We start from the raw sequence: 55,253 nt of genomic DNA, 5'->3' as shown, positions 1-55,253 counted from the left end.
AGATATGACAATTAAGAAAGCACTCCTAGGCAACTTAAGAACGGCTATAATTAAATTGACATAATACAAGAGATTTACTTTAAATAAAGAAAACTACACTCCAAACTAACTTTATGTATAATCTTAAAACATTAAGATAATAATATACGTAAAAGCTAGTTTGGAGGTTTTTATTTTGAAAGCAACAGGTATGATAAGAAAAATAGATGATTTGGGAAGAGTAGTTATTCCTAAAGAAATACGTAAAACTTTAAGAATACGTGAAGGAGATCCCATGGAAATCTATGTTGAAAAAAATGGTGAAATTATACTTAAAAGATTTGCACCACTTGGAGACATAGTAGATGAGGTTATATGCCTTGCAGATGTTCTTGCTAAAAATACAGGGTTTTCAGTATATATTACGGATACGCAAACAGTAATTGCTGTAAACTCTAAATCTAAAAAAGGAAACTTAGATAGACAAATAACAGAAGAGCTATTAAATATACTAGAAGAAAGAGCATTATATATAAATAAAGGTGACAATGAAGTTAAAATTACAGAAAAAGATGGACCTAATTCATATTTATCTCAAGTAATTTCCCCAATAATTTCGGATGGAGATATAATAGGATCAATAATATTTTTCTCAGAAGGAACAAGAAAGAATCCAACGGATACAGAACTTAAAATGCTACAAGTAGCAACAGATTTTTTAAGTAATCAAATGTAGAGAATAAGTCGCTAGCGCAAGTTGGCGGCTTTAGTATATAAGCATATTTTTGGGCGAACGTCTACCATCTGCAAAATAGAGTATTTCTACTATATTGTCCACTATTTCGTATACGACCAGAAATCTTCTATCTATTACGTATTTTCTTAAATGGGTATTCTTATCATTTAGATAAAATTCAGGAAATGAATAAAGGTATATGATAACAAATTTTTATAAAGCATAATGTCAAAGGAACTAGATATTTTTACTGTATATTTATTTTCCAAACAGCATTCTCCTAGTTCTTTCCATAGAAGTTTTTATATCCGAATATCTACCACATCTAAAATCTTCTCTACTTGCTTCAATTCCTTTTAACATTTCGTCGTAGTCTATATTAGCCATAAAATCATCATCTTCAGCCACATATAAATCATTATCTTTAGTAGTTATTGTATTATCAAATGTCATAATTAAATCCTCCTTTTTCTAGTTCTTTCCAAACAAGTATCAATGTCCATATATCTGTCACGTTTAATATCTTCAAGACTTCTATTTATGCCTGAAGTAATTTCGTCAATATCTAAATTAGAAATTAGTGAGTCAATTTCGCCTACGCATAAATCGTTATCTTTTGTTTGTTCATAATTAATGTTCATAATACACCACCAAAGTTGCAAACTATTCTAATAGTGTTTACTTGAGTACATTATACACAAAGAATGACACAATGTAAATAACTTCTACAAAATTAGATGAAAAGTAACATAAATAGACAAAAATATAGAAAGGAAAAGAGCGAACGTTTGGTTCGCCCTATTTACTTAGCATATTCAGCATATTTTTTTAGTTTGTTGTAAACTTTCTCAGCTATGGTATCTTTTTCAAATCCGGTGTCTTCTTTGTATGTGCCATATTTTACTCCAGTTAAAATTTCAATACCTTCGTCTATAGTTGAGACAGGGTAAATATGGAACATTCCCTTGTCTACAGCTTCTATAATCTCATGTTTTAACATAAGATTTTTAACATTTTGGTAAGGGATTATTACACCTTGTTCTCCGGTTAAGCCCTGCATTTTGCATACTTCGAAGAAACCTTCAATCTTATCTGTAACTCCACCTATAGGTTGTATTTCGCCTTTTTGGTTGACTGATCCCGTTACAGCAATTCCTTGCTTAATAGGAACACCGGAAAGGGAAGAAAGTATTGCATATAATTCTGTAGAAGAAGCAGAATCACCATCAACACCATTATATAATTGTTCAAAACAAATACTTGCATTAAAACATAATGGGAATTCTTGAGCAAATTTTTCACCAATGTATGCAGATAAGATAAATACACCTTTTGAGTGAGTAGTGCCACTCATTGAAACCTCACGCTCAATATTTACAATTCCTTTTCCGCCCATATAAGTATTAGCAGTAATTCTTACAGGTTTACCAAAAGAAGAGTCTCCTGTATTAAGGATTGTTAGACCGTTTATTCTACCAATATCACTGCCAGAAGTAGATATCATAACAGAGCCTTGTTCAATCATTTTCATTATGCCATCGTTGTATTTTCCGTATCTTTTCTTTTTATCTTCTGCAGCGGTTACAACGTCAATAGCATCTACAGATTTTTTTTCGCTAACTTTTGCAATATGAGAAGCTTCTATAATTATATCTGTAATGTCAGTTTGCATAGCAGTAAGCTTTGTTTTATCTCCAGCACATCTAGAGCTATATTCAATAATTGCTTTAACAGCATCACTTTTAAACGGTAGTAGTTTTTCTTTTTTAGTTACATAAGCCACATATTCAATAGTTCTTCTTACAGTATCTGTATCTTTATCTATTGAGTCATCAAAGTCTGCTTTCATTTTAAATAATTTTTTAAAGTCTGAGTCTAAATTAGATAGTTGTTGGTAGATTGCTTCACTGCCGAACAATACTACTTGACAATCTATAGGTACAGACTCTGGTTTTATACCAATCATTGTAACAGGAGTAGTCATATCTCTAGAACTATCTATGGTAAGTTCAGAATTACGAATAACTCTCTTAAAAGCTTCCCAAATAGTCATGTTAGTAATAAGGTCACGAGCATTAACTAAAAGATAACCACCATTTGCCTTGTAGAAGACACCAGCCTTAAGCATTGTATGGTCTGTCTTGATACTTCCCATATAATTTTCATATTCTAATTTTCCAAACAAATCATAGTATGTTGGGTTAGAGCACACTACAACAGGTGCATGGTCTAAGTTTTCATTATTTACAATTAGATTTACTCTATATTTTTCCCAAGGTTTAGCATGTGCTCTCATTTGGGGAGGTATATTTTGTATGTTGTCTGGCATATCTTTAAATTTATCTGCATTTTTTACAACGTCCTCTTGAACAGAGTACAAGAAGTTTTGTATTTTAAGGTCGCCTTTATATCTAATTTTAAGCTCATTTATATTCTTAGATACGACATACGTTACCATGTTAGATTGCCAGTTTTGTACTTTAATAGCACATTCTTTCTCTAAGCCTTCCAATTTTTGCATTATTTCATGAGTTTCTTGTTGTATCTTTGGGGATTTAGCTTTAAATTCCGCTTTTATATTTTCGTCTAAGGCATTAAATTCCTTTTCATTTAAAACTTTGCCGTTATGAATAGGAGAGAAGTATATACCATCAGTTGCAGTTCTAATTTTAAAACCTTGAGCAGTTGTATGCTTATCAAAAGCATGCATTATTTCATTCTTTTTAGCTTCATATTGTTTAGTAATTATGGTTCTTTCTTTTTCATAATTTTCAGATTGAAAAATTTTCTGTAGGTCTTTGCGAACAGCAGATATAAAACGGTTCATATCTTCTTTGAAAGTTCTACCAAGACCAGCCTTTAAAAATATTGCAATTGGTTCGTTTGGATTTTCGAAATTATGAATATAACATACATCGTCTGGGACGGGCTTTGTTTTAGCTAAACGATTTACGATGGATAAAACATAAGGCATTTTACCCATACCAACTTGTCCACATACGTAAAGATTAAATCCTTTTTGAGGCATTTCTAGAGCCGTTTCAACAGTTTGTAAGGCGCGACGCTGTCCAATAATTCCGTTGTAACCAGAAATATCATCAGTAGTCTTAAAATTAAACTGTGAAGCGTTTAATTTAAAAGTTAAATCTGTAGATTTCAATTCTTTTATTTTTCTCATAAGTACTCCTAATTAATATATATAATTTGCTTCATTTGTTACTACATTTTCTCTAATTATTTATACATCAAATAGAAGATAATTTCAAGGAATTTTATATAAAAGATAAATTTAAATATTTTAAAAACATGTTTGTAACACAATGGTTAGAAAATAGTAATAAATTTGACACAGTACAAATCTGGTGATATAATTCTTTGCGTAAAAATAATTTATTCTATTTTAATAAAGAGAAGGAGTGTAGCTAATGTTTCATGAAACATTTAAAAAATATCTTGAAGTTCAAAAAGTGAAAGATATTAAAACAATTAAACGGGTAGAAAGAAGGCTTAAAGCATACACAAGGGAAGACGAAAAGTTTTGCAAAAGAGTATCTGGTATACATGCGGCTTTAAGTTCTTATGCAGTTGTTTTTTCAAATGTATTAAAAGCATATTTGGATAATCACTTGGTAGAGGCTGTTTTTGCAAAACCGTTTAGCCAGGCAGTTGTAATAAGCGTTTTAAAAGATGAAGAGTTCATTGCCTTTCTTATCCAGTCAAAGCTTATACGAAGAGTCATAAAATTAAATTATGATACAAAAGGTGAAATTAAATTAAGGCTGTATAGTGCAATTTTATGCTTTGATGATTACAAAAAACATAAATGGTGTGAGTAAAATCACACCATTTTGCTTGAAGAATTCAAGTATATAAAAGCATCTTCGCAAGTATCTGTATAATAATTTTTGCGAGTGCTAATTTTTTTAAATCCCATTTTTTCATAAAATTTTATTGCAGCAGTATTACTGCATCTTACTTCTAAAAATATATCTTGTACTTGGAGTACATTACATACATTAAACAACTCGTTTAATAGTAAAGTTGCAACATTTTGTCTTCTATATTCTTTTAAAACGGCAATAGATAATATATCAATGTGGTCAACCAAAAATTCGGCTGAAATATAACCTATTATATTATCGTCTATAGTAGCTACAAAATAATAATATGTATCTTTATTTACTGTAGAACTAAGTAAATTGTAAGATAAGATTCTATGATCTAATTTTTGTTCTATAATATCTATCTGTTGAATGTCATATAAGTTGGCTTTTCTAATTTGTACATTCATGTATTATTCACCTTCTTTAGTCCTTTCGGCTTCGCTTTTTCTGTAATACATGGCATCAAGAGTAAGATGATCATAGAGATTTGAGTTTAGATCTAAATTAAAAATATTTTTTTCTTTTTTATATTTCTATCTCTATCTTATCCGGTCGTAAAATGATTCCATAACTTTTTATTAATTAATGTAGGTCGGGCTTTGCCCGACAGGGAAAACACCTTTTTAACGTCAGGCGTAGCCTGACCTACATTGCCGTGTTTTTGTTGTTTGGGCGATTTGCAAGGTTGCTAAAATTTGGAAATTTTTGTTTTATTTTGCGGGTTTTGTCCGAACAAAAAAATATAAGCGTAACAATATAGCAGTTGCTATTTTTTTGTGAGTTGCCCGCAAAAAACATGACAAACGCCGTTCCTAAATGTACGTCGGATTCTTCCGTAAATTGTTATGTAATGTCCAATTCTTTAGGATATGAAAGCGTTTCAGCAAATTGTACTTCGTCGCAGCTGTCGCCTTCTAACAACTCCGGCGGGGGCACTTCCATATTGACTATGAGGTATAATCACGGTCTGCCAAGCGGAACTATAAACTGCTATTTTGAAGGTTTGATGTACAGAACCTGCATAGATTAAGGCCTAAAACGGCCTCTTAACTAACCGCTCCCCCGGCTTTAATCAACCGGGGGAGTTATATATTGATTTATTTGACTTTTGAGTAAACAAACTCTGCGTCGTCCAGCGTCAGCACCATGCGCTCTGGCGTAAGTTCTTTTATTTTAAACGTAAGCTTAAAATCGGAACTGCTGCCGTTGCCTTCGCTTAAGCCGGTTAACGTAAGAGTATCGCCCTCTTTAGTCCATCTTTTATAGGTAAGCGTAGCCATATTTATGGTTGTAACGCTGCCGTCTTCATTCAGTATCATGCCGTCCGTATTGCCGGGCTGGCCCTCAACGGGTTTGCTCCATTCGCCGGTTACCGGCAGATTTAAGTCCTGAGCTTTGTTTTCGGTTTGCTGGGCGCAGCCCAATACAAAAACAAAAGCGGCGATAGTAAGAATATATTTCATTTGTTCTCCTTTAACGGTTTTCTTTATAATTTGCGGAATCGTCTTTTATATAGTGCAGAAGTTTGCCTTCTTTTTCAAGAGTCATAACTCCGTCTTTAATCTTTTTGATTTTATAATTTTCGGTAAAATCCGTAAATTGATTGTTTGAGGTGTCAACGCCGGTTAAAGTCAGGTTTTTGCCTTTGCGGGACCAAGTTTTATAAGCCTTATTTTGGCCGTTTATAGACGCCGCTTTGCCTTCGGGGCCAATATATATTCCCTGTTTTTCAATCGGCGGATTAGGCTTTCTTCCGTCAATCCAGGAGCCTTTTACATCGGGCGCGGAAGCGCATGCGCAAAGTAAAAGAGAAGTAAAAATAAGCATTGATAATTTTATTTGCATATAACCGCCTTATTTATTTTGTTCCGCCGGGTAGCCCACCGGGTGATTTAAGATGAGAAGCTGTTTATCGGTAAGCTTTAAATCTTTAATGATTTGCTCTCTGGGCATGGAGCCCTGCGGCACCGTCGCCAGCCCGAAAGCCGACGCAAACAATGATATGTTTTGCGAGACTATCCCCGTGTCGATATAGGCCCAATTATTGCCGGCCTCGGCCCTTGCCGTTAAATATAAAGTTACGGGCGCATCCCTTAGCAGGCAGTTTGCGTCGGAAACATACTCCAAAACGTTTTCCCGCGGGTTATAAAAATATGCGCCGCTTTTTAGGCAGGCGTAAACTTCAACTTCCTGCCTGTTCATGGCAGAAGGGGCTGTGCGTTTGCCGTCGGGACGGTTGACGCCGTTGGCCGCCCAAAGCAAGTTGGACAGCGTTTGTAAATCCAATTCTTTTTGGGAGAACGCCCTAGTGGATTTTCTCTCAGATAAAGCTTGCATTATTTTTGCCCCTTTATTTTTCTGAGGGGTTTTCAGCTGAATGTTTTTTGACTCTTGCGCGCAGAGCATTGCGGCGGCGAAAATCAGTATCGGCGTTAGAAAGAGTTTCCTCATATTAAGCTCCTTTTATTTTGTTATACTTTTCCTATAATGTATCAAATTATTTAAAGGATTATTATGAGGAAATTATTTATAGTTTTTTTGTTTTTCATTCTTTGCATTCTGCCGGCTTCGCTTCGCGCCGAAAGCAGCCTGTTTGATAACGCTTCTTACTCTTACGGTATAACCTCCGGGAGCGCAATGGTGGATTTGGGATTTGGCGGAGAATACTTAAATTCCGGCGCGTCAGACGCAAATTTAAAAACGGGAGCTTTTTTGATGAATCTGCGCGTCCTTTACGCCGCAACTAAATATTTTCATATCGGGCTTGAGGGGATTTTCGGCTACGGCGGCATGAGCGGCGGCGCGCTTTCTTACGGGAGGGAATACGAAAGTTCGAATTTTTACATAAAAAAAGACGAAAATTATTATAAAACTTTCGCCGTTTTGCTATCCTCTCGCGTCAATGTGAATCCAGATTATTCCGACAGATTTTATATTCCTTTCGCTTTCGGTTATATGCAGAAAGACCAAACCACGGAATATACCGCCTATTCTTATGTGCTTCCCGGCTGGGAGCATGAATTTAAAGAAGAAAAAATGCTGGGCCAAGGCATATACGCTTACGGCGGTTTTGGTTTTGAGCATGATTTCAATACCGGCTTTTTGGGCGGCATTGAGGCCCGTTACGGAATTTTCAGATGCGGCGGGGATTGGGTCAGCAGTATTTCCGCTTTGGTAAAAATCGGTTTTAAATCTTAAGTTTTTTATGTTTTTTAAATTTCTGCTGACTTCTTTTCTGCTTTGCATACTGCCGAACACGGATATAATTTTTATTATGACGCAACGCGTCGGCCGCGGCGTTAAGGCTGTTTCCATCGCTGCCTGCGGGTTATATTCGGGTTTGTTTTCCATACGGCGGCGTTTATTTACCGGCTTATAACCGGCAGGATATTTTTCGGCTGACAATTAGGAGAATTTTTTATGGAACAATTATATTCTTTGCCTTTATTGGCCCAGGTTCTTTCACTGGGCGGATTCTTTTTCGGAAGCGGTTTGCTGATGACTCGCGTACCGTTGCTGCCGTCTTTAATGCTCTCGTTTTTTGTTCTTTACGGCTTTTTAAATTCAAACGAAGGTACGCTTTCTTTCACTTTTTCACACCCGTGGATTATCGTTGCTTTGCACGGCGTATTGATATTGCCTTTTATAGGAATATGGGTTTTATTTTTTAGTGAGATGGCTTCGGCGAGCGGGCCGGATTCAATGGGGCTCGGTATCGCGGGAGTGTGGCTTATCGTTACTACCTGCACAGCCGTGGCTTTATTTCTCTTAATTTCTATATTCCCTGCTTTGTTTAAGTTGGGGAAAATGCTTTTTGCCCTTCATTGCGGAGGGGGGCTTACCGCGCTTTATATTTTATTGTTTGTACTTGGCGCGGCCTTGGGCGTTTTTACATTAAGCAATTTTGCAAGCTTTCCCGATAATTTATCCGTTGTTCTGGGGCAGTTTATATGGATTGCTTTAATAGGTTTTTTGATATGTTTTTGCAGTCTTGCCGGGATAGCTTCCGGCAATGCTTCGATTTGTTTCGCTTTAGCGTTTTTTGTCGTGTTTTTATCAGGCGGACTTGTCAAAGAAATTGCTGTGAAAGCATATAATTCTTATTTGCATTCCCCGAAACATCAACGTGTTTTCGATGCGGCATCAAGTGATAACGCGGAGTCTTTACGGCTTTTGTTGGGAAAAGGATCAAATGTTGATGTCAGGGACTGGATAGAAGGAACACCGTTAATGACAGCCGCTGAAAGCGGCAACTTGGAAAACGTAATTCTGTTAATTGAAGCCGGCGCGGACGTAAACTCCAGTAATAAATTCGGCAATACCGCTTTAAGCTTGGCCGCTATGAAAAATCATGAAGCTGTTGTGCGGAAGCTTGTTGGAGCCGGTGCAAAGATAAATACGAGTAACGATAACGGTTTATCCCCGTTGGTTGACTCCGTGAGAAACGGCTTCGGCGATATAGCTTTATTCCTTATTCAATCCGGCGCGGACGTAAATATCGCCAGCAGATATCCGTATCGCCCCGCTCTTACGGAAGCTGCGATAAACGGCGATGAAAAATTGACTGAAGCCTTGATTAAGGCCGGCGCGGACGTCAACAAAGAGGATTATCACGGCAAAACGGCTTTACAGTTTGCGCTTGGCTGGAAAGACAAAGTTAAAGCGGCCGAACTCATCTATTCCGCCGGCGGCAGACTTGGGAAGATATCTAATGATGACCAAGTTAGTCCTATGATGGATTATGCGTGTTCTATGGGTTTTACGGAGGTTGTATCTCAGCTTATTCAATACGGGGTAAAACCCAATGCTCATTTTGCGATTATGGCCGCTCAGGAAGGCAAAAGCGAGGTTTTAAAGCTTCTCATTTCCGCCGGGCTTGACGTCAATCAAAAAAACGATAAAGGCGATGATATTTTGCTTTCCGCGGTATTTTTCGGGGATTTGGACAGCGTAAAAGTATTGATTGAAAACGGTGCGGATATTACTTTTGAGAGAAAAACCGAAACGGGTTCATCGGGCCCGGCGTTGATTTTGGCGTCTTTGAGCGGGCATTTGCCGGTGGTGCGATATTTGGCGGAATCCGGGGCCGATTTGGACATTCAAAACAGCTTCGGCGAAACAGCCCTCATGCTTGCCGCGGCAAAAGGCCATTATGATGTTGTGGATTTTTTGATTCAGGCGGGTGCGGATATTAACAAACAAAAAAATGTTGGCACGACGGCGGTTAAATTTGCGGCGGGGAGCGGCAATACGGAGATACTTGAAGCCTTAATTAAAGCCGGCGCGGACATAAATATCGGCGATGAAGACAACGATACGCCTTTGAGCGACGCGGTTTTCATCGGGCATTTGAAAGCGGCGGAAGTTCTTATAAAAGCAGGCGCGAATGTAAACTCTAAAAATAAAGAAGGCAAAACGCCTTTGGACTTCGCCAAAGAAAAGGGGTATAAGGAAATTGAGTCCCTGCTAAAATCCGCCGGCGCAAAATAACCCTTTTTAATTTCCGCTTTAATTTCCGCAAACAAAAAAGCCTTTCTTAAAAGAAAGGCTTTTAAATATTACCGACATAGAAGCGAAATGAGGCCTCTTTGGGATTCGTTTATAGAGCGTGCTAAAGAGATACGGATACTTCGACAGCTACCGGCAAGGTCATAAGGTGTAGCTGGCCTTTTACATAGTCACCCGATAAAACAGAGGCGGTCAAAGGCAATAATAAAGTTTTTAGTTTCATTACAATTTTTATTTTATAAGATACTCCCTCACATGGCAACCTAAAAGGGCAAGAAAAAAGCTAACGCTAAGCAGAAGCCAGAAGGTCCAAAAAATTCTTATTATAATTGTGAAGAAAGTATATGGGGCAAGACACCACGAAAAGATGATAACAAACAAAAAAGCCAACCCATGTATGATCATGGCTGCGTTCACATAGAGGTCACGCCCTTCTCTAGGAATCCCTTCTCCTGCATACGCGATGCCGAAAGTCGTGATACAAATAGCTATGAAATACCACCCGCCCCATATCAAAATAATTTTCCATAAAGAAAGCCCTTTCCACCCCCACGCGACGGCTTTATAGCCAAGGTATGCGGTTAGTGCAGCCGGAAAAATATTTAATAAAGCGGATAGTACAGTTTTCATTGCAAAAATCCTTTAAAATGAAACTCCTCGGACTTATGTCCAGGATTTATTTAAAACATATAACGCTAGCGTTGTACACGGCCGGATCCATCTCCTTGGGCCAATTTCAGTACTTCTTCCACGGTAACCAAGTTGTAGTCTCCCTCAATACTGTGTTTTAAGCAACTTGCGGCTACGGCAAATTCAATAGCCTCTTGAGCCGGAAAATCTTGCAAGCAGGCATAAATCAAACCCCCGCCAAAAGAATCTCCTCCTCCCACTCGATCGACGATATGCACATTATATTGTTTGCTAAAATAAAAATCTTTTCCATCATAAAGCATGGCTGCCCATTTATTATCATTGGCAGAGATGGAAGTGCGTAAAGTAATGGCCACTTTTTTAAACCCAAAACGTTGGGCCAATTTTTGGGCCACTTCTTTATAGCCTTCATGATTTACATGGCCACTAGTGACATCTGTTCCGGAGGCATGAATACCAAAAACATCTGCGGCATCTTCCTCGTTAGCGATACAAACATCTACATATTTACAAAGTTGTTCCATCACTTGGCATGCTTTTTCTTTACTCCAAAGTTTCTTGCGGTAGTTTAAATCACAACTAACCGTAATTCCACGAGCCTTGGCTACTTTAACAGCTTGTAATGTGATTGCGGCGATGTTATCCCCCAAGGCAGGTGTAATACCGGTAAAATGGAACCAATCCGCCCCATCAAAAATTTTATCCCAATCAAAATCTTTTTCTTCTGCTGTAGCAATGGCCGAACCGGCACGATCGTAGACTACTTTGGAAGGACGTTGGCTAGCCCCTTTTTCCAAGTAATAAATCCCTACGCGCTCGCCCCCACGCGTGATGAAAGAGGTATCGACCCCATATCGACGCAGGGAATTTACACCTGCTTGACCAATTTCGTGTTTTGGCATTTTGCTGACAAAGGCCGCCTCTAAACCGTAATTAGCCAAAGATATCGCTACATTAGCTTCTCCGCCCCCATAAGTAGCTTCGTATGCGTCGGTTTGAATAAAACGCATATAACCTTGCGGGGCTAAGCGCAACATTAATTCTCCAAAAGTAATCACTCGTTTAGACATTTAACTTTCTCCGCTATTTTTGCAAAAGATGAAGAGCAAAACCGCCAACTTCTTCCTTTAAATAAACTACTCTTAAAGATCCATCAGGGTTGTAACCTGAGCTTTCCCAATTGATCTGAATACCTGCTTTTTCTAAGCGATAAGCTGCTCTTTGTGGGAAATTAGTGGCAATGGCAATATGCCCTTTTTGCCCATAAAAAGGTTTTTTCATGATTTCTATAAAATCCGCTGCGAAGTAGGCTCCGCCTCTATCTTCTTTAGTAAAACCGAAAAGATTTTCGAATTGAGAAGCTACCGCGGAGGATTCTTTTTCATCGGTACAGTTGATTCCAATGTGGCGCAACTCAAAGCCCAACATGGTAGCGACGGCTTCTTTCGTTAAACGGGTAATTTCGGCAAAGTTACCGTTATTGATAAGTTCTTTTGTTACCATCCAGCTTCCACCGCAAGCAATTACTTTTTTGAAACCCAAATAACTATTGATGTTTTTGGCATTGATTCCGCCTGTCGGCATAAAACGAAGTTGAGTATAAGGGGCGGACATGGCTTTAATCATAGGAAGTCCTCCTGCTGCTTCAGCCGGAAAGAACTTTACCGTAGAAAGCCCCAAGGAAAGCGCTTTTTCCACTTCGCTGGGAGTAGCCACCCCCGCAATAATAGGAACTCCGATTTTTTGGCAATGCTTTACAACATTTTCATTTAGTCCGGGGCTGACGAGGAATTTGGCTCCGGCTTTAACAGCTTTATCTGCCTGATCCGGCGTTAAGATTGTGCCGGCACCAACTAGCATTTCAGGATAAGCTTGGCTTATTAACCGAATGGATTCCTCGGCGGCTTGGGTACGAAAAGTAATTTCTGCACAAGGGAGTCCTCCCTCAATCAAAGCTTTAGCTAAAGGAACGGCTTTTTGGGCATCGTCTAATGCGATGACCGGTACAATACCAATTTGAGAAATTTCATTTAAAATGTTCATAGTCTTTCCATAAAAGAGGATTTTCTCCTTATTGTATATTCTATTAATCATCTTGTCAAAAACCTATTCGTTGCTTTTTGACGGGTAAAATGCTAGAAAGAAAGGGTAATCTCTTTAATTTAAAGAAGGAATTTTATGAAATCAATTTGCGAAACTATTTCTGTATGTTATGGGAAATTTCCTGAAAAAATTATTCAAATGGGCGAAGGAAATTTCCTTCGTGCATTTGCTGATTGGATGGCTGATTTGTCCAACGAACAAGGTGATTTACAGGGAAGTATTTTGTTATGCCAACCGATTTCTTTTAATGAACAAATGCGTGATCGTTTTGCCGAACAGAACGGAGCTTATACCTTGATTATGCGTGGCATAGATGAAGAGGGAAAACCAACCGAAAAAGTACGACAGATCACCTCTGTTTCCCGTTGTATCAATGTCTATAAGGATTTCCAAAAATTTTTGGAAGCAGCTCGTAATCCGGAGTTGAAAGTTTGCATCTCTAATACTACCGAAGCGGGTATTGCTTATAAAGAAGGAGATCAACTTACCGATGTCCCGCCTACTTCTTTCCCTGCTAAAATGACAGTGTTTTTATACGAAAGATACAAGGCTTTTAAGGGGGCAACGGATAAAGGCCTTTTGTTTTTACCGGTAGAATTGATTGACTATAATGGCACCGAATTGCGTAAAATCATTTTGCGTTATAGCCAAGAGTGGAAGTTGCCCACAGAGTTTATTGATTGGGTGGGAAAATACAATTATTTTACCAATACTTTGGTGGACCGTATTGTAACCGGCTATCCAAAGGAAGAGGCCTCTGCTCTGCAAGAAAAATTGGGATATCAAGACAATTTAATGGTAACCAGCGAATTGTTTAATTTGTGGGTTATTGAAGGGAAAAAAGAGTGGGCGGAATACTTTCCTGTTCATAAAACTAAAGCCAATGTTATTTGGACTGATGATGTTCGCCCGTATAAAATGCGAAAAGTCCGTATCTTAAATGGCGGGCATACCGCTACGGTTTTAGCTGCTTATTTGGCAGGTCATAACATAGTGTTGGATTTTATGAATGATCCTGTTTTTGTGAAGTATTTAGATAAACTTTTGTTTGATGAAGTAATCCCTACCTTGGATTTGCCGGAACAGGAACTTAAGGATTTTGCTGTAGCCGTCAAAGCACGTTTTGCCAACCCTTATATCAAACATCGTTTGTTGGATATTTCTTTAAATTCTTGTTCCAAATATGCGGCTAGATGTCTTCCTTCTTTAACGGAATATTTCCAACGAAAAGGAACATTGCCCGAATTGTTATCTTTTTCTTTAGCTGCTTTTATCAAGTTTTATCAAGGAAAAATGAAAGACGGGAAATATATGGGGAACCGCTTTGATGGAACGGTTTATGAGATTCGTGATGATCAAGTTGTATTGGAGTTTTTTGCTCAAGCTTGGCAAGAAACCGATATGATGCGGTTGGCTCAAAGTGTATTGTCCAGCACGGCATTATGGTCTGTTCCTCCGGCCGACATAACAGGGCTCACGGAAAAAGTGGCTTTCTTCTTGGAACAAATGCAAATGCGTCCCATTAAAGATGTAGTAACAGATTTGGTGAAATAATATGAAACCGTCTTTAATTTTAATTTCTGACCGAGATAATGTAGCCGTTGCTACGAGAGACTTAAAAGATGGAGAAACCCTTTCTCTCCTCTCTGAGCAAATTACTATCAAGCAAGATATTCCTTTTGGGCACAAAGTAGCTGTTCGAGATATTGCAGCGGGAGAAAATATTATTAAATACGGTATGCCCATTGGGCATGCTACAACGAAAGTCTCCGTTGGGGATCATGTGCATACTCATAACCTTAAAACCAACCTCTCGGGCTTGTTGGAATATTCTTATCAAAAACAACCTAATCCGATACTGCCTGCCAATGATGATATGTCCTTTATGGGGTACAAACGCAAAGATGGTTCCGTAGGTGTTCGTAATGAAATTTGGATTATTCCTACCGTAGGTTGTGTTAATACGACGGCACAAATCTTGGCTAAACAGGCCGCTGAAGAATTGGCAGACAAAGTAGATGGTGTGTATGCTTTTACGCATGATAAAGGTTGTAGTCAGTTAGGAGATGATCAAGCTTATACGCAAAAGATATTAAAAGGCTTGATTCAACATCCAAACGCGGCTGGAGTCTTGGTGCTTAGTTTGGGTTGTGAAAATAATAACTTGGGTGTATTTCAACCTTTGTTGGGAAACTATGATTCCAATCGCGTTAAATTTTTAATTACGCAAAATGTACAAAACGAATACGAAGAAGCGATGAAGCTTTTGCGTCAGTTAGGCGAATATGCTTCCGGATTTAAGCGCGAGAAATGCCCTTTGTCTGCTTTAACCCTCGGATTTAAATGTGGAGGCTCTGATGCTTTTTCAGGCATTACGGCTAACCCGTTATGTGGCCGGGTTAATGATTTGCTTGTATCCCGTGGCGGAAGCACTATTTTAACGGAAGTGCCCGAGATGTTTGGTGCAGAGACATTGCTAATGAATCGCGCACACGACGAAGCTACTTTTCATAAAATCGTGAATATGATTAACGATTTCAAAAATTACTTCACGCGATACCAGCAAACAATTTATGAAAATCCATCTCCCGGAAATAAAAAGGGTGGGATTTCTTCATTAGAAGAAAAATCTTTAGGTTGTACCCAAAAAGGCGGGCAAAGTGAAGTGGTAGATGTTTTAGCTTTTGGGGAACGAGTGCAAAAGCATGGCCTTAATTTACTTACGGGCCCCGGCAACGATCAGGTGTCTACTACCAATCTAACAGCAGCCGGTGCTCAGATTATTTTGTTTACTACAGGGAGAGGAAATCCCTTTGGAGCCCCTGTGCCGACGGTTAAAATATCTTCTAATACCCCGCTTTATGAAAATAAAAAACACTGGATCGATTACAACGCCGGTGCCGTGTTAGAAGGGCTCTCTTTGGAGCAAGCCGGCGAAGAACTTTTCCATTTTATTTTGGACATAGCATCCGGCAAAGTTAAAACAAAAAATGAAATCTACGGATACAAAGAAATATCTATTTTTAAGGATGGAGTCGTTTTATAATTTGCCAAAAGGAGTAGGTATGAATAGAAAGTATTTGTCGTTTTTAGCAGTGAGTGCTTTTGTTTGGGCCTTGGTGGGATGCGGGGCAGAGCAAGGAGGAACACAGAAAACAAAAGTTTGGAATGTTGCCTCCATTCAAGTAGAAGGGCATCCTCAAAATGAAGCCGTTAAAAAAATGGGAGAGATTTTTGGGAAACTAACCAATGGCCGATATCGTTTTGAAGTCTTTCCAAATGAACTTTTAGGCCCCCAACGCGAGACTTTGGAACAAGTTCAATACGGTATTATTGAAATGGCGATTATGGGAAATCCTAATGTATCTAGTTTTGAGGACGGATTTTTGACATTTGAAATGCCGTTTTTATTTGATGACGAAGCACATCAAAGGCGTTTTTTTACCACATCTCCTCTTGTCGAAAAATTGTTTTCCAGAACAGAAAAATATAACTTCAAAATTGTTACATATTTCACTGCCGGAACGCGTAACATGTATGCCAAAAAGCCGATTCGAACCCTGGCGGATTTGAAAGGTATGAAAATCCGTACGGCAGAATCCGACACCTACGCCAAAATGATGAAGGCGTTGGGCGGTGCGGCAACACCTATGTCTTTTGGAGAAGTCTTTACCGCTATTCAATCCGGTGTAGTAGACGGAGCGGAAAATAATGAAGCGTCTTACAGTAGCACCAAACATTATGAAATCGCACCATATTATTCGTATACACGGCACTTAATCGTTCCCGATTATTTGATTATGAATAATAAACTTTACAGTAGTTTGTCGAACGAAGATAAAGCCGCTTTGCAGGAAGCGGCTCGCCAAGCGGCTGATTATGAAGTGGAACTTTGGCAGAAAGATGCACAAGAGAGGTTGGCACAAGTTAAAGAAGGCGGAGCCACTGTTGTGTATGATGTGGACCTAAAGGCATTGCAACAAGCTGTGGCTCCGTTGCATGCCGAGTTAACCCAAAATCCGGAAATTAAAGAAGTATACGATGCCGTAAAAGTTACCTCGGAGTTGAAATAATGATGACCCAATTAAGAAAAACTTTAAACAAAATAACAGCTTTTTTATCTTGCTTAATTATGGGAGTGATGACTATATTAGTCACTTGGCAAGTAATTACACGTTTTGTGCTTAATTCTCCCAGTACTATTACAGAAGCATTAGCCAAGTACTTGTTTTTATGGTTGGTAATGATAGCTTCTGCTTATGTGATTGGTAAGCGAGATCATATGAATTTGCAACTTGTATTACATAAACTGAACCCAATAAACCAAATTCGTTTCGGTATAGCGAGTGAAGTAATTATTTTTCTATTTGTGCTCTGCGTGTTGGTTTATGGGGGGGGGTATATTGCTGTTAATGCCATGAGCCAAATGGATTCGGCTTTACCGGTGCCGGTAGGGGTGGTGTATCTGGCTTTGCCAGCGGGGGGAATACTGGCAGCGATATATTGCTTGTGTAATTTAACGGATTTTATCAAACTCTACAAACAAGAAAAAGAGGAGGGGGTACATCATGATTAGTGCGGCTTTAACTTGCGGGCTGATTATGCTCGTGTCTATTCTGTTTTTACTTCTTATCGGAGTGCCGATTAGTATTAGTTTGGGGTGTGGCGCTGCACTGGCAATGCTGGTAGTACTCCCTGCCGATAAAGCTTTGTTGATGGCTGCTCAAAAAACTTTTACGGGAATAAATTCTTTTACTCTTTTGGCTATTCCGTTTTTCATTTTGGCCGGCATTATTATGAATAACGGAGGAATTGCCAGACGGCTTGTAAACTTGGCAAAAGCATTGGTAGGCCGATTGCCGGGGGCCTTGGCATTAACAGATGTCGTAGCTAATATGCTTTTTGGTTCCATCTCCGGTTCTGGTTCTGCTTCTTGTGCGGCCATCGGCGGGATTATTACCCCAATGGCCGAAGAAGAAGGTTACGAGAAAGATTATATTGCTGCTGTTAACGTTGTCTCTGCACCATCGGGCATTTTGATTCCTCCCAGCAATACATTGATTATTTTTTCTACCGTAGCAGGCGGGGTGTCCATTACCTCTTTGTTTTTGGGTGGCTATATCCCCGGTATTTTGTGGGGGTTGGGGGTTATGTTGTTAGCTTTCTTTATGGCAAAAAAACGCGGTTATAAAGGGTCTGCAAAAACTACTTGGGAAGAAACACTAAAGGTTACTTGGCAAGCCATTCCTAGTTTGTTATTAATTGTAATTGTTATTGGTGGTATTTTGTTGGGCATTTTTACGCCAACGGAAGCGTCTGCCATTGCGGTGTGTTATGCATTATTTTTGTCTTTTATCTATAAAACCATTAAATTAAGTGATTTGCCCCGCATTTTGTTGCAGGCGGCGGAGTTGACCTGTATTATTGTGTTCTTGATCGGCTTGTCTTCCATTATGTCTTGGATTTTGGCTTTTACCAAGATTCCTAGTTTGTTGGCTGCGGGGTTGTTGAGTTTGTCGGATAATCCGATAATTATTTTGCTGATTATGAATATCTTGTTACTTGTTATCGGTACTTTTATGGATCCGACACCGGCTATTTTGATATTTACCCCTATCTTTTTACCGATTGCGCTTAATTTTGGTATGGATCCGGTGCATTTTGGTATTATGATGACATTTAACCTTTGCATAGGATGTATTACTCCACCTGTTGGGGCCATTTTATTTACAGGGTGTAAAGTGTCAAATATCTCTATAGAAAAAATTATGTCCCCTTTGTTGCCGTTTTTTGGGGTGCTGTTTGTGATTTTATTATTGGTTACATTTATCCCGGCAGTTTCCTTGTGGATACCGCGCATGGCGGGCTTAATGTAAAGAAGCAGATGATTTTAAAATACCCTCTAGTTTATGTTAGAGGGTATTTTTTCTTATATTTATAATTCAAAGCCAAAGTATCTGACGGCATTGAAGTAGGAAATATCTGTAACCATTTCCCCTAGAGTTTCCATATCGGCCGGATATTCTCCATTTTCCACCCACGACCCGATCAGTTCACATAGAATACGGCGGAAGTATTCGTGACGGGTATAAGACAAGAAACTTCGGGAATCGGTCAACATGCCAATAAAATTGCCTAATAATCCCAAATTAGCCAAAGATGTCATTTGCTCAAGCATGCCGGTTTTATGGTCATTAAACCACCAAGCCGAACCCTGCTGAATTTTGCCAATGGCAGAATTGCTTTGAAAACACCCTAAAATGGTGCCGATAGCGGCGTTGTCATTGGGATTTAAACTGTAGATGATAGTTTTAGGCAATTGATCAGTACTATTCAATGCGTTTAAAAAATCTGCCATTTCTGAAGAAGGTGCATAATTGTTAATACAATCGTAGCCGGTGTCGGGACCTAATTGACGATACATCAGGCCGTTATTATCGCGTTTGCAACCGTAATGTAGTTGCATGGCCCAGCCTAAACGATGGTATTCTTGCCCGACAAAAATCATGAAGGCTGTTTTGAATTTTAATTCTTCTTCCCGATTGATATTTTCCCCCATTAATCGTTTGGTAAAAATATCCTCAATCTCTTGTTCCGAAGCCGGTTTGTACATGACGTATTCTAACGCATGATCAGAGGCCTTACAACCCATTTCGTTAAAAAAGTCCATGCGTACGCGCAGGGCCTGTTTTAAAGTGGAAAAGTTGTGAATATCTACAAGGGAAACTTGGGCTAATTTGGCTAAATAATCAGGGTAGTCCGGCTTTTCTAAATTCATGGCTTTGTCGGGGCGCCAGGCTGGTAATACTTGTACATCAAAAGTTTTATCTTCTTTTATTTGTTTATGCCATTGTAAAGAATCGGCCGGATCATCTGTTGTGCAAATAAGAGTAACTCCGGACTTCTGTATTAAATTGCGTACACGCATATCGTCTAGTTGCAGTTTAGCATTGCACAGATTCCATACTTCTTCGGCAGTTTTTGCGTTGAGTATTCCATGATAGCCAAAGTATCTCTGCAGTTCCAAGTGACTCCAGTGGTATAATGGGTTGCCGATAGCTTTTTCGAGTGTTTCGGCCCATTTTTGGAATTTTTCTCTATCGGTAGCATTGCCGGTAATATATTTTTCGTTCACCCCGTTAGAGCGCATTTGGCGCCACTTATAATGGTCGCCACCCAGCCATACTTGAGTGATATTTTCAAATTTTCTATTTTCGGCAATTTCTTTTGGATTAATGTGGCAATGATAATCTAAAATCGGGGTTTTAGCGGCAAAATCGTGATACAGTTTTTGTGCTGTTGGTGTAGATAATAAAAAGTTTTTGTCCATAAAATTTTTCATAAAAGTCACCTCTTACTCTCATTATAATAAAAAGTGCCGTTTGAAAGGAGGTTTCAAAGGGTGGTATTGTGACTGTTGAATTGCTTAAGGGGCGGATATGCCTTTTTTCAAGGGCATGCCCACGGAGTGTAAAAACTTCTATATTGGGAAATAAAAAACCACCTTTTCAGGTGGTTTTTATATTTTACCGAGAGAGGGACTCGAACCCTCACGCCCTTGCGGACAATGGTTTTTGAGACCATCCTGTCTACCAATTCCAGCATCCCGGCGAAATCTTAAATTGTTTGTTTCTTACAGCTTATACATTAATTCTAGCAAATTTAAGGCGCGTTTCCAAAATAAAATTAATATTTCGGCGGAAATTCGCCCGTTTTATTGTTTTTTAATTCTGCGGCATATTGACGATTGAGCCCCTTTCCTTTATGTTCCACGTCGGGTTTACAAAGTTTATCACGCCTTCGGCTATCGTCGAGCCCAAAATATTTATAAATCTTTCCTGTTTAAGCAGTTCTTCCTGATAAGGAATCATCATATACACGTTTTCTATCAATATTGAAGGCACTTGGGGGGAACTCCTTGTAACGGAAAAATCCGCCTGAATAATGCCTTCCGTCGGCAGGCCGACGTTCTTTATAAAACTGCTTTGCATGGCCTGGGCAAAAGGCAGGCTGTGCGGATAATAATAAAATACGGAAGAGCCTCTTTCCCTGGCGAAAGGATCTATAAAATCCGGCAGGGCGTTGTTGTGAACGCTGATAAAAAGGTGCGCGCCGTTTTGGTCTATCTTTTCGGTCCTTCTGCTTAGCGGCATATTTTCGTTCTCTTTTTTTGAAAGGAAAACTTCCGCCCCCAAACTTTCAAGGTGGCTTTTGGCCGAAAGGGCTATGTCGTAATTGGCTTCGTATTCCAAAAGCCCGCTCGGGCCGACGGCCCCGTCGTAAGGGATAGTCCTTTTGGGGGAATGGCCCGGGTCAAGCACCACTTTAAGGCCGTTTAAAGGTTTTTCTTCTGTAAAGTTAAATTTAGGCTGATGATAAAGTTCAAAAATCAGATTGTTGTCATCATACCTGTAAGTGTAGCCCCAAAGTTTGGCTCCGTTTTTATAATTGGCTTTGATTTTTTTGGCTCCGTCGGAAAGTATTTCATAGTCAAGGCCGCTTATAAGTTCGTCTTCGCTGTCGCTCATAATGGTATTTAGGGCTTGGGTATAATATAAAACTATATTGAAAGAATCATGCGTTTCTTCCACTTTAAAACTTACCTTTTCGGTGTTTTTAATGGTTAGAACGGTTTTGCCTTCCTGCGGGGAAGCGGAAATTTCCCAAGCGATGTTTTTCGGTTTTCTTAGTTCGGACGAGGGGTTTAGGAAGCGTCTTTCAATCCACCCGATGATTTTATCGTCCAGTTTTACCCGGTATAAATTATTTATTCTGCCGGTAATTTCCACATTGCCGAAGAGCTTTGTATCAAGTATGTGTCCGTTTGGCTGAGGGGCGGGCCTTAAGCGGGAATCTTCCCTTATTACTTTAGCCGTTTTTGAGGCTTTGCTTTCCGGCAGGATTTTAATGCGCCCCAGTGAAGAGGCTTTCGCTTTAAGTTTGCCGTTGTCGTCATACATATAATAAGTTACTTTTGACGCTTTGCCCGAAGGTTCGGCATTGTTGAAATTCACGGTTTTTTTGTAAATGCCCGGTTCCCGCTGGGAGGCTATCAAAAGCGCGTCTTTAAAATAGTCGCCCGCGCTCATTTTTACCACCATATCCGGCGTGCCCGCGACGGTAAAATCCAAAATGTCGGCGGAAGAAAGCTCAACGTCGCTGGCGGGGAACAGGCTTGAAGTGTCAAAGCCCGGTTTATCAAGATACTTCCTGTAGTCAAAACCTCTTACAAAAACGCTTCTTATGTACTTATGTGTTTTTTCCGTGTCGGTAAATTCTATTATAAAATCCATATTCCCGGGGGTTACCGGCAGATAAGTAAGCCAGGTTCCCGTGCGGTATATCGGCACATCCGCGCCGTTTATCGTCAAAAGCCCGCCGCCGGAGTGCACTTTGCCGAAGAGGAAAATCCCTTTCGCTCCTTGCGCTATTCTGGTGTTTTGGTGCGGGTATTCAACGGTAACGGGCAATATTTTATCCGGGTTTTTATCCTGTACGGTCAAATTCGGCGCCGTCGGGAGGCTCTGTTGGGCAAAAACTGCGGCGGCCGAAAACAATAAGTAAATTAAGATTGCCGTTTTTTTCATACTAATAAAATGATAACATAAAAATATGGTACAGCGCGATAAAATCGTCAAAGATATAAATGAGCTTTTAAACGTGGCCCTTACCCCCGAACATAACGGTTTGCAGGTGGAGGGCAAGACGGAAATTAAGAAGATAGTTTTCGGCGTGTCGGCTACTATGGAGCTGTTCAAAGCGGCCAAAGCCGCGGGCGCCGATATGGTTATGACGCACCACGGCCTTATCTGGAACACGGCGGAAAATATTACCGGCGTTTTCGGCCGGCGCGTTGCGTTTTTGATAAAGAACGACATCAATTTGGTTTCTTATCACCTGCCTTTGGACAGACACCCCGTTTTGGGCAATAATGCGGGCCTTGCCAAGCTGATGGGGCTTAAAAACATTAAGCCTTTCGGCGCATATCACGGCATAGACATCGGCTTTATGGGCGAAGTCAACCCCGCAAGGGATATGGAATCTTTTTGCGCGCTTTTAAACGGGGAATGCGTAATCTGCGGCAGAAATGAAATCCGCCGCGTCGCGGTGGTAAGCGGCGGCGCGCATGATATGCTGGGCCAGGCGATTAACGCCGGGGTTGATTTATTCGTAACCGGCAGCCGCGACGAATACGTGCTTGAGCAGTGCCGCGAGGCCGGCCTTAACTTTATAGCCATGGGGCATTACAATTCCGAGGTGTTCGGCATAAAAGCACTTATGGAATATATCAGGAAACATTATAAAGTTGAAACAGAATTTATTGATATACCCAATCCATTCTGAAGGAGGAATGAATTATGGACAAGTTGTTTAAAAACATAGAAGGGCTTAAGGATTATATTCTTGAACTGCAGACTAATATGACTCGCCTTCCGGCGGTATCACCGGAACAAGGCGGAAAGGGCGAATTCGCCAAAGCGCAGTATCTTGAAAGCGAACTTAAGAAACTTAAATTTGACGAGATTTTCCGCATAGACGCGCCCGACGCCAACGCCGAGGGAGGCATAAGGCCCAATATCATAGCCAAATATTACGGCAAAAACAAAGACGTTACCTTATGGCTTTTGGCCCACATGGACGTAGTGCCCGAGGGCGACAGAAACTTATGGAACACCGAGCCTTTTAAACTTACTTTGGACGCCGACGGCGACACCATATACGGCCGCGGCGTGGAAGATAATCAGCAAGCCGTTGCGGCGGCTTTGGGCACGGCGAAAGCCGTAATGGAAACGGGTGCGGAAATCCCGGTAAATCTCGGCATAATGCTTTTGGCCGACGAAGAAACCGGCAATAAATACGGTATGGACTATGTTCTTAAACAACGCCCGGATTTGTTCGGCAAGAACGACAGCTTTTTGGTGCAGGACTCCGGAGACCCGGCAGGATGCGAAGTCGAAATAGCGGAAAAGAACGTTTTTTGGATAAAATTTACCACCGAAGGCAAACAGTGCCACGGTTCTATGCCGGCCAGCGGCAATAACGCAATGTATGCGGGCGCGCAGCTGATTATCCGTTTAAAAGAAGGTCTTTACGCCAAATTTGATAAACGCGACGCTTTGTTTGCGCCGGATAACAGCACGTTTGAGCCTACCAAAAAAGACGCCAACGTGCCGAACGTAAACACCATTCCCGGTACGGACGTGTTCTATATGGACTGCCGTATGCTTCCTTCTTACGATCCTCAGCTTTTTAAAGATGAAGTCGCTTCCATAGTAAAAAGCGTTGAGAAAGATTTTAAGGTAAAAGTAACCTGGGAGATAATCCACAGCGCGGTTTCAAAAGCGACTTCGCCCGAAGCTCCGATAGTAAAACTTTATTGCGACGCCGTAAAAGAAGTAAATAAAGTGGAGCCCAAAGTTTTGGGCGTCGGCGGGGGAACTTTCGCCGCGGAAGTGAGGAACCTGGGATTGGCGGCCGTAGTCGGCTCCAAGATCTACGGATATCCGCACGTCCCTAACGAAAAATCCAGCCTTAAATTTACCTTGGACGATATAAAAGTAATCACTTATATTCTTATGCATTTGAAATAAGATGAAAAAGAGTATATTTACTACTGAAATTATAGTCGTTATTATGGCCGTGGCCGTTTTGGCGTGGTTATCCGCCCGGAAGATTAACGTAATCCGGGCGGAAGCCTCCGCGGCCGCTTCCAAGGAAAGTCTTATCATGCTGCAAGATGCGGTAAACGTATATCGTTGGGATAACGAAAACCGCTGCCCGGAAAGCTTGGCTCTTTTAGTTCCGGGTTATATAGAAAAAATTCCGCCCGCTTATAAAACTTTGTCGGATTATGATTCAAGCGTAAAGTACGGCTCTTACGGTTTGCTTTTTGACGGCGTCGGCGGCTGGATTTTTGACAATGATCCACAGTCCGAACACTATTGCGAAGTGTTCTTAAACATTTAGGAGCGTATTTTGATACCGGATATTTTTATTCTCGTTTTATCTTTTGTTTTAGGGTTGGTTATAGGCAGTTTTCTTAATGTTTGCATTTACAGGATACCTGCTAAAATTTCGGTCGCGTGGCCTCCGTCGCACTGCCCCAAATGCAAGAATAAAATAAAATGGTATGATAATATCCCCGTACTCAGTTATTTGTTTTTGGGCGGCAAATGCCGCAGCTGCAAAGAGAAGATTTCTTTGGAGTATCCGATAGTCGAATTTGCAACCGCCTGCCTTACTCTTTTATTTGTTTGGAGATTGGGCCTTACCTGGTGGCTGCCTTTCGCGCTTGTTACGCTTTACAGCCTTATAGTTTTATCCGTAATAGATATGAAGCTGATGATTATCCCCGATAGGTTCTCCTTGGGTTTGATAGTCGTCGGTTTGGCCGCGTCTTTTGTAAACCCGGCTTTTGAAGGGAGCGTATGGAACAGGCTTGTTTCTTCCTTAATAGGCGGCGCGGTAGGATTCTTCGGGTTGTGGATAACGGCCGTTATCGGCCAGCTTATTTTTAAGAAAGAGGCTATGGGCGGCGGCGATATAAAACTTATGGGCGCAATAGGCGCGTTAAGCGGCTGGATAGGCGTTATAAACGCTTTGATAGTTTCCTCTTTCGCCGGGGTTTTTTACTTCGGTATTTTGATGCTTTTGAAGAAACCGGCGGAAAACAACGCCATACCTTTCGGTCCTTTTTTAAGCGTAGGGCTTATAGTCAACATACTGCTTCCCAACTTTACTTTATATTAAGTCTGTTTTGATTTCTTAACTTAAATACGGGCGCAAGGTTTAAAACTTTGCGCCCGTTGTTTAATCTGTCGGTTGGTCTTAGGTGATTTTCGGATTTAATTAATATGCGGGTAAGTTAAGCTGAGCGCATATTCCGCTTCCGTTGTCTTTGCAGATTATATTATTGTCATCATAATATCTGGTAAGCGTATATGCCTTGGTGCCGGTTCTTTTTGCGACGGCTTTGCCGGAACCGTTTGCGGTATTTGATATTTCAACCTCAAAATTATTCGTTTTAAATGATTTTCCTTTGAAAGGAATATTCGCAGGCTGAATGTCCAAAAGTGATAAATCCGTGGGATATTGGCCGCGTATGAGCTTTGCTCTTTGCATTGAAGAGCCTATATTCCTAAGATACGCGGACATTTCTTCTGCTATATCCTGCTCCGGGTTTGATGACGCCGAAAGCATAGGCGCGGCGGATTCGTTAAATATCTTTAAAAGATTTTCTTGCAAGTTTTCAATCTTTTCAATTCTCCAATAATTTGAATGCTTCTTCATTCCCAGCACAAGCTTTACTTCCTCTTCGGATTCGGGCAGCAATAAAATAACTTCGACGGAAGCCAAATCCTCGTCTTTTTTAAGGGTTTTTAAAGATTTTATTTTGCTTTTGGGCATTTCTCCGGCGGATGAATTGCCTGAGTTCTTTTTAATCCCTTCAAGGATGTTTTGCTTTAATGCGGAAACGATTTGCGGCTTCATTGCTGAAGCAAAACCCGTTATCATCATATTCATCATATCGTTGCTTTCGCCGCCTCCGTAGCTGTTGAGGCTTTCCCGTACTATCACGTCGATGGTATCACTCAGCACCGAGTCTATATCTATATATTTTTCAATCATCATGGAATCATTGGCTTGCAAGGCCAAACCCGCTTTTGCCAATGAATAGGCCGGGCTTTCCTTCCAGCTGTTATAGGCAAACCATGCTCCTGCGGCGCATAATACAATCAGTATTAATATTACGGCTAATGCTTTTTTCATTTTAGGCTCCTTAGTTTATATATCAAATCCCGGGATTATTTTTAGCCGGTTTTAATCCGTTTTTGGGGCAGTATCCGGCTATAAGGCACTCCTCGCATTTTGGGCCGCGCGCGTGGCATATTCCCCTGCCGTGCCAAATAAGGGCGTGGCTTATCCAATGCCAATATTTTTTATCAAGCAATTTCATTAAATCTTTTTCTATTTTTATCGGCTCGGTGTTTTTTGTAAGGCCTATTCTGTAAGAGAGCCTTTTAACGTGCGTGTCGACCACGACGCCTTCCGATATGCCGTAGAAATCCTGCAATACCACATTTGCCGTTTTGCGGGCCACTCCGCGCAGTTTAAGCAGTTCTTCCATACTTGAGGGGACTTCGCCTCCGTATTTTTCAAAAAGAACTTTTGAAGTTTCGGAGATAGATTTTGCTTTTGCGTGATAAAACCCCGTGGATTTTATTATTGATTCTATTTCTTCCAAAGAAGCTTTGCTCATTTCTTTTGCGGAAGGGAATTTGGCAAACAACTTCGGCGTAACCATGTTGACGCGCACGTCGGTGCACTGGGCCGAAAGAATTACGGCGCACAAAAGCTGAAAAGCGCTTTGATAGTGTAAAGCGGTTTTCGTTTTTGGATAAAGTTTTTGTAAATCTTTAATCAGTTTCGGAAGATTTTCTTTTTTTAAAAGCATAATTCCTCAATATTACGGTTATAAATAAAATAAATATGTCGGTTAAAATTATCATGGCTCCGCTTGGCATATTAAAGATAAAGGCCAGATAAATCCCGGCTGTTACGCCCGTTACGGAAAATGCAGAAGCCAAGATAAGGGCTCTTTTAAAAGTTTTGGCCAGCTGCAAAGCGGCCGTCGGCGGGATTATTATCATCGCCGATACAAGCATTATCCCGACGACTTTTAAAGCTATTACCACCGCCGCAGCGGAAATCAGCACCAAAAGTATATTTATCCTTTCCGTGTTAACCCCGGCCGTTTTGGCGAAGTTCTCGTCAAAAGTTATGGCTATCAAGTCATTATAAAAAACGTATACCAGGGTAAGTATTATCAAAGCGAGCGCGGCGGCCAATATAAGTTCCGCGGCGTTTACGGTCAAAATGCTTCCGAAGAGAAAGGAAAGTAAATCCACGTTGAACCCGCCGGCCAATGCCGCTATAATCAGGCCCAGAGATATCCCGCCCGCGGCGATAATTCCCAGCGCGCTGTCGGAGTGGACTTTTGCGCTTGAACTTATTTTGTATATTCCCAAAGAACTTAACATCACCACCGGTATGGCCATAAACACTGGGCTGGTGTTGGTTATAAGGCCGAGTGCTATTCCGCTTAAGGCCACATGGCTAAGGCTGTCGCCGATTAAAGAAAGTCTTTTAAGTACCAAAAATACGCCCAGCACCGCGGTTATTACGGCTATAAGCGCGCCGGCTATAAGCGCCTTCTGCACAAACGCGTAAGATAAAAACTCAATGACGCTCATGATTATGCTCCTTTTCAAAAGGGCAGCAGCCCTCTCCGTGCAGATGATCCATAAGGTGCGGCGTATAAGGCCCGAAGTATTCCGTAACTTTTTCGGAGCGGCAGAAGGCTTGTTTTTCGCCGCTGAAAATCAAATTTTTATCTATGATTATAAAATTGTTTACGTACTTGCCGATGTCGGCGATGTCATGCGTGATCACCAAAACTGCGGTATCCGAACTTTTGTTTATTTGGGAAAGCATCTCAAACAGGCTGTCGCGGGAGGACCCGTCCAAAGCCGTGGAAGGCTCGTCCAAAATTATAAGTTCCGGATTGTTTACCAGCGTCCTTGCCATAAGCACGCGCTGCTGCTGCCCGCCGGAAAGTTCATTGAAAAGTTTATCTTTGTATTCAATGCATTTCGTCGTTTCCATTACGCAAAGCGTGCGTCGGTTGTCTTCGGCGTTGAATATGCGCGGCATTTTCTTGGAGCTTAAAAGCCCCAGCCTGGCTACGTCAAAAGCCGTCAAAGGCATAAGCTTGGGCGGAGTGGCTTTTTGCTCCAGGTAGCCTATTTTACGCCAGTCTTTGAAATGTTTTAAATCCCGCCCGAATAATTTTATACTGCCTTTCGCAGAAGGAAGCAAGCCGAGAATCGCTTTGACAAGCGTCGTCTTTCCTCCTCCGTTTGGGCCGAGTATGCCGGTAAAATCGCCGGGCTTTACGGTAAAAGAAACGTCTTTAAGGGTTTCTTCCCCGTTGTAGGAAAAAGATAAATTTTTAACTTCTATTATATCCATGTTCAAGCTTTGCAGTTAAGCCCTTTTGCCAGGCTTTCCATATTTTTTATCATAAGCTGCCTGTAGGTGGGCTTTTGCTCAAAATCCTTTTTGGTTATATGCTCTATCGTATATAAATGCAAAATTTGCGCGCCGGTTTCTTTGGATATTTGTTCGGCCACGGCGGGGTTTACGGTTTCTTCCGTAAAGATGTATTTGACGCCGTTTTGTTTTATGTTTTTTATCATTTGCGCCATATCTTTGGGGGTCGGTTCCGCGTCGGCGTTGACGCCGGATAAAGGCTTAAAGTTAAGCCCGTATCTGCGCGCCGTGTAGCCGAAAGCCAAATGGCCTATATGGTAAATGTCTTTGCTTTCGCAGGCGGAAAACATTTGCCCGTACATGCGTTTAAGCATGGTAATTTCATTATGGAAATTTAAAATATTTTTAAGCAGCTGTTTTTCCGTGTCGGGATATTGCGCGGAAATATAATACGCCATATTTTCCGCCATTACCTGAATATTGTCAAAATCCATCCAAACGTGCGGGTCTTTAGGGTCCGTTTCCGGCAGGTTTCTTTCAAGAGGAAAGGCCTTTTCCCCGCCGAGCTTTTTCGCCCAAGGCTCAAGTCTGTCGTTTATATAAAAAAGAAATTCCGCTTTTTCTATATTGGCTATGTCCTGCGGCAGCGGTTCAAAACCGTGCGGCTGGGAGCCGGGGGGAATAATCATTTTTATTTCCGCCACGTCTTTAAGCACCTGCGAAGCCAAAGTATAGCTTACATAATCGGCTTCGGCGGTTTTTATTGAAAGTTCGTTTTTTTGTTCCGGGGCCTGTTCTTTGGCGCATCCCGCAAAAAAAACCGGCGTCAGGGCCGCAAAGGCCCCGACGCTTAACAAAAGTTTCATCATGCGGTTCATCAGATGATACCCAAGGCCTTTCCGCACTTTTTAAAAGCGGCGGCAGCCTTTTCAAGCTGGCTGATTTCGTGCCCGGCCGTAACGATGGTTCTCAATCTTTCTTTGCCTCTGGCTACGGTGGGGAAGCCTATCGCCAGAGCGAAAACGCCTTCTTCAAACAGCATTTTGCTTAAAGCGTGGGCTTTTTGCGTATCGCCTACCATTACCGGGGTTATGGGCGTTTCGGAAGAGCCCGTGTCAAAGCCGGCTTTTTTCAGTTCTTCTTTAAAGAACTTTGTATTGTCCCAAAGTTTTTTAAGCCTTTCCGGCTCATTGTAAATTACGTCAAGCCCGGCCAAGCAGGTGGCCACTACGGCTGGGGGATGGGAACTTGAAAATAAAAACGGCCTCGCCACCGATTGCATATATTGCTTTAAATTATGGCTGCCGGCGACGTATCCGCCTATTGTGGCGAAAGCTTTTGAAAGCGTGCCTATCTGTATGTCAACCTTTCCTTTAAGGTTGAAATGGGCCACTGTTCCCCTGCCATGAGGGCCGATAACGCCGCTTGCGTGTGCGTCGTCAACCATGCTGATGACGTCGTATTTGTTGCAAAGTTCGGCTATTTCCGGCAGTTTGGCGATATCGCCGTCCATGCTGAAAACTCCGTCGGTAACCAACAGTTTTCTTCTTGCGGAGCGGACTTCCGGCGATTCCAAAATTTCTTTTAAATGCGCCATATCGTTGTGGCGGTATATTTTTTTCTTCGCTTTGGAGAGTCTGCCGCCGTCTATTATCGAGGCGTGGTTGAGCTCGTCGGATATTAAAACGTCTTCCGGGCTGGTCATGAGGCTTTGGCAGGTGGCCGTATTTGAAGTGAAGCCGGACTGTATCACTATGGAATCTTCCGTCCCTTTAAATTCGGCGAGGCGTTTTTCCAATTCTTCATGCATGGAAGTCGTGCCTATTATCGTGCGTACGGCGGCTGTGCCTATGCCGTATTTTTCGGTCGCTTCCACGGCGGCTTTAACTACCTTCGGGTGTGTGGTAAGGCAAAGATAATTGTTTGAAGTAAGGTTGATGACTTCTTTTCCGTCTATCGTGGAAATCGGCCCCTGCGCGCTTTGAAGCACATTGGGCTCAATAAAACGGTTTTCCGCTTTGAGCTGAGTTATTTCCTGTTCTAAAAATTTCATTTTATCCATTTTCGGCTCCTTATATTACGGTATAAGCAAGATTTTGCCGCATTCCTTTTTGGGATCCATGGCGATTTCAAAAGCTTTTGCAAAGTCTTTCATCTTAAAAGTATGCGTGATTACGGGCCTGGGGTCTATGGCTTTGCTCTTTAAAAGGCTTTCCATTTTGTACCAGCTGCGGAAGATTTCCCTTCCGGCGATGCCTTGCAGACGTACGGCCTTGAACACTATTTTATTGGCGTAGTCTATATTTATATTTTCTTTCGGCAGGCCGAAGCAAACCATTCTCCCTGCTGGCTTGACCGCTTCCAGCGCAAGATTTATCGCCCCGGGATTGCCGGACATTTCTATTACGATGTCTATGCCGGATTTGTCGCCGCCGGCTTCAATGATTTTTTTAAATGTGTCCGGGTCCATTGGGTTAAGCACTACGTCGGCGCCCATTTTCGCCGCCAAATTCTGGCGGAAGGGGGAAGTTTCCAAAGAGATTACCTTCGCCGCGCCGCAGGCTTTTGCTATTTGTGTGGCAAAAAGCCCCTGAGGGCCGCAGCCGGAAACCAACACCGACTTGCCGACGATATCTTCCGAAAGCGTGGCAAACACCGCATTGCCCAAAGGTTCCATTATGGAGCCGATGTCTTTGCAGGAATCGTCGGAATGCTTCCACGCGCAGCGCGCGGGAATGGCCGCGTACTCGGCAAAGCCGCCTTGCGTGTCTATGCCTAAAATTTTCAGATTGGAACAAACGTGTCTTTGGTCATTGCGGCATTGATAGCATAAACCGCAGAATATGTGCGACTCCACGGAAACGAAATCGCCTTTGTTAAATCCTTTGGCTTTATCGCCTATTTCCACCACTTCTCCGCAAAGTTCATGGCCGAAGATAAAAGGTATCGGCATTCTTTTTGCGGACCAAGAGGTATAGGCGTATATCGGCAAGTCGCTTCCGCAGATTGAAGCGGCGTGTATTTTTATAAGCAGTTCGTCGCTTTTTATTTGCGGGACTTCGGCGTCTATATATTCCGCGCCGGGGGCCGCTTTGGTTTTACAGATGGCTTTCATATAATGTAATCTCCTTGTCTGCTTAAAACTTGCGTAAGAATCGCGGGCAGGCACTCCGCGTTTAAAAAATTATTTTTCTTCTACGGAAACTTCTCCGTAAAAGGTTTTTAAATCTATTTTGCTGTTATTTTTGTATTCTTCGCCGAGTTTAGGCAGATATATTTTTATATCGCCGGAAAAGGAATGGGCCGAAATGCTTAAAGGATTTTTAGGCAGTGCGGTCCACCTTGCGCTTAATTTGCCCTGCGAAGAATAAAACATTAAATTTTCGGCCGAGCCGGTCATCTTGCTGTTTCCGCTTGTGTTGAGTATGGATATATCGTGGGCCGAGCCCGTTACGGAAACATTGCCGCTTACCGTTTTTAAAGCCAGGTCTTTCCCTTTAAAATTCCTTATCGTGATTCTGTCGGTGAGAGTTTCCGCCGTAAAATTTCCGCCTATGTCGGAAGTTTCTATAACCCCCTGACCGGTGTAGGCGCGCGCGGTTTTTGAATTGATTGAAAAAAATCTTATATCCCCGGTTTGGGAAGAGGCGTAAATATGTTTGTTTTCCCCGGCTTGCAGCCTTGTTGCGCACCTTGAGCGCGGTATCATAAGTATTTTTTTGAGCAGAGCTCTTTGCTTTTTCGGTTCTATTACAATTTCAATGACGTTCTCGCTGGGGCGTTTTAAAGTCATGGAGCATAGGCTTGAACGCCACGTGACCGAACTCTCGCCGCCTCTTTCCGGTACGACGGTAATATCCGCTTTTTGGGAAGAAATAAAAATATCCGTATAAGAATCAGTTTTAAAAGTTTGGGTCTTCTCCTTAGCTTGCGCGAAAAGCGTCAGGCAGAGAAACGCTGAAGATACCGATATTATTTTTTTTATCATATAATTACCTTATAGGCGTATACAGAAAGTATATATATTTAATATCGTTTGTAAAAGCCGAAAATTTCAGGAGAGTGTATTATGAACGTGTTTTATTTCCTGCTGTTGGCCTTTTTTTGGGGAACGGCATATGTTGGAGTAAAATATACGGTTGACGTTTTTGATCCGTATTTTTCTTCATTTTTAAGAGCGTTTATCGGTTTCGTTTTCTTTACCGGCTGGTTTTTGATTACGAAGCAATCTTTTTATCTGCCCAGGAAAGAAGCCTGGCGTCCCTGGCTTGCCGGTATGCTGGTTATGGGCGTGCCTTTTATCTTCCTTTATTGGGGGCAGCAGTTTCTCCCGCCCGGCACCGGCGGCATTTTTAACGGTACGGTTCCGTTGTGGGTTTTTATCATAGCCGCGATTACGCTTAAAGGGCAGGATCGCTTTACGTGGCGCAAAGCCATAGGCGTTATAGTAGGCTTTATCGGCCTGATGTTCGTCTTTCAGCCGGCTTTGCAGGCTTATACTTCGGCCTCGATGGACAAAATGGCGCTTTACGGCAGTATTTCGCTGTTGATGATGGCGATTTGTTACGCAAGCGGAAACGTTCTTATCAAATATATTATGATAAACAAAATCACTTGGCAGCAGAGCGTCTTCCATCAGTATTTGTTTACCACGATATTTTTGTTTTTCGTGGCTTTGCTCGCCCGCGCGCCTTTGCCGTCCTTGGAGCAGGCTTTGGCGCCTAAAGTCGTAATTTCGATACTTTACGTGGCTTTGTGTTCTTCGGCCGCGGCTTTGCTGCTTTTGATGAAGCTTCTTAAAGAATGGGGCGCGTTAAGGGCCAGCTTGGCCACTTATTTTGTTCCGTTCATTGCGGTGGGCAGCGATTTCTTGTTAAACGGCAGAGTGCCCGGCAAGTATGAAGTTATCGGTATGGTTATCATTATAGCCAGCCTTGTACTTATACAGTTTGATAAAAACGGCTTTAAGAAATCTGCGTAGAGCATATCGGTTTGCTGTTTTTAATTAAAAAGCGCCTCATGTGAGGCGCTTTTTTTGCGTATGCCGGATAATATCGTGTATTTATAAAAGATTGTTTTCTTTTAAAATGCCTTTCAATATTGCAGCCGATTTTTGCAGGTTTTCTATTTCTTCTTTGTTTAAAGCTATGGGAACATGGGTTTCAAAGCCGTTCTTGCCCACTATGGAGGGCATACTTAAGACGATATCTTTTATGCCGTATTCGCCGTGCATCATGGCCGATACGGGCAATATTGATTTTTCGTCGCGGACGATGGCTTCGCAAATCCTTTTTACAGACATGGCTATGCCGTAATTTGTAGCTTTTTTGCGGGAGATGATTTCATACGCGCTGTTTTTTACGTCGGAAGCGATTTTCTCCGTAGCTTTTTTATGGTCGAAATGTCCGCGCATTTCGCAAAAGTCGTTTAAAGGTATGCCGGAAACGTTGGCGCAGCTCCAGGCCGCGATTTCGCTGTCGCCGTGTTCGCCTATTATAAAGGCGTGTACGCTGCGGCTGTCGACGTTAAGGTGTTCCCCTATTTCGCATTTCAGCCTTGCCGTATCCAGCACCGTGCCGGAGCCTATCACCCTGTTTTCCGGCAGGCCGCTTAATTTGATTGCGACGTGCGTCAGTATATCCACCGGATTGGCTACGATAAGCATAATTCCCTTAAAGTTCCTTTTGGATATTTCGGGAATAATGGATTCAAAAATTTTTATATTCTTTTTTACCAAATCCAAGCGTGTTTCGCCGGGCTGTTGGTTTGCCCCCGCCGTGATTATTATTATACCCGCGTCGGCCGCGTCATCATAATCGCCGGCGTAAATTTTCATCGGGCGCGCAAAAGGTATGCCGTGGCTGATATCCAAGGCTTCGCCTTCCGCTCTTTCTTTATTGGCGTCTATCAGTACCATTTCCGTAAACATTCCGCTTTGCATCAGGCTGAAAGCGGAGGCGGATCCCACAAATCCACAGCCTATTACGGCAGCTTTTCTGAAGTTTATGCAACTTGAGCAATCATTTATTTTTTCCATATTATTTTCCTTATAGCCGCTTAACCGCGTTTGCACGGCGTTTTATAAAGCGGCGGATAATATTATAGCCTTCGGTTTTAATTTTATCAATGGGGCGACGCCGCTTTTAAATTTATATAATTTATTTATGGAGCATAAAACCAACGTAATGCGCGTTTTGGACGCTGCTGAAATCACTTATAAACATTACTCTTATGACGCCAAAGAAGCTTTAAGCGGAACGGAGGTGGCCGCTTGCTTAAAAGAAAATCCGGCGCAGGTTTTTAAAACGCTGGTGACGTGCGGCAAAAGCCGGGCGCATTACGTATTCCTTATACCCGTAGCGGAAGAACTTGACCTTAAAAAAGCCGCCAAAGCCTGCGGAGAAAAGTCCGTGGAAATGGTGAAATCCAAGGAACTTCTGCCTCTTACGGGATATATACACGGCGGCTGTTCGCCCGTGGGAATGAAAAAATTTTTTAAAACTTTTATTGATTCTTCCGCGTCTGCCTTTGAAACCATTATTTTCAGCGGCGGCAAAGTAGGTTTTCAGGTTGAGGTAAGCCTTGCGGATTTGGCCGAAGTTATAGAGTTTTCTTTGGCGGAACTTACTCTTAAAAAATCATAAGTTTTTCTTAAGTACAATCATATCCGCGCAAAGCGTTTCGCCGTCGTATACCGGCTTTTCGTAATTCTCCGTGAAGAAGTTTTTTATCGTTTTATACGGTTTAAAACCGTTCTTTATATAAAATTAACCGCTTGCGGCGCTTCCGCCGCCGTACCGAAAATCATTATATGGCCGTCAGACAGATGCCGTTTTTATCGGCCAGATCTTTAACTTCTTCTATATCCAAAACTATGGTTTTTTCCGCTTCTATTGCCAAGACTTTGGCTTTAGCCTGAATCATTGCGCGGATTGTGCCTTTGCCGATTACGGGTAAGTCGTAGCGGTCGTCTTGTTTGGGGCGGGCGACTTTTACCACTACTATGCTGGCGTCTTTATTTACCGGCGCGGAGGCGTAAATTTCCCCTGCGCGCTTTATGCAGTTGTCCGTGCCTTCCATAGCTTCAAGGGCGAGAACGGCCCGGTCGCAAATTACGGAAGTCAGCCCGACGTCCAAATCCGCCATTGTTTTGGATATTTTAAAACCCAAATCTATGCTTTTAAGCTCTTCTTCGGTAGGGGTTCTTTTGGTAAGTACGCCTTTTTGGGCTATGCATTTTTCCATGAAAGAGGAAGAAGAAATAAATTCAATGCCGTCTTTTTTAAATTCGTTTATGGCCGCGCCTAAAATGGTATCTGCGCGCATATCTTTTATTGAGGCCAGCACTTTCGCCGTCCTTAAATCAGGCATTACGCTGAAGATGTTTACATGCTGAACGCGTCCGGCCATTACGGCTTTGCTGACGCCGTTGTCCTTAAAAAACTTTATGGCTTTGCTCATTTGGCCGAGCTTCATCGTCGTGCAAAGTTTTGCATAAGGCTCAAAGTCCTTTTCAAAGGCGTTGTTTTTAGCGCAGATTACGTAAACTTCAACGCCTTTTAAAGAGGCTTCTTTCGCTATATTTAAAGGGAATTTCCCTTCCCCGGCGATAATGCCCAGCTTATCCTTATTCGTCATCCTGATCCCCGGTATGATGAAATTTCATCCTTGCGGGGGTAATGCCGCGTTTGGTGTTCTCGCAGAAAGTGATAAGTTCCGTAACTTCGGGCGTAGGATTTGATTTCTTAAGAAGTTCCAAAGATTCCTTTAAAGTTCTGCTTGAAAGGAAAAGCTCTTTATACGCCGTTTTAATGGAATGTATCGCCTCTTTGCTGAAGCCGTTTCTTACAAGGCCTACGGTATTTAAACCGACGAGTTTGGCTCTGCCGCCGGTGGCTCTGCAGAAGGGGGGCATATCAAGCGGAAGGCCGCTGAGGCCCGATACCATGGCATATTTGCCTATTCTTACAAATTGATGTGCGGCCACCATGCCGGAAAGTATTGCGCCGTCATCCACCGTTACGTGCCCGGCTATGCCGACACTGTTTACCAAAATGATATTATTGCCCAATGTACAGTCATGCGCCACGTGCGAATTGGCCATCAAAAGGCAGTTATTGCCTATTTTCGTAGGATGTTCCAAAGAAGTGGAACGGTGTATGGTTACGCATTCCCTTATTTTGTTGCCGTCGCCCATGACGACCATGCTTTCAATGCCGTTGTAGGAAAGATCCTGTGGCTTTACTCCGATAAACGCGCTTGCTATGATATCGTTGTTTTTGCCCATTACGGTGTTTTCTATCATGCAGAAAGGGCCTATCTTGGTGTTATCTCCTATGGTAACGTTTTTGCCTATAATTGTGTACGGGCCTACTTCTACGCCGTTTCCGAGCTTAGCGTCAGAGTCTATAATCGCCGTGGGGTGAATTTTAGCGGGTTGCATATTGTTATTTCTCTCCTAAGATAAAATTTAACTGGGCTTCCGAACAGAGGCCCTTGTCTGTATAAGCTTCAGAGTAGAGCTTTGTAACTTTGCCTACTCTGAGTACTTCTATGGCTACTTTTAATTTATCTCCCGGCTCCACCTGGCCCCGGAATTTGGTGTAGTCTATACTCATTAAAAAACCTACTTTTCCTTTAAAACGCTCCTGCTGCATTATAGCCGTCGCGCCTATTTGGGACATTATTTCCAAAATCAAAACTCCCGGCACTACCGGGTGCGTGGGGAAATGTCCTTTAAAAAAATCTTCTTCGCCCGTGAATAATCTGGAGCCTGAAATATATTTTTCGTCTTCCAGAATGTAGGTTTCATCCAAGAGCAGGAACGGATCCCTGTGCGGCAGATACTGTTCCGACTCTTTTCTGTTTATTACCCTTACCACGGGCATTTTTAAAACAAATTCCAACTTTCCTGCCATTATTGCTTTATTCCTCGCTTTGCTTAAGCATAAGCTTAGCAAATTCCACATTGGTTTTATGGCCCCCGCAACGGCACGTTATGTGCATAGGGCCCAAAATCTTATTAGTAAGTTTAAGATCGCCCAACAAGTCAAGTATTTTATGGCGGACCATTTCGTCTGGGAATCTTAAAGGCACGGAAAATCCGTCCTTTTGTATTATTACGCAGTTGTCTATGCGTCCGCCCTTGGCCAAACCGTTCGCGCGGAGGAAAGCTATCTCCTCCTCAAAGCCGAAAGTTCTGGCGGGGGCGATTTGTTCAAGATATCCTTCCGCGGAATATTCAAAAGAGTATTCCTGCCTGTTTACAAGCGGGTGGTTCCTAAGGAATAAGAAAGTAAAAGTAAGTTTCGGAGCCGGTTTCGCGCTGTAAAAGATATCTCCTTCTTTATATTCTATATCTTTATTAAGCGTAAGGATAGGGGCGGGCAGCGGTATTTCTTTAAATCCCGCTTCCTGCATCGCCTGAGCGTACGGCAGGGAGGATCCGTCCATTATCGGCGGTTCCGGGCCGTCCATTTCCACTATTAAATCCGTTATGCCCAAACCGTGGGCCGCGCTTAAAACGTGTTCAACCGTGTGCACCTGCTCCTTTCCGTTGGAAAGATTTGTCCCGCGCATGGTGGAGCAAACGTTTTGCGCCAAAGCTTTTATCGGCAAAGCGTCTTTGACGTCCGTCCTGAGGAAGGTTATGAAGCCGTCCTCGGAAGGTTTAAACGTCATTGAGCAAGGCTCGCCTGTGTGCAGGCCTATGCCCTTTACGGTAACGGTTTTATTTATTGTTTTTCTGTTCATGTGCGGTCCTTAAAAAAATTTAAATTTTTTCTTTAAATTAGTCAATTCTTTATAAAGTTCGGGCAATTTTTTAAAGATTACGTTAAGCCTCATAAAATCGCCGTAAGGCATTGCGGGGGACCCCATAATTTTGTCGCCGGGTTTGACATTGCTTATAACGCCGGTCTGCGGGCCGACTACGGCTCCGTCGCCGATTTTAAGATGTCCGGAAATACCCGCCTGCCCCGCCAATATTACTCCGTTGCCGAGCTCCGTTGAGCCCGCCACGCCGACTTGGGAAACGCAAATGCAGCTCATGCCGGTTTTTACGTTGTGGGCTATTTGCACCAAATTGTCTATTTTGGTGTTTGCGCCGATTACGGTATGGTTCAGTTTGGCTCTGTCTATGGTAGTGTTCGCGCCGATTTCGACGTCGTCTTCCAAAATTACATTGCCGAGCTGGGGGATTTTTTCGTGTTTGCCGTTAAACACATAGCCGAATCCGTCGGAGCCTATAACGCAGCCGGGCTGAAGAATAACTTTGTTTTTGAGTACGCATTCTTCGCGTATCACGACATTGGGGTAAATTATGCAATACATGCCTATTTGCACGTTTTTGCCGATATAAACATTGGGGTAAATTATGGTGTTGTCACCTATTGAGGCGCCGTCTTCAATTACTGCGTTTGCGCCTATAAAAACGTTCGCGCCGATTTTGGCCGAGGGGGAAACCACCGCCCTTTCGTGAATGCCGGGTTTTAAGTCTTTGTTTAACGTGGAAATTTCCCTCATTACCAAAGTGAAAGCCCATTCCGGGTTCTTTGCGTAAATTATATTGCCGGAGAAAGGAATTTCCTTTTCCTTGGCGGCAAGCGGCAGAATAAGCGCGCCAAGCTTCAAATCTTTAAAAGCTTCCGGCTTGTCTATGTTATTGCTGTAAGAAAGCGCTCCTTCCCGCACATTGTCCAAGCCGCAAATGCCGCAAGGCTTAAAATTTTCGTCGCCTTTAAGCTCGCTTTGGCTCATTTCGGCTATTTGTTTCAAGGTAAGGTTCATAATAAATCTCCGTGTTCTTTGATATATTTTTTATTATAGCTTTTCATCCATTTTATAAACTCCGGCGTTACGTTTAAAGGCTTGCCGAAGATCAAATCTTTCTTATCCACCACTATGCCGATATTCCTTACGGCGGCGTATTCTTTTATGCCGCTGTAAATTTGCTTTAGTATCTGCTGCACTATATAATCTTGGCGGGAGAGTATTTCCTCCTTGGAAAGTTCTCTGTAATCCAAAAGGAAAGCTTCCTTTTCTATGATGGATTTTTTTGTGTCTTTTATCGCGCTTTTAAGCTGCTGTATCTTAAGAGGAATGTTTAAAGGGCTGTCCACTTGGGAAGCTGAAGAAGAAAAAAGCAGTTCTTTGCTGATGTTTTCGGTACCGTCGGTTTTGAATTTGGGATAATCTCTGTCCCCAAGGGCCGGAATATATTGCACGTTTTGATAATAAGGGATATAGTAAGCCAAATCTTTGTTTAAACTTGAAAGTTTATTTTTAAGTTCCTGCAGCTGCGTTTGCATTTGGACATATTCCACTTGCGTTGCTTCAAGATCTATTTTAATGTTTTTGCGGGCTTTTATAGTCCAAGGATTGTTATTGAAAGCCTCTTCAACGTCAATATATACGGCCAAAGTGCCCGGGGGGATATCGCCGTCGTCTTCGTCTTCTTCATTCCCGTCAAGTTTAAGGCCGAAGTGCCGTTTCTTTTTATTGGGGGCTTTTTTTTGATTTTCCGCTTGTTCTTCAGCCTGCTGAAGCTCCTCTTGCGCCAAAGGCGTTGAAAGGGCATTTTCCACAGGGGTTTGCAAAGCGGCGGACTGCGGGTCTTGCACGGGCGCCAAATCCGAAGTTCCGCCCTGCCCGCTTGAAGATCCTTCCGCGCCGTTATCCATTCCCGCAAAATCCCCGGCGGGTTTATCTTGGCTGGGGGACATATCGGGTATTTCCACTATGGCCGTGGCGTCATATTTTTGTAATGGTATATCGGATGAGCCTGGCAGTTTCCGCAAAGCTTCGGCCGTTTCTCCCGATACTTTTTGCCCCGGCGCCGCAACGCCGGCCTGCTGTGCGGAACAGAAGACCGCCAGCACAGTAAAAAGAACGAAAGAATTTAAAAATTTTATTTTCATCACTTTAAATTTAGTAAAGCAGATTTAAACCGCCCGGGCAATAGCTTAAAACAAATTAGCCATGGAGAAGTATATATAACCTCTCTTTTCTCCGGGTTGGTGGTTTAAACCGTAGCCCCAGTCTATCCTTATCGGCAGGGATGGGGTAACCAGCCTTAAGCCTAAGCCGACGCCCATTTTAAATTGATCTTCTTTGGTACCGGTCTGAAATTTTACATCATTGAAATCCATCCAAGAGTTGCCGATGTCAAAGAAAGCGGCAAACTGGGCGATAGTGCGTCTGCCTTCCCTTGCAAGAGGGAATTTAAGCTCGACATTGCCTATATAGTAAAGTTCTCCGCCGGTGGCGGGGCCGATTTGGCCCGTGGTATCATAACCCCTGACGGTATCCGCTCCGCCGAGGAAAACTCTTTCGTAAGCCGGCACTTCGTCCGTCCTGCCGTAGGGTTTTACAATGCCCGCCCTGTTGCCTATCATAAGTACTATCGGGTAATCGTTGCCGATATTTATCAAAGTTTTGTTGTAGGAGGATTTCAGCGTAAGCCTGTAAATATCCAAGTCGCCGAACATCGGCCCGCCGGAAAGGTCTATCCCGATTGAGTTTCTGCTTCCGCTGGTGGCGTCCCAAACATTGTCCCTGGTGTCTATGGCGAAGGTGGCCCCCAATGTCGAAACATTGGTGGTTCCGTCTTCAAGTTCGCTTTGGTATTGTTCGTCTATATCGTAAATATGTATGTTTTCAAACGTGTAGGAAAAGCTTAACAGATACATATCGTCATTGAATCTGGGGCCGAGATTCAGCCTTCCGCCCTTCCTTTTTTCCGTATAGGCGGAACTTGTGCTTCTGTAAGAGCGGTAACGCCTGGTATTAAACGCGTCCACGCCGAAGCTTATAGGTTTTTCTCCTATCCACGGGGTAGACCAGCTGACGGTGTAATCCAAAATCCTGCTGCCGAACAAAGCCCTTAAAGAAAGCCTTTGCGCTTTGCCGAACAAGTTAAGGTGATTTAAAGAAACGTCGCCGTATAAACCGTCTAAAGAGGACATCGCTATACCCGCAGTAAACATGCCGGGGCGGCCTTCAACCACGTTATAAGCCACGTCTACTTTGCTTATGTCGTTGGTGGGCGTTATGTCGATTTGAGCGTCGTTTAAAAAGCCCAAGTTCATAAGTTTGTTTTGGCTTCGTCTGACTTTTTCGTAATTGAAAATTTCGCCCTCTTTTATCGTAAGCTCCCTGGCAAAGACGTAAGTTTTCGTCTGTTCGTTTCCGGTAATGTCGATGTGGTCGATATAAACGCGGTTGTTTTCCAAAATGTCAAAGTTTATGTTGAGTACGCCGTTTTCTTCGTCCAGGTTTTTTTGAGGGGTGATATCGGCGCGCAAATAGCCTTTGTTGGCGTATTTTTCCTGCAGGTCTCTTACGGTGATGTCGAATTTCTGCTGGTTGAAGCGTTTGCCTTTTTTGTAAAAGACCACTTTTTCCAGTTCGGGCGTGGTATAGACGTTGTTGCCTTCGAAAGTCGTATCGCCGAAGACTACGTCATGCCCTTCCGTAACTTTGTATTTTAAGACCACTTCGCTTTTATCCTCGTTAAATTCCGGGGAATAATCGTCAATTTTAAAATCAAAATAGCCTAAATTTCTGGCGTAAGTTATGGCTTTGTAATGGTCCTGCGGAATATTTTGCGCTTTAAAAATCTTTTTCGGCCTGTTGGAAAGCTGCTTTATAAACTTTTTTGCCGGAATGTCGTTTAGCCCTTCCACTATAACTTCTTTGACGCGTGTTCTGGAGCCTTCGTCCAAATTTATATTAACCGTAACGGTATTGGTCTTTTCGTCCAAAGAGAAATCAAAAGAAGCCTTTGTGTTCACGTAACCTTTGGCGGCATAAGCGCCTTCTATTTTTTCCATATCCGCTTCCAGCTTGGCGCGGCTGAAAGGATCTTTGATTTTGGTGGCCATGGCGTTTTGTATGGCGGATTTGGAAAGGGCTTTCCTGCCCGTATAATTTATTTTTTCAAGGATGGGTTTTTCTTTTAAGATGACGGTAAGCGTATGGCAGGGATAGAGCTGTTTGTCTTCCTTGTCTTTCCTTTCGCCGGAAGACTGCTCTATGGAGATTTCCATATTGTCAAAATTGCCCAAAGCCATCAACGCGGCTACGTCATCTTGTATTGCGCTTTTATAGTAAAGGGAGCCTTCCTTTGCGGAAATGTTTTTTGTGATTGTCTTTTTGTTGATATTAACAAGCCCATCCGCGGCGATCTGGCATATCATCCACGGGCCGTTCGGGTCCGTTTTGCCGTCGGAAGAATCCTCTTCGTATATCTGTTCGCCGAGGCTTTCCTGATACTCTTCCGGGCTGACGTAATTTTCCCTTGTAAAGTTAAATTGGCTTCTTTTTACGCCTTCGTCCAAAGAAAGGCCTTGGGCCGCGCAGAATACCGCGGGCATAAACATAAAAATGAAAACGGGTATATATCTTAAATATTTAAACATATAAATATTATATCATTACTGGGCGTATGTTTTTATATTCCGCGGGGTGCGGAAAAGAGATTTATTTTATCTTTTTTTGAGGAAAAAGGCGGCCTTAAAAGCCGCCTTTTTGTAATTTTTGGATTAGATGTTTTTACTTGGCCGGAGCGGGCTCTTGCGCTTCGGGCTCTTCAAACGGCGGGGGAGGGGGCGGAAGTTCGCCGTCGGCGTCATGAGGCCTGTTCATACAAGGGCATCTGCCTTGGTCCTGATGTCTTGGCCCTTTGCCGCGCATATGCTTGCCGAATGCCTTGCCGCCTTTGCCGTGAAAGGGCGGGGCAAACAGGGTAGGTTTCTCCCCGGAAAGTATCTTTTTGGAAACTTCCTCTACGTGCTTCGCTTTGGCTTCCGGCTCATTGGCTTTTGCCAGTTTTTCTTTGGCTTTGGCGAGCCTCTTTTCGGAATCGGCCACCATTTTCTCAAGGAATTTGATATGTTTGTCATAATTGGCCGAAACTTTCTCTTTAACCTGTTCTTCAATGGCGGCTTTTTTCTTTTTGGATTTTTCTTTCTTGTAGCTTTCAACAAGATTGTTCATTTCCGTAAATTCTTTCCGCCTTTCTTCTTTGTTGAACTTGGCCGGCTGAGCCACCAAAACGCCCGCTCCGAAAACCACGGCCAAAGCCGTTATAAGTACTCTTTTCATTGTGAACCTCCTTTCACAGACTGTCAATATAACTAATTAAATCTTCCGTTTCGTCTTCCAGGATATACAGGCTGTCATAAATGGAGTCTATATCCCTGGCCGCCTCGGCTTGATTCCGGGCGGAGTATAAGGCCGCCGTTTGATAAAACCCGATAGCCATAACCGTTATCGCTGCGGCCGCGCCCAAAGGCGTCAAAAGCCTTAAGTTAAAATTAAAACTCGGCAGAGAAAACCAATGCCTTTTTGGCTTAACGCCGACTTTCGGTAAACGTATCAGGTTTTCCGGCGCTTTTATTTGCGGCAGAGCCGCGTTTAAAAGGTTTGTCGTTCTTATAGTATTTTGGCAGAGGGGGCATATTTTTAAATGCTCGAGGAAAGCTTTTTCCTCGCTTTGCGGCAATTCGCCGTAAGCGTAAAGCAAGGCCGCCTCACTCATTTTTTTATCGTGTTTGGACTGCATATTCTTCCCCCATAAATTCCTGCAATTTTTTTACGGCCCGGCTCATTCTGGCCAGAACCGTACCCAGCGGGCAGGAAAGCGCGTCGGCTATTTCCTTAAAGCTGAGATACTGCCTTAAAAGTATTACCTCCTTTTGAGCTTGGGGCAATTTATCTATAAAGGAAGATATTTCCTCTAAAGATATGTTGGAAAGGGCTTTTGACTCCGTATTGTCGGCGGAATCGGCTCTCTCGCCGTTTTCGTCGTCGTCAAGGCTTACGGTTTTTGAAGCTTTTCTGAAATAGTCCGTAATTTTGTTTCTGGCTATAGTAAAAAGCCAAGCCTTAAACTTACCCTTTTCTTTATACTTTTGTATTTCCGTAAGGGCTTTTAACATGGTATCCTGAAAGATGTCGCCCGCCGCGCCTTCGTCCTTAACGCTGTAAAAAATATAAGAATATAAAGAATCTTTATACTTTTCCACTATAAGGCCGAAGTCTTCGGTTTTGCCGTTCTTAACATTGTAAATTACCAAGTCTTCGTGTATCATAAGCCCTCAATAATAAAACGCGCTTTCGCGCCAAATTATTGCATATTTGTAAAAAAGAGTAAAAATAAAGTCAAAAGAGTCCGGTTTCGGAGGGGGATTTTGTTCTTTCAAAACAAAAAACCCCGCTTTAAAGCGGGGTGTAAAAACAGTGCGTTTTGTTATTTTGCCGGTTTTACTACTTTGCCGGATTTCATGCATTTGGAGCAGACATAAGCGGTCTGCGTTTTGCCGTCCAAAACGAGTTTCTGTTTGTGGAGGTTCGGTTTAAAAGTTCTTTTGGTTTTCATGTGGGAGTGGCTGTAAGAACCGCCGCTTACAGATTGTTTCCCGCAAATTTCGCATTTATATGACATGTTTTTATCTTCCTGACTTGTAAATTTATTTTCTATATTGTACTAAAAAAGCTTTTTGTTGTAAATTACTTTCAAAAGACTTTGGAGAATTTGCTTTTGAGTATGCGCCAAGATTTGCCGCAGTGCTTTTTAAAGCGGCCCCATACCGTGTCTTCATAGACGTATTTTGACGGCATTGGTATCAGGTATCCGTTTTTGCGTATCATTTGCATAAGATAATTTGACGGTATGGCGAAATTGATGTTTTGATTGTCGCTTCCCTTAAGGCTTGAGAGCGCCACGCCTATCACTTTGCCTTCTTCGTTAAATACGGGCGAACCTGATGAAGACGGGGAAATCGGCGCGCTTATTTGCAGCCATATTACGCCTTTGCTTACGCGCCTTATTTGGGAAATAAGCCCGTTTGTTACCGTGTTTTGTAGCCTTCTCGGGTTTCCTATTACGGTAATCGGCTCCCCGGCTTTTACATAGTCGGCGTTTGTAAATTCCACACAAGGCAGATTGCGGTTGTTTATTTTAAGAAGGGCCAAATCCACTTCTTTGCTTTCGTTTGAGTCTATTATTGCGGCCTCGTCGGAAACGACTCCGTTTTTAAAAGTAAGGTTTACAAAAACCGCGTCTTTAACCACGTGGCCTGCGGTGGCTATCAAACCGTCCGAGTTGGCTATGAAGCCCGTACCGCTGTGCGCGGAACCGTCTTTTTTCAGCACGTTGACCGACACTATACTGTCGCCGAAGCGATCCGCTATTTCGGCGGGCGTTTTTTGAGCATTTGTTACAGCGGGCAGAAGCAAAAGTATAAAAAGGGTTAATTTCCTCATAAAATACCGCGCCTTAACAATATTTTGCCTGAGAATCTGCAAAATAAGCCGAGGATGGGATTCGAACCCACAACCTACGGTTTACAAAACCGTTGCTCTACCGTTGAGCTACCTCGGCGTCGTTTGACAATAAATTATAACAATTTTTAGTTTCCCTGCCAATAAACAATATCGGTTAAAGCGTTAAAATCGCCAGTAGGGAAAAAGCCCGGCTTTTAGTTCCGCCGGGCTTTTAAATCAGAAGCTGCAGGCCTTGACGTAAAGTTCAAAGCGTTTTTTGATGTCTTCGGGCTTTACCTGGGCCAGTTTCTTTATACTGAAGCTTTCTATCGCGAAGGAAGCCAGCACCGTCCCGTAAGCCAATGCCTTTTTAATATGCTTAAGATTGTTCCAGTTCTTTACGGAAGCCAAATATCCCACAAAGCCTCCGCCGAAGCTGTCGCCCGCGCCGGTGGTGTCTATTGGGTCTTCCACCAGGAAAGGCGGAACTTGGAACATAGCGTCTTTTGTAAGCAGCAAAGCGCCGTTCGGGCCAAGTTTGATTACTACTATTTTCGGCCCCATTTTCAGTATCGTTTTGCCGGCTTTTATAAGGTTGTACACGCCGGTAAGCTGCCTGGCTTCGGCCTCGTTTACAAAAAGGATGTCCATGGATTTAAGCAATTTTAGCAGCTGCGGTTTATTGTTTTTTATCCATAAATTCATGGTGTCGCAGGCAATCAAACGGGGTTTTTTTACCTGTTTTAGCACGTCCAGCTGAAGCTTGGGGGAAATATTCGCCAAGAACAAAGCCTGCGGGGCCGCGTCTTCTTTCTTTACGACCGGCGCGAAATCCGCAAAAACGTTAAGTTCGGTTGAAAGAGTCGTGGCGTTTTTAAAGTCTTTGTCATAGGAGGCGGCCCATGTAAAAGTTTTTCCCTCTTTTACTTCTATGCAGGAGGTATCCACCCCGCGGTCGCGGAAAGGTTTAATATGCTTTTTGGTAAAATCTTCGCCGACTACGGCTATTACTTTCGGTTCGGAAAAGAAACTCGCCGCTATTGATGAATAAGAGGCCGAACCGCCCAAAACGTTTTTTACGGAAGATTTGTGCGTTTTGATATTGTCAAAGGCCATTGAGCCGACTATCAATACCTTGCTCTTTTTCATTTTAGTCCTTTTTGAAAATCCGTATTTTATTGTCCGCGTTGATTTTGTCGGAATAAGCCGCAAGCAAATCTTGGGCTTTTAACTGTACGGTCGCCAATGATAAAGCCGCTTCGGCGCTTTCTTTCTCCTTTTTAGAGGCTTTTTTGCCTTTCTTTTCTTTGGCGAGGGCCTTATCGGTTTCTTCTTTCAAAAGTTTTTCTTCCTGCGGGGTTACTTTCGCGGCCAAAATAAGAGCGTTTTGGAATTTGGAGGCCAATTTTTCGCGTTTAAGCTGGGCTTCGTATTCCGCAGGGTTCATGTGGAACTGATTTCTTACAACCCAAATGTAAGCGTCTTTGTTAAATCCGCCGCCGACGTTAAAAACAGGCGCGCTTTTTATAGCGTAGCCTATTTCCAAATCGGAAACGCCGATGCCGAAGCGCTGTGCGGCTTGGGCCAGGCTGAGCTGGGTTATCATGGACTGCAAAACCTGCTGGCGCAAAGCTTTTTCGGAGTTTTCGTCAAAGTCTTCTTGGTTTCTGGCTTCTTGGGAGAGTAAATCAAAGTTTCTTAAAAAGTCTTTATATTTGATTGATTCGCCGTCGACTTTGGCTATGGCCGCGTTGGGGCCGTATTCTTCCATAAAAACGCCCGCTCCTACAAAACCGAGGCTGCCCACAAAGAACAAAATGGTGATTATCAAAATCGGGTTTTTATATTTGTTGAGGATGGAAATCATTTATTTATCTCCTTTTTTATTGTCTTTTTTTTCCGTTTTTACTTCTTTTTTCGGTTCTTCCGCTTTTTTGGGTTCGTCCGCGGCGATTTCCTCTTCGTCCAAAGAGGCTTCTTCTTCGCCTACTACGTGTATCGTCGCGCTTACTTTGGCTCCGCCTTCTATCAATATGCTTTTGGAGCGTATATTGCCCGTTATCTTGGCGTCGGCGAGTATTTCCACGCTGTCGGCCACGATGTCGCCGGTCATTTTGCCGATAATAACCACGCCTTGTGCGGTGATATCGCCTTTTACCGTACCGGTTTTGCTTACGGTAACGTACTTTGCATTGTCTACGTTGCCTTCAAGCGCGCCGTCGATTCTCAAAGAACCCTGCAAATCCAAAGTGCCTTGGAACTGGCACTGCTCGCTTATGACGGAGACATACTCCCCGGCTTTGACGTCTTTACTTAAAAAACCCATAACTCCTCCGATATATTAAAAATATGTTCTGGGATTGACCGGCGTTCCGTCCTTCCATACTTCGTAATGCAAATGTACGCCCGTTGAACGCCCCGTCGTGCCCATATTAGCTATAAATTGTCCTCTTTTGACTACGTCCCCAGCTTTAACTTTGATGTCGGCCAAGTGCCCGTACAAAGTGGAATAACCGAAGCCGTGGTCAACCAGCACGGCCTGCCCGTAACCCTGCGCCCAGCCCGCATGGCGGACTACGCCGTCGGCGGTTACTCTTATTTTGGAATTGGGCTTGCCCGCAAAATCCAAACCTTTATGGAAAGCGGCTATAAAAGTGCCGAAAGGCGAAAGCCTGTATCCGAAGCCCGAAGTTATCACCGCGTCCGTGGTCGGTTTTATCGACGGTGTTGAATCACTGATGTTCTTTTGGTTGGCGTAGAACCAAGCTATTTCCTGAAAGCTCGCCAAACGCGCCTGGGCCATTTCTGTGGTGCGGCTTAAATATTGGTTTATTTGTTTTTCGTCTATTTCCGCCGGTTTTTTGGCGAATACCTCTTTAAAATTGATTTCTTCCTCGTCCCCGAACGGGCGGTTTATGTGTTTTCCGCCTTTCATGCCGAGCATTTGGCGCATTTGTTCGTCCGTCGTGTGGGACATTTCAATATACTTTCTGTTTCTTGAAAGTTCCTCTGCTATCATTGCGAATTTAGTTTTCATTATGTTATTGTCGGCTTTGATTATTTTACAGTCAACGTCCTGCGCCGCGGCGAATAAAGCGTAAAGCGTAAGCGCAAGCCACGCGGCCGCAAACAGCAGCAGAGCCCACGGGTATACGGAAAATTTTACGCCCGCGCCGAAACGCGGCATAAGGACTATTTCCATACGCCCGAAAATCAATCGCGATAAGGAAGAACGGGTTTTTCTCACAATCTTCATTTTATCATTTTTCATTGTTTTTATTGCTTTATTAATAAAGCGGTGCAAAAATGGCAAATAAAAAACTATAATAAACTTATGAAAAAACTATTAATATTAACTTTTGCTGTATTTGCTTTCGCGGCTTGCGCCAAAGAAAGCTCCAAACAACAGCCCTCTCCCGCCCCTGCCGCACAGGAAACGGCGGCCGTATACACTTTGCCTGCCGTTAACGGCGGAGAAGCTTTTGTTTTGAAGAAAACCGGCGCCGATAAGCCCGTTTTGGTGGCTTCCATGGCCGGTTTTTGCGGTTTCTGCAAGAGGATGATTCCTTATATCGACGAATTGGCCGGCAAGTATAAAGGCAAAAACGTTGACGTAATCATCGCTTTTGTGGACCAGAAATCCGACGAACTTAAGAACCTTGAACCCGTAAAAACAGTAAAGAACGTGAAGGTGTATTACAACGGTTCCCAGTTCGCTCAGGACAACGGCGTAAGCGGGTTCCCCACGATGCTCTTCATCAACAATAAAACCGGGGAAACGCAGAAATGGGTCGGCTTTGATCCCGGCTATGTGGACGTAATGTCCGCCGAGATAGACAAAGCTTTAAAATAGGTTTTGTTTCCGTAGAGATTAAAACCCCCGCCTAAAGCGGGGGTTTTTGCAAGCATTTTAAATTTGCAGGTCCGCTTCTTCCATACAAAGATAGACGTACGTTTGCGGAAACGCCTTTTTTAACGCCGGTCCGAGGGTTTGATAAACTTCTTTTCTAAGCGTTTTGGGGTAGCGCATTTTGCCGTCAAAATCCAAAAGAAATTCCCCGTCAAGAATTTTATTGTCTTTAAAGCGGCTTTCTATGCACTTTTTAAGTTCCCTGCTGAATCTTAAAGTGCCTATGCTTATCCAGGCTATTGATTCGGCGGGAACCGTATTTTTTATTTCTTCTATGACTTTTAGATAATTTTCCCGCCAGTTTTCGTGGATGATTACCGGGTCGAAATGAAAAGCCGTTTTGTATCCGTGCCGCGCGGCTTTTGCGGCGGCCGCCAAGCGGTTTTTTAAAGGCTGGGTCAGCGGTTCGGCCGAGGATATTATATTTTGCGGATTGACGCTCCAGCCTATTACTATATTCGGCAAAGCTTCAAGTTTAAGCAAATTTCCGATATTCGCGCTTTTGGTTTTAAACTCAAAATATTCGGGCCTGCCTTTAAAAAAATTTACTATGGCGGAGGAATACTCCGTAATATGGTCAAACAGCAAGGAATCCGTAAACTCCCCGCTGCCTATGCGTATATGCGGGAACGGGCCTTTGCGAAGTTTCGCCCCGTCTATTTTGCTTAAAAAATCTTCAATATTGGCCGGCAAAACCACCGCGTGAAGGTTCTGATATTGCTGAAGAAAGCAGTAGGAACATTCATAGGCGCAGCCAAACCCCAAATTTACAAGATTATAACCGCAGCAAAAGCAGTTTTTTGTGCAGGGGCACGGCTTTATGAAATCAAAATTTTCTTTTATTATTACAAGGTTTTCTTTGCGTTTGGAATAATTTGGACTGCCGCAAAAAGTTTTCTTTTCAAGCACGGTAAGCTTTGCTTTCGGGAATAAATCCAAAGCTCTTTTGGCCAAAGGGGAATTTAAAACCTCTTTTTCGATAAACAGATTTTTGGGATAAAATTCTTCTTGCTTGATTTCGGCGTCAGGCAGAGCCTGTAAGTCGAGCTTCGGCAGATAATAGCTTGAAGCCGGCGCTTTGCTGAAGCTTAAAGGATATCTTAAAGCCAAAAGAGATTTTTTTGCCTGTTCGAAGTTTTTTATTTTTTCTTCGCTTAAAATCTGTTTCGGTTCTAAGCCGTCCCTTTTGCATATTTCAAAAATCAGGCGGCTTATTTCCCTTTTTTTGTTTATGCCGGCTTCCGGCAGAAGTTCTTCCGCACGGAGAGTGGAATCTTCTTGAAGTTTAAGAAAGTCTTTCATTTATATAATCCAAATCCTCTTGTGTAAGTTGCCAAGCGGCGGCTGCGGCGTTTTCCGCAGCTTGTTTTGCGTTTCTCGCGCCGAACAGCGCAACCGCGCGCGGGCTTTGCGCCAAAACGAAGTTAAGCGCGGCCTGGGCTGGCGTCGCCTTATATTTGTTCGCTATGTCTTTTAAAACTTCCGCGGCCTTGGAAGCTTTTAAGAAAGCTTCCCCTTTATAGTATTTATAAAAAAAAGATTTGACGCTGCATCTGGGCAGGCACGGCTCTTTTTTGTATTTGCCGCTTAATATTCCTCCGCCCAGCGCGCCGTACGCCATAAAGACGGATTTGTTTTCCTCGCAGAATTTAAGGGGGGCTTCGTTTCTTTTTAATAGAGAAAATTCATTTTGAACAAAATCTATTTCGGCCGTTTCCGGCGTGCGGCGCAAAAGGCTTTCGTAAAAATTGCAAACGCCGAAGAATCGTATTTTCCCTTCTTTTTTCAGCTTTTCAAATTCCCCAAAGGTTTCTTCCAAAGGAGTGTTTCTGTCGGGCCAGTGTATAAGATATATATCTATATAGTCGGTCTGCAACCTTTTTAAAGAGGATTCCGCCTCCTCCCTTACGGCTTTTGCCGAAAGATCGAAAGAAACCGCTCTTTCACCGGGCTTAAGGCCGCATTTGGTCGCCAATATAACTTTATCCCTTCTGCCTTTTAACGCTTCGCCGGTAAGCAGTTCCGCGCGGTAATTGCCGTAAATCGGCGCGGTGTCTATTAAGTTTATTCCCTCGGACAATGCCGCGTGTATGGCTTTTATACATTCGCTTTTGTCGGCGGGGCCCCAGTCTTTTCCCGCGCCCATGGCCCAAGTGCCCAAAGCCAAACGGGAAAATTTGATTTCTTTTTTTTGAAAGTATAACATTACCAAATGCCCGTTGCCAGCATGAAGCATGAATCATGCACCGTTAATCCGGCTTTGCGCGCTTCCTGCGCGGCGGCTTCGCCGTAAGCCCCGGGTTGGAACCAAATTGTTTTTACTCCGCTTTCAACGGCCTGTTTTACGGCTTGTTCGGCAAGTTCCGGGCGCAAAACGATTATCATGGTATCGGGTTTTTCCGGCAGGTCCGAAAAGGCGTTGTAGATTCGGTTTTTTGCGTCCTGCGGCGTCTTCGGATTTACGCAGTAAACGTTCAATCCGTAATCTTTTATGTCTTTAAATATCTTATACCAATATTTACCCGTGTCCGAAGACGCGCCCATCACCGCGATAATCTGTTTTTCCATTGCGTCCCCTTAATATTTTAAAGGCCCAGGTTCGCCAAGCCGCCCATGGCCTGCGCGGCCATAGCTTGGGAATCTCTTACGGCTTTATTAAAAAGTTCCGCCAAATCTTTTTCGGCTTCTTCTTTGGAGAGATTCTTCAAATCCGTGAGGACTTTCATCTCTTTTACCTGCTGGGAACCGGAAATCGTCATTTCAAAATTTTTCGCCGGGCTTTCCACTTTTATCACCATTTCGTCCAAGCGTTTTTTTACTTCCGTCATCGTTTTTTTAAGTTCCATTAATTTTTTCAAGTTGTCAAACATTCAATTATCTCCTAAAAAATAAATTTCATGCGGGCGCAAAAACACCAAGGCCCCTTTTATATTTTTACCTTTAAAAAGAAGTTTAGCTGCTTTAAGGTAAATTTCAAGCTGGGCCGAGTACTTTTCGGCGTTTTGCCGAACCTGCTCTATATTAATATTATCAGATTTAAACTCCGCTATAAATACGCTTCCTTGCGCGTCTTCAAACACTGCGTCTATAATGCCGTTGGCGTAAATGCCCGTTTGAGGATCTTTCATGCTGAAAGGCAGTTCCGAAGCTTTACACTCCATTGCCGCCAATTTTTTGAAAGCGTCGCTTTTTGCAAAACTTTCGGTTATGTTTTTTGCGGCGGAAATTTCCTTTGCGTTTTTTACGGGATTTGCCCCTTCTTCCGCGGCGGCTTTATCGGCGTTTGGCCGTTCTCCGTTAAACATCTGCGCAAGCATGCGGTGGCAAATTCTGCCGGTAAGCATGGCCGAAGCCTGCGCGGGGCCGAGTTCTTCTTGACGGTTTGAGCCGCTCGGCGTAACCGGGCTTTCTTGCATGGCGGCGTCATAGCGTGCGCTTCTCTCAAGCCAGGCTTCGCGCCACAGTTTGAACTTTTCCGGGTTTTGTTCCGCGCGCGTTTTACCGCCGAGGCGTAAGCGCAAATCGTTTTCTTTAAAAGGAATATAAACGGCTTGGCAAATTCCGTCAAGCAATGTCGCGGGCGCGCCGTCCCCGGGATAGCAGCCCGCGTTAAGCAAGGGCGCGGCCAAAGTTTTTTGTGCGTCTTTTGCGCCCGTTATCAAAAGTTTTTCTTCGGCTCTTGTAAGCGCTACATAAAGTATTCTAAGTTCTTCGGCTTTGGCGTGCAAATTATTGGCTTGCTCCAAAAAAACATAAGATAAATCTTTTACTTTGCCAAGCCTCGGCGCGGCTGAAGCGGAAAGCCAGTCACTCAAAATCTGCGGAGCTTTTTTATTGCCTTTGTTTTGTTCTTTTGTGATATCGTAAATTATCACAACGGGGGACTGAAGCCCTTTGGATTTGTGTATGCTCATAAGTTTTACCGTGTCCAAAGATTCTTCGGCCAAAGGCGATTCTCCTTCTTTTTCCATTTCCTTAAAATAATGTTCCAAGTGATATATAAACTGAGGCAAAGTCAAAATCCCGGCATTTGTAAAACGTCTTGCCACGTCCATAAATTTGGATATGTTCGCGCCGGTTTGTTCGCTTGCGGAGCATAAAATTTGCATTTCTTTAAATTTGGTTTCAAAAAGCAGATAATTTATAAACTCCTCAAGCGGCAGGCTCTGCGCGCGCCGGCATATTTCTTTAAGCGCGCCGTATTTGGAATTGACGTACTCGTCTTTTGCGTCCGCGTAAATGTTAAGCAAACCGTTTTGGGACAGGTTTAAAATCTCTTCGTCTTTTATAAGGCAGAGCGGGCTTCTTAAAACGCCGACGAGGGCCGTTCTGTCTGCCGGATTTTGGGCCAATTTTAAGAGATTTAAAATGTCCTTAACTTCCTGCGCCTGATAGAAGTTTTTGTTTTCTTCCACGCTGTAACTTATGCCGGCGCTTTTAAAGGCGTCAATCAAAACGTCAAGCCCGGTTGCGCTTCTGTAAAGTACGGCTATGTCTTTATAAGTCATTGCGCGGCCGGAAGAAAGCTTCGTTTTAAAAGCGTTTTCTTCTATCCATGAGGTTATTATACCGGCCTGAAAAGCGCGCATATCTTCCGCGCTTGTTTTGTTTTCGCCCGCGTCGGCTATTATAAGGCTGACAGGCTCGGGTTTGTATGATTTGGTGTGGTTTATCGGCACATATTGCGGCTGAACGTTTCTTTGCGCTTTAATCGCTCGTTCGCCGAATTTGTTTGCGTAAGCCACAATGTTGGACGAGCTTCTGAAGTTGCTTTGCAAAAAACATTTTACCGCTCCCTGCTTAAGCATTGCGTCGGTAAAAGTGTCATAAGCGGCGATATCCGCTCCTCTGAAGCGGTAAATGGATTGTTTCGGGTCGCCCACTATAAACAATTTGCCCGGTTGAAGGGAAATATCCATCCAGTCGGAGGCCTGCGTTTCGTCGGCTTCGGCCAAGTATAAAAATATTTCGCCCTGCTCCGGGTCTGTGTCTTGAAACTCGTCTAAGAGTATACTGCGGTATTCCTCTTTAAGGGTTTGCCTTACGTGTAAACGGTTCTTAACCAAATCCCTTGTTTTAAGTATCATTTCGTCAAAGCTTATAAGGCCGGATTTCTGTAAGGCCTCTTTCGCTTTCGGCAGGGAACCGCTTACGGCTTCCC

Annotated in this window: 60 protein-coding genes and 2 tRNA genes (1 of these 62 running past the window's edge); 18 read left to right on the top strand and 44 right to left on the bottom strand. The window is 42.9% G+C overall.

Features of this window, described 5'->3' with window-relative positions; translation table 11 throughout:
• Nucleotides 1-64, top strand: partial view of a hypothetical protein gene (locus tag ACQY26_RS00720; protein ID WP_428047169.1) — the end only. Its footprint begins 1,007 nt before the window's first position; only the last 64 of its 1,071 coding nucleotides appear in the window; the start codon falls outside the window, past its left edge; the stop codon is at nt 62-64.
• 111 nt (nt 65-175) lie between these two features.
• Nucleotides 176-715: a stage V sporulation T C-terminal domain-containing protein gene (locus ACQY26_RS00715; protein WP_428047168.1), complete on the top strand. Its 540-nt coding sequence runs from the start codon at nt 176-178 to the stop codon at nt 713-715.
• Nucleotides 716-973: 258 nt separating this feature from the next.
• Here ACQY26_RS00715 and ACQY26_RS00710 read toward each other — a convergent pair whose 3' ends face one another.
• The 3 genes from ACQY26_RS00710 to ACQY26_RS00700 form a co-directional block, all read right to left on the bottom strand.
• On the bottom strand, nt 974-1,168 hold the full coding sequence (locus ACQY26_RS00710) for a hypothetical protein (RefSeq protein WP_428047167.1): 195 nt from the start codon (nt 1,166-1,168) through the stop codon (nt 974-976).
• Between the two features lie 2 nt (nt 1,169-1,170).
• A complete protein-coding gene (locus ACQY26_RS00705; protein WP_428047166.1) occupies nt 1,171-1,356 on the bottom strand; it encodes a hypothetical protein in 186 nt (61 codons plus the stop codon).
• 161 nt (nt 1,357-1,517) lie between these two features.
• Nucleotides 1,518-3,893 (bottom strand): Lon protease family protein, encoded by a 2,376-nt coding sequence (locus tag ACQY26_RS00700; protein WP_428047165.1) that lies wholly within the window; start codon nt 3,891-3,893, stop codon nt 1,518-1,520.
• Nucleotides 3,894-4,140: 247 nt separating this feature from the next.
• Between ACQY26_RS00700 and ACQY26_RS00695 the strand changes: the two genes are divergently transcribed.
• A complete protein-coding gene (locus tag ACQY26_RS00695) occupies nt 4,141-4,551 on the top strand; it encodes a hypothetical protein (RefSeq protein ID WP_428047164.1) in 411 nt (136 codons plus the stop codon).
• Between the two features lie 2 nt (nt 4,552-4,553).
• Here ACQY26_RS00695 and rimI read toward each other — a convergent pair whose 3' ends face one another.
• Nucleotides 4,554-5,006: a ribosomal protein S18-alanine N-acetyltransferase gene (rimI, locus tag ACQY26_RS00690; RefSeq protein ID WP_428047163.1), complete on the bottom strand. Its 453-nt coding sequence runs from the start codon at nt 5,004-5,006 to the stop codon at nt 4,554-4,556.
• Between the two features lie 389 nt (nt 5,007-5,395).
• On the opposite strand from rimI, the gene ACQY26_RS00685 reads away from it, so the two are divergent.
• Nucleotides 5,396-5,629: a hypothetical protein gene (locus tag ACQY26_RS00685; protein ID WP_428047161.1), complete on the top strand. Its 234-nt coding sequence runs from the start codon at nt 5,396-5,398 to the stop codon at nt 5,627-5,629.
• Nucleotides 5,630-5,696: 67 nt separating this feature from the next.
• Here ACQY26_RS00685 and ACQY26_RS00680 read toward each other — a convergent pair whose 3' ends face one another.
• The 3 genes from ACQY26_RS00680 to ACQY26_RS00670 are packed head-to-tail and all read right to left on the bottom strand — an operon-like array spanning nt 5,697 to nt 7,050.
• Nucleotides 5,697-6,062, bottom strand: a complete 366-nt coding sequence (locus tag ACQY26_RS00680) for a lipocalin family protein (protein ID WP_428047160.1) — start codon at nt 6,060-6,062, stop codon at nt 5,697-5,699.
• Nucleotides 6,063-6,072: 10 nt separating this feature from the next.
• Nucleotides 6,073-6,444 (bottom strand): lipocalin family protein, encoded by a 372-nt coding sequence (locus ACQY26_RS00675; protein WP_428047159.1) that lies wholly within the window; start codon nt 6,442-6,444, stop codon nt 6,073-6,075.
• 9 nt (nt 6,445-6,453) lie between these two features.
• Nucleotides 6,454-7,050 carry a SagB/ThcOx family dehydrogenase gene (locus tag ACQY26_RS00670; RefSeq protein WP_428047158.1) on the bottom strand — a complete coding sequence of 199 codons (597 nt, stop codon included), beginning with the start codon at nt 7,048-7,050 and terminating at the stop codon, nt 6,454-6,456.
• Between the two features lie 63 nt (nt 7,051-7,113).
• On the opposite strand from ACQY26_RS00670, the gene ACQY26_RS00665 reads away from it, so the two are divergent.
• Together ACQY26_RS00665 and ACQY26_RS00660 are read left to right on the top strand one after the other, a co-directional pair.
• Nucleotides 7,114-7,797: a hypothetical protein gene (locus ACQY26_RS00665; protein ID WP_428047157.1), complete on the top strand. Its 684-nt coding sequence runs from the start codon at nt 7,114-7,116 to the stop codon at nt 7,795-7,797.
• A 222-nt stretch (nt 7,798-8,019) separates the two neighbouring features.
• Entirely contained in the window at nt 8,020-10,089 is a 2,070-nt protein-coding gene (locus ACQY26_RS00660) for an ankyrin repeat domain-containing protein (protein ID WP_428047156.1), read from the top strand.
• Nucleotides 10,090-10,338: 249 nt separating this feature from the next.
• Here ACQY26_RS00660 and ACQY26_RS00655 read toward each other — a convergent pair whose 3' ends face one another.
• The 3 genes from ACQY26_RS00655 to ACQY26_RS00645 form a co-directional block, all read right to left on the bottom strand.
• Nucleotides 10,339-10,737 carry a hypothetical protein gene (locus ACQY26_RS00655; protein WP_428047155.1) on the bottom strand — a complete coding sequence of 133 codons (399 nt, stop codon included), beginning with the start codon at nt 10,735-10,737 and terminating at the stop codon, nt 10,339-10,341.
• A gap of 65 nt (nt 10,738-10,802) precedes the next feature.
• The gene (locus ACQY26_RS00650; protein WP_428047154.1) at nt 10,803-11,828 is read right to left on the bottom strand and encodes a PfkB family carbohydrate kinase; all 1,026 of its coding nucleotides are present in this window, start codon (nt 11,826-11,828) and stop codon (nt 10,803-10,805) included.
• Nucleotides 11,829-11,841: 13 nt separating this feature from the next.
• The gene (locus tag ACQY26_RS00645; RefSeq protein WP_428047153.1) at nt 11,842-12,801 is read right to left on the bottom strand and encodes a bifunctional 4-hydroxy-2-oxoglutarate aldolase/2-dehydro-3-deoxy-phosphogluconate aldolase; all 960 of its coding nucleotides are present in this window, start codon (nt 12,799-12,801) and stop codon (nt 11,842-11,844) included.
• Between the two features lie 135 nt (nt 12,802-12,936).
• Between ACQY26_RS00645 and ACQY26_RS00640 the strand changes: the two genes are divergently transcribed.
• The 5 genes from ACQY26_RS00640 to ACQY26_RS00620 are packed head-to-tail and all read left to right on the top strand — an operon-like array spanning nt 12,937 to nt 18,737.
• Nucleotides 12,937-14,415, top strand: coding sequence for a tagaturonate reductase (locus tag ACQY26_RS00640; protein ID WP_428047152.1), 1,479 nt, complete (start codon nt 12,937-12,939; stop codon nt 14,413-14,415).
• Between the two features lies 1 nt (nt 14,416).
• Nucleotides 14,417-15,907, top strand: coding sequence for a UxaA family hydrolase (locus ACQY26_RS00635; protein ID WP_428047151.1), 1,491 nt, complete (start codon nt 14,417-14,419; stop codon nt 15,905-15,907).
• A 19-nt stretch (nt 15,908-15,926) separates the two neighbouring features.
• A complete protein-coding gene (locus ACQY26_RS00630) occupies nt 15,927-16,934 on the top strand; it encodes a TRAP transporter substrate-binding protein (RefSeq protein ID WP_428047150.1) in 1,008 nt (335 codons plus the stop codon).
• Nucleotides 16,934-17,437 (top strand): TRAP transporter small permease, encoded by a 504-nt coding sequence (locus ACQY26_RS00625; protein WP_428047149.1) that lies wholly within the window; start codon nt 16,934-16,936, stop codon nt 17,435-17,437. Before ACQY26_RS00630 ends, ACQY26_RS00625 begins: the two co-directional genes overlap by 1 nt.
• The gene (locus tag ACQY26_RS00620) at nt 17,433-18,737 is read left to right on the top strand and encodes a TRAP transporter large permease (protein WP_428047172.1); all 1,305 of its coding nucleotides are present in this window, start codon (nt 17,433-17,435) and stop codon (nt 18,735-18,737) included. The genes ACQY26_RS00625 and ACQY26_RS00620 overlap by 5 nt, the downstream gene beginning before the upstream one ends.
• A 59-nt stretch (nt 18,738-18,796) precedes the next feature.
• On the opposite strand, the gene uxaC is transcribed toward ACQY26_RS00620, so the two are convergent.
• The 3 genes from uxaC to ACQY26_RS00605 all read right to left on the bottom strand — a co-directional run bounded on the left by uxaC (nt 18,797) and on the right by ACQY26_RS00605 (nt 22,448).
• On the bottom strand, nt 18,797-20,203 hold the full coding sequence (uxaC, locus tag ACQY26_RS00615) for a glucuronate isomerase (RefSeq protein ID WP_428047148.1): 1,407 nt from the start codon (nt 20,201-20,203) through the stop codon (nt 18,797-18,799).
• Nucleotides 20,204-20,388: 185 nt separating this feature from the next.
• Nucleotides 20,389-20,472: transfer RNA gene (locus ACQY26_RS00610), tRNA-Leu, on the bottom strand.
• A 113-nt stretch (nt 20,473-20,585) separates the two neighbouring features.
• Nucleotides 20,586-22,448 carry an N-acetylmuramoyl-L-alanine amidase gene (locus ACQY26_RS00605; RefSeq protein WP_428047147.1) on the bottom strand — a complete coding sequence of 621 codons (1,863 nt, stop codon included), beginning with the start codon at nt 22,446-22,448 and terminating at the stop codon, nt 20,586-20,588.
• A 25-nt stretch (nt 22,449-22,473) separates the two neighbouring features.
• Between ACQY26_RS00605 and ACQY26_RS00600 the strand changes: the two genes are divergently transcribed.
• The 4 genes from ACQY26_RS00600 to ACQY26_RS00585 are packed head-to-tail and all read left to right on the top strand — an operon-like array spanning nt 22,474 to nt 25,611.
• Complete coding sequence (locus ACQY26_RS00600) at nt 22,474-23,205, top strand: Nif3-like dinuclear metal center hexameric protein (RefSeq protein WP_428047146.1); 732 nt, start codon at nt 22,474-22,476, stop codon at nt 23,203-23,205.
• Nucleotides 23,206-23,219: 14 nt separating this feature from the next.
• Entirely contained in the window at nt 23,220-24,452 is a 1,233-nt protein-coding gene (locus tag ACQY26_RS00595; RefSeq protein ID WP_428047145.1) for a M20 family metallo-hydrolase, read from the top strand.
• Nucleotide 24,453: 1 nt separating this feature from the next.
• Entirely contained in the window at nt 24,454-24,828 is a 375-nt protein-coding gene (locus ACQY26_RS00590; RefSeq protein WP_428047144.1) for a hypothetical protein, read from the top strand.
• Between the two features lie 9 nt (nt 24,829-24,837).
• A complete protein-coding gene (locus ACQY26_RS00585) occupies nt 24,838-25,611 on the top strand; it encodes a prepilin peptidase (protein WP_428047143.1) in 774 nt (257 codons plus the stop codon).
• Nucleotides 25,612-25,710: 99 nt separating this feature from the next.
• On the opposite strand, the gene ACQY26_RS00580 is transcribed toward ACQY26_RS00585, so the two are convergent.
• From ACQY26_RS00580 to ACQY26_RS00545, 8 genes are all read right to left on the bottom strand, one after another.
• On the bottom strand, nt 25,711-26,631 hold the full coding sequence (locus tag ACQY26_RS00580; protein ID WP_428047142.1) for a hypothetical protein: 921 nt from the start codon (nt 26,629-26,631) through the stop codon (nt 25,711-25,713).
• A 22-nt stretch (nt 26,632-26,653) separates the two neighbouring features.
• Nucleotides 26,654-27,316, bottom strand: a complete 663-nt coding sequence (gene nth, locus ACQY26_RS00575) for an endonuclease III (RefSeq protein ID WP_428047141.1) — start codon at nt 27,314-27,316, stop codon at nt 26,654-26,656.
• Nucleotides 27,279-28,115, bottom strand: a complete 837-nt coding sequence (locus ACQY26_RS00570) for a metal ABC transporter permease (RefSeq protein WP_428047140.1) — start codon at nt 28,113-28,115, stop codon at nt 27,279-27,281. Before ACQY26_RS00570 ends, nth begins: the two co-directional genes overlap by 38 nt.
• Complete coding sequence (locus tag ACQY26_RS00565) at nt 28,102-28,893, bottom strand: metal ABC transporter ATP-binding protein (protein ID WP_428047171.1); 792 nt, start codon at nt 28,891-28,893, stop codon at nt 28,102-28,104. Before ACQY26_RS00565 ends, ACQY26_RS00570 begins: the two co-directional genes overlap by 14 nt.
• A 2-nt stretch (nt 28,894-28,895) precedes the next feature.
• Nucleotides 28,896-29,783, bottom strand: a complete 888-nt coding sequence (locus ACQY26_RS00560; RefSeq protein ID WP_428047139.1) for a metal ABC transporter solute-binding protein, Zn/Mn family — start codon at nt 29,781-29,783, stop codon at nt 28,896-28,898.
• An 8-nt stretch (nt 29,784-29,791) separates the two neighbouring features.
• On the bottom strand, nt 29,792-30,976 hold the full coding sequence (locus tag ACQY26_RS00555) for a glycine C-acetyltransferase (RefSeq protein ID WP_428047138.1): 1,185 nt from the start codon (nt 30,974-30,976) through the stop codon (nt 29,792-29,794).
• Nucleotides 30,977-30,991: 15 nt separating this feature from the next.
• On the bottom strand, nt 30,992-32,029 hold the full coding sequence (gene tdh / locus ACQY26_RS00550) for an L-threonine 3-dehydrogenase (RefSeq protein ID WP_428047137.1): 1,038 nt from the start codon (nt 32,027-32,029) through the stop codon (nt 30,992-30,994).
• A gap of 69 nt (nt 32,030-32,098) precedes the next feature.
• The gene (locus ACQY26_RS00545) at nt 32,099-32,902 is read right to left on the bottom strand and encodes a DUF4097 family beta strand repeat-containing protein (RefSeq protein ID WP_428047136.1); all 804 of its coding nucleotides are present in this window, start codon (nt 32,900-32,902) and stop codon (nt 32,099-32,101) included.
• A gap of 81 nt (nt 32,903-32,983) precedes the next feature.
• Here ACQY26_RS00545 and ACQY26_RS00540 point away from each other — a divergent pair, with 81 nt between their 5' ends.
• Nucleotides 32,984-33,895, top strand: a complete 912-nt coding sequence (locus ACQY26_RS00540) for a DMT family transporter (RefSeq protein ID WP_428047135.1) — start codon at nt 32,984-32,986, stop codon at nt 33,893-33,895.
• An 81-nt stretch (nt 33,896-33,976) separates the two neighbouring features.
• Here the strand turns inward: ACQY26_RS00540 and ACQY26_RS00535 are convergent, their stop codons facing one another.
• Nucleotides 33,977-34,951 carry an L-lactate dehydrogenase gene (locus ACQY26_RS00535; protein WP_428047134.1) on the bottom strand — a complete coding sequence of 325 codons (975 nt, stop codon included), beginning with the start codon at nt 34,949-34,951 and terminating at the stop codon, nt 33,977-33,979.
• 127 nt (nt 34,952-35,078) lie between these two features.
• On the opposite strand from ACQY26_RS00535, the gene ybaK reads away from it, so the two are divergent.
• The gene (gene ybaK / locus ACQY26_RS00530; protein ID WP_428047133.1) at nt 35,079-35,558 is read left to right on the top strand and encodes a Cys-tRNA(Pro) deacylase; all 480 of its coding nucleotides are present in this window, start codon (nt 35,079-35,081) and stop codon (nt 35,556-35,558) included.
• A 163-nt stretch (nt 35,559-35,721) separates the two neighbouring features.
• Here the strand turns inward: ybaK and ACQY26_RS00525 are convergent, their stop codons facing one another.
• The 17 genes from ACQY26_RS00525 to ACQY26_RS00445 all read right to left on the bottom strand — a co-directional run bounded on the left by ACQY26_RS00525 (nt 35,722) and on the right by ACQY26_RS00445 (nt 49,429).
• Nucleotides 35,722-36,552 carry an LpxI family protein gene (locus tag ACQY26_RS00525; protein WP_428047132.1) on the bottom strand — a complete coding sequence of 277 codons (831 nt, stop codon included), beginning with the start codon at nt 36,550-36,552 and terminating at the stop codon, nt 35,722-35,724.
• Nucleotides 36,542-37,357 (bottom strand): acyl-ACP--UDP-N-acetylglucosamine O-acyltransferase, encoded by an 816-nt coding sequence (gene lpxA, locus ACQY26_RS00520; RefSeq protein ID WP_428047131.1) that lies wholly within the window; start codon nt 37,355-37,357, stop codon nt 36,542-36,544. Before lpxA ends, ACQY26_RS00525 begins: the two co-directional genes overlap by 11 nt.
• Before the next feature lie 4 nt (nt 37,358-37,361).
• Nucleotides 37,362-37,832: a 3-hydroxyacyl-ACP dehydratase FabZ gene (gene fabZ / locus ACQY26_RS00515; RefSeq protein ID WP_428047130.1), complete on the bottom strand. Its 471-nt coding sequence runs from the start codon at nt 37,830-37,832 to the stop codon at nt 37,362-37,364.
• Nucleotides 37,833-37,839: 7 nt separating this feature from the next.
• Nucleotides 37,840-38,667 carry a UDP-3-O-acyl-N-acetylglucosamine deacetylase gene (lpxC, locus tag ACQY26_RS00510; RefSeq protein ID WP_428047129.1) on the bottom strand — a complete coding sequence of 276 codons (828 nt, stop codon included), beginning with the start codon at nt 38,665-38,667 and terminating at the stop codon, nt 37,840-37,842.
• 9 nt (nt 38,668-38,676) lie between these two features.
• Nucleotides 38,677-39,702, bottom strand: a complete 1,026-nt coding sequence (gene lpxD, locus ACQY26_RS00505) for a UDP-3-O-(3-hydroxymyristoyl)glucosamine N-acyltransferase (protein ID WP_428047128.1) — start codon at nt 39,700-39,702, stop codon at nt 38,677-38,679.
• Nucleotides 39,699-40,832: a hypothetical protein gene (locus tag ACQY26_RS00500; protein ID WP_428047127.1), complete on the bottom strand. Its 1,134-nt coding sequence runs from the start codon at nt 40,830-40,832 to the stop codon at nt 39,699-39,701. The genes lpxD and ACQY26_RS00500 overlap by 4 nt, the downstream gene beginning before the upstream one ends.
• Before the next feature lie 45 nt (nt 40,833-40,877).
• A complete protein-coding gene (bamA, locus tag ACQY26_RS00495; protein ID WP_428047126.1) occupies nt 40,878-43,334 on the bottom strand; it encodes an outer membrane protein assembly factor BamA in 2,457 nt (818 codons plus the stop codon).
• Between the two features lie 133 nt (nt 43,335-43,467).
• Nucleotides 43,468-44,019: a hypothetical protein gene (locus ACQY26_RS00490; RefSeq protein ID WP_428047125.1), complete on the bottom strand. Its 552-nt coding sequence runs from the start codon at nt 44,017-44,019 to the stop codon at nt 43,468-43,470.
• Between the two features lie 13 nt (nt 44,020-44,032).
• A complete protein-coding gene (locus tag ACQY26_RS00485; RefSeq protein WP_428047124.1) occupies nt 44,033-44,479 on the bottom strand; it encodes a zf-HC2 domain-containing protein in 447 nt (148 codons plus the stop codon).
• Nucleotides 44,460-45,008 carry an RNA polymerase sigma factor gene (locus ACQY26_RS00480; RefSeq protein WP_428047123.1) on the bottom strand — a complete coding sequence of 183 codons (549 nt, stop codon included), beginning with the start codon at nt 45,006-45,008 and terminating at the stop codon, nt 44,460-44,462. Before ACQY26_RS00480 ends, ACQY26_RS00485 begins: the two co-directional genes overlap by 20 nt.
• A 158-nt stretch (nt 45,009-45,166) precedes the next feature.
• Entirely contained in the window at nt 45,167-45,361 is a 195-nt protein-coding gene (gene rpmB / locus ACQY26_RS00475; protein ID WP_428047122.1) for a 50S ribosomal protein L28, read from the bottom strand.
• Between the two features lie 71 nt (nt 45,362-45,432).
• Complete coding sequence (locus ACQY26_RS00470) at nt 45,433-46,182, bottom strand: S1C family serine protease (RefSeq protein ID WP_428047121.1); 750 nt, start codon at nt 46,180-46,182, stop codon at nt 45,433-45,435.
• Nucleotides 46,183-46,228: 46 nt separating this feature from the next.
• A tRNA-Thr gene (locus ACQY26_RS00465) sits at nt 46,229-46,300 on the bottom strand.
• Between the two features lie 119 nt (nt 46,301-46,419).
• Entirely contained in the window at nt 46,420-47,331 is a 912-nt protein-coding gene (locus ACQY26_RS00460) for a PfkB family carbohydrate kinase (protein ID WP_428047120.1), read from the bottom strand.
• A 1-nt stretch (nt 47,332) separates the two neighbouring features.
• The gene (locus tag ACQY26_RS00455) at nt 47,333-48,049 is read right to left on the bottom strand and encodes a SurA N-terminal domain-containing protein (RefSeq protein WP_428047119.1); all 717 of its coding nucleotides are present in this window, start codon (nt 48,047-48,049) and stop codon (nt 47,333-47,335) included.
• On the bottom strand, nt 48,050-48,508 hold the full coding sequence (locus ACQY26_RS00450) for a bactofilin family protein (RefSeq protein ID WP_428047118.1): 459 nt from the start codon (nt 48,506-48,508) through the stop codon (nt 48,050-48,052). It abuts the gene before it with no gap.
• Nucleotides 48,509-48,523: 15 nt separating this feature from the next.
• Complete coding sequence (locus ACQY26_RS00445) at nt 48,524-49,429, bottom strand: M23 family metallopeptidase (protein WP_428047117.1); 906 nt, start codon at nt 49,427-49,429, stop codon at nt 48,524-48,526.
• A gap of 87 nt (nt 49,430-49,516) precedes the next feature.
• On the opposite strand from ACQY26_RS00445, the gene ACQY26_RS00440 reads away from it, so the two are divergent.
• A complete protein-coding gene (locus ACQY26_RS00440; RefSeq protein ID WP_428047116.1) occupies nt 49,517-50,035 on the top strand; it encodes a TlpA family protein disulfide reductase in 519 nt (172 codons plus the stop codon).
• Between the two features lie 57 nt (nt 50,036-50,092).
• On the opposite strand, the gene ACQY26_RS00435 is transcribed toward ACQY26_RS00440, so the two are convergent.
• The 5 genes from ACQY26_RS00435 to ACQY26_RS00415 form a co-directional block, all read right to left on the bottom strand.
• Entirely contained in the window at nt 50,093-51,394 is a 1,302-nt protein-coding gene (locus ACQY26_RS00435) for an SPL family radical SAM protein (RefSeq protein WP_428047115.1), read from the bottom strand.
• Nucleotides 51,378-52,298, bottom strand: a complete 921-nt coding sequence (locus tag ACQY26_RS00430) for an aldo/keto reductase (protein ID WP_428047114.1) — start codon at nt 52,296-52,298, stop codon at nt 51,378-51,380. Before ACQY26_RS00430 ends, ACQY26_RS00435 begins: the two co-directional genes overlap by 17 nt.
• Entirely contained in the window at nt 52,298-52,660 is a 363-nt protein-coding gene (locus ACQY26_RS00425; RefSeq protein ID WP_428047113.1) for a CoA-binding protein, read from the bottom strand. Before ACQY26_RS00425 ends, ACQY26_RS00430 begins: the two co-directional genes overlap by 1 nt.
• A gap of 17 nt (nt 52,661-52,677) precedes the next feature.
• Nucleotides 52,678-52,962, bottom strand: coding sequence for a YbaB/EbfC family nucleoid-associated protein (locus ACQY26_RS00420; protein ID WP_428047112.1), 285 nt, complete (start codon nt 52,960-52,962; stop codon nt 52,678-52,680).
• A partial coding sequence (locus tag ACQY26_RS00415; RefSeq protein ID WP_428047111.1) for a UvrD-helicase domain-containing protein occupies nt 52,963-55,253 on the bottom strand: 2,291 nt, incomplete at its 5' end. It abuts the gene before it with no gap.

This window comes from Candidatus Proelusimicrobium excrementi (assembly GCF_937881865.1).
Taxonomy (GTDB): domain Bacteria; phylum Elusimicrobiota; class Elusimicrobia; order Elusimicrobiales; family Elusimicrobiaceae; genus Proelusimicrobium; species Proelusimicrobium excrementi.
This window is presented reverse-complemented; position numbering and strand designations above follow the sequence as displayed.

Excerpts from the sequence above, each read along its gene's own strand:
- ACQY26_RS00600 (WP_428047146.1), top strand. The coding sequence starts at position 22,474 with ATGGTACAGCGCGATAAAATCGTCAAAGATATAAATGAGCTTTTAAAC.
- ACQY26_RS00665 (WP_428047157.1), top strand. The coding sequence starts at position 7,114 with ATGAGGAAATTATTTATAGTTTTTTTGTTTTTCATTCTTTGCATTCTG.
- ACQY26_RS00650 (WP_428047154.1), bottom strand. The coding sequence starts at position 11,828 with ATGTCTAAACGAGTGATTACTTTTGGAGAATTAATGTTGCGCTTAGCC.
- tdh (WP_428047137.1), bottom strand. The coding sequence starts at position 32,029 with ATGAAAGCCATCTGTAAAACCAAAGCGGCCCCCGGCGCGGAATATATA.
- ACQY26_RS00460 (WP_428047120.1), bottom strand. The coding sequence starts at position 47,331 with ATGAAAAAGAGCAAGGTATTGATAGTCGGCTCAATGGCCTTTGACAAT.
- ACQY26_RS00685 (WP_428047161.1), top strand. The coding sequence starts at position 5,396 with ATGACAAACGCCGTTCCTAAATGTACGTCGGATTCTTCCGTAAATTGT.
- ACQY26_RS00660 (WP_428047156.1), top strand. The coding sequence starts at position 8,020 with ATGGAACAATTATATTCTTTGCCTTTATTGGCCCAGGTTCTTTCACTG.
- ACQY26_RS00655 (WP_428047155.1), bottom strand. The coding sequence starts at position 10,737 with ATGAAAACTGTACTATCCGCTTTATTAAATATTTTTCCGGCTGCACTA.
- rimI (WP_428047163.1), bottom strand. The coding sequence starts at position 5,006 with ATGAATGTACAAATTAGAAAAGCCAACTTATATGACATTCAACAGATA.
- ACQY26_RS00625 (WP_428047149.1), top strand. The coding sequence starts at position 16,934 with ATGATGACCCAATTAAGAAAAACTTTAAACAAAATAACAGCTTTTTTA.
- ACQY26_RS00545 (WP_428047136.1), bottom strand. The coding sequence starts at position 32,902 with ATGATAAAAAAAATAATATCGGTATCTTCAGCGTTTCTCTGCCTGACG.
- ACQY26_RS00435 (WP_428047115.1), bottom strand. The coding sequence starts at position 51,394 with ATGAAAGACTTTCTTAAACTTCAAGAAGATTCCACTCTCCGTGCGGAA.
- ACQY26_RS00470 (WP_428047121.1), bottom strand. The coding sequence starts at position 46,182 with ATGAGGAAATTAACCCTTTTTATACTTTTGCTTCTGCCCGCTGTAACA.
- ACQY26_RS00555 (WP_428047138.1), bottom strand. The coding sequence starts at position 30,976 with ATGGATAAAATGAAATTTTTAGAACAGGAAATAACTCAGCTCAAAGCG.
- ACQY26_RS00485 (WP_428047124.1), bottom strand. The coding sequence starts at position 44,479 with ATGCAGTCCAAACACGATAAAAAAATGAGTGAGGCGGCCTTGCTTTAC.
- ACQY26_RS00440 (WP_428047116.1), top strand. The coding sequence starts at position 49,517 with ATGAAAAAACTATTAATATTAACTTTTGCTGTATTTGCTTTCGCGGCT.
- ACQY26_RS00705 (WP_428047166.1), bottom strand. The coding sequence starts at position 1,356 with ATGAACATTAATTATGAACAAACAAAAGATAACGATTTATGCGTAGGC.
- ACQY26_RS00565 (WP_428047171.1), bottom strand. The coding sequence starts at position 28,893 with ATGGATATAATAGAAGTTAAAAATTTATCTTTTTCCTACAACGGGGAA.
- ACQY26_RS00570 (WP_428047140.1), bottom strand. The coding sequence starts at position 28,115 with ATGAGCGTCATTGAGTTTTTATCTTACGCGTTTGTGCAGAAGGCGCTT.
- ACQY26_RS00430 (WP_428047114.1), bottom strand. The coding sequence starts at position 52,298 with ATGTTATACTTTCAAAAAAAAGAAATCAAATTTTCCCGTTTGGCTTTG.
- ACQY26_RS00675 (WP_428047159.1), bottom strand. The coding sequence starts at position 6,444 with ATGCAAATAAAATTATCAATGCTTATTTTTACTTCTCTTTTACTTTGC.
- uxaC (WP_428047148.1), bottom strand. The coding sequence starts at position 20,203 with ATGAAAAATTTTATGGACAAAAACTTTTTATTATCTACACCAACAGCA.
- rpmB (WP_428047122.1), bottom strand. The coding sequence starts at position 45,361 with ATGTCATATAAATGCGAAATTTGCGGGAAACAATCTGTAAGCGGCGGT.
- ACQY26_RS00700 (WP_428047165.1), bottom strand. The coding sequence starts at position 3,893 with ATGAGAAAAATAAAAGAATTGAAATCTACAGATTTAACTTTTAAATTA.
- ACQY26_RS00535 (WP_428047134.1), bottom strand. The coding sequence starts at position 34,951 with ATGGAAAAAATAAATGATTGCTCAAGTTGCATAAACTTCAGAAAAGCT.
- ACQY26_RS00560 (WP_428047139.1), bottom strand. The coding sequence starts at position 29,783 with ATGATGAAACTTTTGTTAAGCGTCGGGGCCTTTGCGGCCCTGACGCCG.
- nth (WP_428047141.1), bottom strand. The coding sequence starts at position 27,316 with ATGCTTTTAAAAAAAGAAAATCTTCCGAAACTGATTAAAGATTTACAA.
- lpxA (WP_428047131.1), bottom strand. The coding sequence starts at position 37,357 with ATGCAACCCGCTAAAATTCACCCCACGGCGATTATAGACTCTGACGCT.
- ACQY26_RS00695 (WP_428047164.1), top strand. The coding sequence starts at position 4,141 with ATGTTTCATGAAACATTTAAAAAATATCTTGAAGTTCAAAAAGTGAAA.
- bamA (WP_428047126.1), bottom strand. The coding sequence starts at position 43,334 with ATGTTTAAATATTTAAGATATATACCCGTTTTCATTTTTATGTTTATG.
- ACQY26_RS00455 (WP_428047119.1), bottom strand. The coding sequence starts at position 48,049 with ATGATTTCCATCCTCAACAAATATAAAAACCCGATTTTGATAATCACC.
- ACQY26_RS00635 (WP_428047151.1), top strand. The coding sequence starts at position 14,417 with ATGAAACCGTCTTTAATTTTAATTTCTGACCGAGATAATGTAGCCGTT.
- ACQY26_RS00670 (WP_428047158.1), bottom strand. The coding sequence starts at position 7,050 with ATGAGGAAACTCTTTCTAACGCCGATACTGATTTTCGCCGCCGCAATG.
- lpxD (WP_428047128.1), bottom strand. The coding sequence starts at position 39,702 with ATGAACCTTACCTTGAAACAAATAGCCGAAATGAGCCAAAGCGAGCTT.
- ACQY26_RS00710 (WP_428047167.1), bottom strand. The coding sequence starts at position 1,168 with ATGACATTTGATAATACAATAACTACTAAAGATAATGATTTATATGTG.
- ACQY26_RS00680 (WP_428047160.1), bottom strand. The coding sequence starts at position 6,062 with ATGAAATATATTCTTACTATCGCCGCTTTTGTTTTTGTATTGGGCTGC.
- ACQY26_RS00605 (WP_428047147.1), bottom strand. The coding sequence starts at position 22,448 with ATGAAAAAAACGGCAATCTTAATTTACTTATTGTTTTCGGCCGCCGCA.
- ACQY26_RS00645 (WP_428047153.1), bottom strand. The coding sequence starts at position 12,801 with ATGAACATTTTAAATGAAATTTCTCAAATTGGTATTGTACCGGTCATC.
- ACQY26_RS00490 (WP_428047125.1), bottom strand. The coding sequence starts at position 44,019 with ATGAAAAGAGTACTTATAACGGCTTTGGCCGTGGTTTTCGGAGCGGGC.
- ACQY26_RS00480 (WP_428047123.1), bottom strand. The coding sequence starts at position 45,008 with ATGATACACGAAGACTTGGTAATTTACAATGTTAAGAACGGCAAAACC.
- ACQY26_RS00525 (WP_428047132.1), bottom strand. The coding sequence starts at position 36,552 with ATGACGAATAAGGATAAGCTGGGCATTATCGCCGGGGAAGGGAAATTC.
- ACQY26_RS00630 (WP_428047150.1), top strand. The coding sequence starts at position 15,927 with ATGAATAGAAAGTATTTGTCGTTTTTAGCAGTGAGTGCTTTTGTTTGG.
- ACQY26_RS00425 (WP_428047113.1), bottom strand. The coding sequence starts at position 52,660 with ATGGAAAAACAGATTATCGCGGTGATGGGCGCGTCTTCGGACACGGGT.
- lpxC (WP_428047129.1), bottom strand. The coding sequence starts at position 38,667 with ATGAACAGAAAAACAATAAATAAAACCGTTACCGTAAAGGGCATAGGC.
- ybaK (WP_428047133.1), top strand. The coding sequence starts at position 35,079 with ATGGAGCATAAAACCAACGTAATGCGCGTTTTGGACGCTGCTGAAATC.
- ACQY26_RS00595 (WP_428047145.1), top strand. The coding sequence starts at position 23,220 with ATGGACAAGTTGTTTAAAAACATAGAAGGGCTTAAGGATTATATTCTT.
- ACQY26_RS00640 (WP_428047152.1), top strand. The coding sequence starts at position 12,937 with ATGAAATCAATTTGCGAAACTATTTCTGTATGTTATGGGAAATTTCCT.
- fabZ (WP_428047130.1), bottom strand. The coding sequence starts at position 37,832 with ATGGCAGGAAAGTTGGAATTTGTTTTAAAAATGCCCGTGGTAAGGGTA.
- ACQY26_RS00540 (WP_428047135.1), top strand. The coding sequence starts at position 32,984 with ATGAACGTGTTTTATTTCCTGCTGTTGGCCTTTTTTTGGGGAACGGCA.
- ACQY26_RS00580 (WP_428047142.1), bottom strand. The coding sequence starts at position 26,631 with ATGAAAAAAGCATTAGCCGTAATATTAATACTGATTGTATTATGCGCC.
- ACQY26_RS00590 (WP_428047144.1), top strand. The coding sequence starts at position 24,454 with ATGAAAAAGAGTATATTTACTACTGAAATTATAGTCGTTATTATGGCC.
- ACQY26_RS00450 (WP_428047118.1), bottom strand. The coding sequence starts at position 48,508 with ATGGGTTTTTTAAGTAAAGACGTCAAAGCCGGGGAGTATGTCTCCGTC.
- ACQY26_RS00500 (WP_428047127.1), bottom strand. The coding sequence starts at position 40,832 with ATGAAAATAAAATTTTTAAATTCTTTCGTTCTTTTTACTGTGCTGGCG.
- ACQY26_RS00420 (WP_428047112.1), bottom strand. The coding sequence starts at position 52,962 with ATGTTTGACAACTTGAAAAAATTAATGGAACTTAAAAAAACGATGACG.